52 protein-coding genes and 1 pseudogene (1 of these 53 only partly in view) are annotated in these 56646 nt (G+C 71.9%); 25 read left to right on the top strand and 28 right to left on the bottom strand.

Features of this window, described 5'->3' with window-relative positions:
• A protein-coding gene (locus QBL25_RS23410) for a phosphatase PAP2 family protein (RefSeq protein ID WP_409058970.1) crosses the window boundary here: on the top strand, positions 1-551 show its 3' portion. The gene continues 112 nt to the left of window position 1, outside the view; only the last 551 of its 663 coding nucleotides appear in the window; the start codon falls outside the window, past its left edge; the stop codon is at positions 549-551.
• A 66-nt stretch (positions 552-617) separates the two neighbouring features.
• Here QBL25_RS23410 and QBL25_RS23405 read toward each other — a convergent pair whose 3' ends face one another.
• Positions 618-1271, bottom strand: coding sequence for a response regulator (locus tag QBL25_RS23405; RefSeq protein ID WP_409058969.1), 654 nt, complete (start codon positions 1269-1271; stop codon positions 618-620).
• Positions 1268-2878, bottom strand: a complete 1611-nt coding sequence (locus tag QBL25_RS23400) for a sensor histidine kinase (protein WP_409058968.1) — start codon at positions 2876-2878, stop codon at positions 1268-1270. The genes QBL25_RS23405 and QBL25_RS23400 overlap by 4 nt, the downstream gene beginning before the upstream one ends.
• A gap of 322 nt (positions 2879-3200) precedes the next feature.
• Between QBL25_RS23400 and QBL25_RS23395 the strand changes: the two genes are divergently transcribed.
• The 5 genes from QBL25_RS23395 to cseC all read left to right on the top strand — a co-directional run bounded on the left by QBL25_RS23395 (position 3201) and on the right by cseC (position 7689).
• Positions 3201-4133, top strand: a complete 933-nt coding sequence (locus QBL25_RS23395; protein ID WP_409058967.1) for an A/G-specific adenine glycosylase — start codon at positions 3201-3203, stop codon at positions 4131-4133.
• 180 nt (positions 4134-4313) lie between these two features.
• Positions 4314-4862, top strand: coding sequence for a SigE family RNA polymerase sigma factor (locus QBL25_RS23390; RefSeq protein WP_344524701.1), 549 nt, complete (start codon positions 4314-4316; stop codon positions 4860-4862).
• Positions 4850-5503, top strand: coding sequence for a hypothetical protein (locus QBL25_RS23385; protein ID WP_409058966.1), 654 nt, complete (start codon positions 4850-4852; stop codon positions 5501-5503). The genes QBL25_RS23390 and QBL25_RS23385 overlap by 13 nt, the downstream gene beginning before the upstream one ends.
• A 9-nt stretch (positions 5504-5512) precedes the next feature.
• Entirely contained in the window at positions 5513-6226 is a 714-nt protein-coding gene (cseB, locus tag QBL25_RS23380) for a two-component system response regulator CseB (protein ID WP_409058965.1), read from the top strand.
• Between the two features lie 74 nt (positions 6227-6300).
• Positions 6301-7689, top strand: a complete 1389-nt coding sequence (cseC, locus tag QBL25_RS23375) for a two-component system sensor histidine kinase CseC (protein WP_409058964.1) — start codon at positions 6301-6303, stop codon at positions 7687-7689.
• A gap of 100 nt (positions 7690-7789) precedes the next feature.
• Here cseC and QBL25_RS23370 read toward each other — a convergent pair whose 3' ends face one another.
• Positions 7790-9493, bottom strand: a complete 1704-nt coding sequence (locus tag QBL25_RS23370) for an MDR family MFS transporter (protein WP_409058963.1) — start codon at positions 9491-9493, stop codon at positions 7790-7792.
• Positions 9494-9649: 156 nt separating this feature from the next.
• On the opposite strand from QBL25_RS23370, the gene QBL25_RS23365 reads away from it, so the two are divergent.
• The gene (locus QBL25_RS23365) at positions 9650-10273 is read left to right on the top strand and encodes a TetR/AcrR family transcriptional regulator (RefSeq protein ID WP_409058962.1); all 624 of its coding nucleotides are present in this window, start codon (positions 9650-9652) and stop codon (positions 10271-10273) included.
• A 50-nt stretch (positions 10274-10323) separates the two neighbouring features.
• Here QBL25_RS23365 and QBL25_RS23360 read toward each other — a convergent pair whose 3' ends face one another.
• Positions 10324-10983, bottom strand: a complete 660-nt coding sequence (locus QBL25_RS23360; RefSeq protein ID WP_409058961.1) for a M23 family metallopeptidase — start codon at positions 10981-10983, stop codon at positions 10324-10326.
• A 488-nt stretch (positions 10984-11471) separates the two neighbouring features.
• Here QBL25_RS23360 and QBL25_RS23355 point away from each other — a divergent pair, with 488 nt between their 5' ends.
• Complete coding sequence (locus QBL25_RS23355) at positions 11472-14564, top strand: NACHT domain-containing protein (RefSeq protein WP_409058960.1); 3093 nt, start codon at positions 11472-11474, stop codon at positions 14562-14564.
• Between the two features lie 34 nt (positions 14565-14598).
• Here QBL25_RS23355 and QBL25_RS23350 read toward each other — a convergent pair whose 3' ends face one another.
• Positions 14599-15309, bottom strand: coding sequence for a DUF4232 domain-containing protein (locus QBL25_RS23350; RefSeq protein WP_409058959.1), 711 nt, complete (start codon positions 15307-15309; stop codon positions 14599-14601).
• 215 nt (positions 15310-15524) lie between these two features.
• Between QBL25_RS23350 and QBL25_RS23345 the strand changes: the two genes are divergently transcribed.
• Positions 15525-15959, top strand: coding sequence for a PPOX class F420-dependent oxidoreductase (locus QBL25_RS23345; protein WP_409058958.1), 435 nt, complete (start codon positions 15525-15527; stop codon positions 15957-15959).
• Between the two features lie 10 nt (positions 15960-15969).
• On the opposite strand, the gene QBL25_RS23340 is transcribed toward QBL25_RS23345, so the two are convergent.
• Entirely contained in the window at positions 15970-16980 is a 1011-nt protein-coding gene (locus QBL25_RS23340; RefSeq protein WP_409058957.1) for a helix-turn-helix transcriptional regulator, read from the bottom strand.
• A 159-nt stretch (positions 16981-17139) separates the two neighbouring features.
• Here QBL25_RS23340 and QBL25_RS23335 point away from each other — a divergent pair, with 159 nt between their 5' ends.
• The 3 genes from QBL25_RS23335 (at position 17140) to QBL25_RS23325 (ending at position 22865) form a co-directional block, all read left to right on the top strand.
• On the top strand, positions 17140-17538 hold the full coding sequence (locus QBL25_RS23335; protein WP_409058956.1) for a VOC family protein: 399 nt from the start codon (positions 17140-17142) through the stop codon (positions 17536-17538).
• 137 nt (positions 17539-17675) lie between these two features.
• On the top strand, positions 17676-20231 hold the full coding sequence (locus tag QBL25_RS23330) for an NACHT domain-containing protein (protein ID WP_409058955.1): 2556 nt from the start codon (positions 17676-17678) through the stop codon (positions 20229-20231).
• Between the two features lie 63 nt (positions 20232-20294).
• Entirely contained in the window at positions 20295-22865 is a 2571-nt protein-coding gene (locus QBL25_RS23325; RefSeq protein WP_409058954.1) for an NACHT domain-containing protein, read from the top strand.
• Between the two features lie 145 nt (positions 22866-23010).
• On the opposite strand, the gene QBL25_RS23320 is transcribed toward QBL25_RS23325, so the two are convergent.
• The gene (locus tag QBL25_RS23320) at positions 23011-25536 is read right to left on the bottom strand and encodes an ATP-dependent Clp protease ATP-binding subunit (protein WP_409058953.1); all 2526 of its coding nucleotides are present in this window, start codon (positions 25534-25536) and stop codon (positions 23011-23013) included.
• Positions 25537-25977: 441 nt separating this feature from the next.
• Here QBL25_RS23320 and QBL25_RS23315 point away from each other — a divergent pair, with 441 nt between their 5' ends.
• A complete protein-coding gene (locus tag QBL25_RS23315; RefSeq protein WP_409058952.1) occupies positions 25978-26571 on the top strand; it encodes an SCO3374 family protein in 594 nt (197 codons plus the stop codon).
• Here the strand turns inward: QBL25_RS23315 and QBL25_RS23310 are convergent.
• The 11 genes from QBL25_RS23310 to QBL25_RS23260 all read right to left on the bottom strand — a co-directional run bounded on the left by QBL25_RS23310 (position 26550) and on the right by QBL25_RS23260 (position 35315).
• A complete protein-coding gene (locus QBL25_RS23310; protein WP_409058951.1) occupies positions 26550-26888 on the bottom strand; it encodes an Lsr2 family protein in 339 nt (112 codons plus the stop codon). The two genes, QBL25_RS23315 and QBL25_RS23310, sit on opposite strands and share 22 nt — an antisense overlap.
• Positions 26889-27110: 222 nt before the next feature.
• Entirely contained in the window at positions 27111-27644 is a 534-nt protein-coding gene (locus QBL25_RS23305) for an amino-acid N-acetyltransferase (protein WP_409058950.1), read from the bottom strand.
• Positions 27645-27653: 9 nt separating this feature from the next.
• Positions 27654-28139, bottom strand: a complete 486-nt coding sequence (locus QBL25_RS23300; protein WP_409058949.1) for a BlaI/MecI/CopY family transcriptional regulator — start codon at positions 28137-28139, stop codon at positions 27654-27656.
• A 156-nt stretch (positions 28140-28295) separates the two neighbouring features.
• Positions 28296-28466 (bottom strand): hypothetical protein, encoded by a 171-nt coding sequence (locus tag QBL25_RS23295; RefSeq protein ID WP_409058948.1) that lies wholly within the window; start codon positions 28464-28466, stop codon positions 28296-28298.
• Positions 28467-28479: 13 nt separating this feature from the next.
• Positions 28480-29091: a hypothetical protein gene (locus QBL25_RS23290; RefSeq protein ID WP_409062745.1), complete on the bottom strand. Its 612-nt coding sequence runs from the start codon at positions 29089-29091 to the stop codon at positions 28480-28482.
• Between the two features lie 103 nt (positions 29092-29194).
• Positions 29195-29590, bottom strand: coding sequence for a hypothetical protein (locus QBL25_RS23285; protein ID WP_409058947.1), 396 nt, complete (start codon positions 29588-29590; stop codon positions 29195-29197).
• A 135-nt stretch (positions 29591-29725) separates the two neighbouring features.
• Positions 29726-30532 carry a type III pantothenate kinase gene (locus QBL25_RS23280; RefSeq protein ID WP_409058946.1) on the bottom strand — a complete coding sequence of 269 codons (807 nt, stop codon included), beginning with the start codon at positions 30530-30532 and terminating at the stop codon, positions 29726-29728.
• Positions 30533-30539: 7 nt separating this feature from the next.
• On the bottom strand, positions 30540-31577 hold the full coding sequence (nadC, locus tag QBL25_RS23275; RefSeq protein ID WP_409058945.1) for a carboxylating nicotinate-nucleotide diphosphorylase: 1038 nt from the start codon (positions 31575-31577) through the stop codon (positions 30540-30542).
• A 2-nt stretch (positions 31578-31579) separates the two neighbouring features.
• Positions 31580-33382 carry an L-aspartate oxidase gene (locus QBL25_RS23270; protein WP_409058944.1) on the bottom strand — a complete coding sequence of 601 codons (1803 nt, stop codon included), beginning with the start codon at positions 33380-33382 and terminating at the stop codon, positions 31580-31582.
• A complete protein-coding gene (panC, locus tag QBL25_RS23265; protein ID WP_409058943.1) occupies positions 33379-34380 on the bottom strand; it encodes a pantoate--beta-alanine ligase in 1002 nt (333 codons plus the stop codon). The genes QBL25_RS23270 and panC overlap by 4 nt, the downstream gene beginning before the upstream one ends.
• Positions 34377-35315 (bottom strand): Rossmann-like and DUF2520 domain-containing protein, encoded by a 939-nt coding sequence (locus QBL25_RS23260; protein WP_409058942.1) that lies wholly within the window; start codon positions 35313-35315, stop codon positions 34377-34379. The genes panC and QBL25_RS23260 overlap by 4 nt, the downstream gene beginning before the upstream one ends.
• 147 nt (positions 35316-35462) lie before the next feature.
• On the opposite strand from QBL25_RS23260, the gene QBL25_RS23255 reads away from it, so the two are divergent.
• Positions 35463-36692, top strand: coding sequence for a threonine aldolase family protein (locus tag QBL25_RS23255; RefSeq protein ID WP_409058941.1), 1230 nt, complete (start codon positions 35463-35465; stop codon positions 36690-36692).
• A 76-nt stretch (positions 36693-36768) separates the two neighbouring features.
• Here QBL25_RS23255 and QBL25_RS23250 read toward each other — a convergent pair.
• Positions 36769-36957, bottom strand: a pseudogene (locus QBL25_RS23250) (hypothetical protein); the annotation flags it as partial.
• Positions 36958-37211: 254 nt separating this feature from the next.
• Between QBL25_RS23250 and QBL25_RS23245 the strand changes: the two are divergent.
• Positions 37212-38324 (top strand): DUF5937 family protein, encoded by a 1113-nt coding sequence (locus QBL25_RS23245; protein ID WP_409062744.1) that lies wholly within the window; start codon positions 37212-37214, stop codon positions 38322-38324.
• Positions 38325-38371: 47 nt separating this feature from the next.
• Here QBL25_RS23245 and QBL25_RS23240 read toward each other — a convergent pair whose 3' ends face one another.
• Both QBL25_RS23240 and QBL25_RS23235 read right to left on the bottom strand, forming a co-directional pair.
• Positions 38372-39046 (bottom strand): response regulator, encoded by a 675-nt coding sequence (locus tag QBL25_RS23240; protein ID WP_409058940.1) that lies wholly within the window; start codon positions 39044-39046, stop codon positions 38372-38374.
• Between the two features lie 95 nt (positions 39047-39141).
• Positions 39142-40344, bottom strand: coding sequence for a sensor histidine kinase (locus tag QBL25_RS23235; RefSeq protein ID WP_409058939.1), 1203 nt, complete (start codon positions 40342-40344; stop codon positions 39142-39144).
• Positions 40345-40506: 162 nt separating this feature from the next.
• On the opposite strand from QBL25_RS23235, the gene QBL25_RS23230 reads away from it, so the two are divergent.
• Positions 40507-41481: an SAM-dependent methyltransferase gene (locus QBL25_RS23230; protein ID WP_409062743.1), complete on the top strand. Its 975-nt coding sequence runs from the start codon at positions 40507-40509 to the stop codon at positions 41479-41481.
• On the opposite strand, the gene QBL25_RS23225 is transcribed toward QBL25_RS23230, so the two are convergent.
• Positions 41446-42597 carry an NADH-quinone oxidoreductase subunit D gene (locus tag QBL25_RS23225; protein ID WP_409058938.1) on the bottom strand — a complete coding sequence of 384 codons (1152 nt, stop codon included), beginning with the start codon at positions 42595-42597 and terminating at the stop codon, positions 41446-41448. The genes QBL25_RS23230 and QBL25_RS23225 overlap by 36 nt on opposite strands.
• A gap of 63 nt (positions 42598-42660) precedes the next feature.
• Between QBL25_RS23225 and QBL25_RS23220 the strand changes: the two genes are divergently transcribed.
• Positions 42661-43179 carry a PH domain-containing protein gene (locus QBL25_RS23220; RefSeq protein ID WP_409058937.1) on the top strand — a complete coding sequence of 173 codons (519 nt, stop codon included), beginning with the start codon at positions 42661-42663 and terminating at the stop codon, positions 43177-43179.
• On the top strand, positions 43176-44519 hold the full coding sequence (locus QBL25_RS23215; RefSeq protein WP_409058936.1) for a PH domain-containing protein: 1344 nt from the start codon (positions 43176-43178) through the stop codon (positions 44517-44519). The genes QBL25_RS23220 and QBL25_RS23215 overlap by 4 nt, the downstream gene beginning before the upstream one ends.
• A 170-nt stretch (positions 44520-44689) precedes the next feature.
• On the opposite strand, the gene QBL25_RS23210 is transcribed toward QBL25_RS23215, so the two are convergent.
• The 4 genes from QBL25_RS23210 to QBL25_RS23195 form a co-directional block, all read right to left on the bottom strand.
• Positions 44690-45745 (bottom strand): hypothetical protein, encoded by a 1056-nt coding sequence (locus tag QBL25_RS23210; protein WP_409058935.1) that lies wholly within the window; start codon positions 45743-45745, stop codon positions 44690-44692.
• A gap of 151 nt (positions 45746-45896) precedes the next feature.
• Positions 45897-46871 carry an ABC transporter substrate-binding protein gene (locus tag QBL25_RS23205; RefSeq protein ID WP_409058934.1) on the bottom strand — a complete coding sequence of 325 codons (975 nt, stop codon included), beginning with the start codon at positions 46869-46871 and terminating at the stop codon, positions 45897-45899.
• Between the two features lie 73 nt (positions 46872-46944).
• Positions 46945-47625 carry an ABC transporter permease gene (locus QBL25_RS23200; protein WP_409058933.1) on the bottom strand — a complete coding sequence of 227 codons (681 nt, stop codon included), beginning with the start codon at positions 47623-47625 and terminating at the stop codon, positions 46945-46947.
• Complete coding sequence (locus QBL25_RS23195; RefSeq protein ID WP_409058932.1) at positions 47622-48350, bottom strand: ABC transporter permease; 729 nt, start codon at positions 48348-48350, stop codon at positions 47622-47624. The genes QBL25_RS23200 and QBL25_RS23195 overlap by 4 nt, the downstream gene beginning before the upstream one ends.
• A gap of 132 nt (positions 48351-48482) precedes the next feature.
• Here QBL25_RS23195 and QBL25_RS23190 point away from each other — a divergent pair, with 132 nt between their 5' ends.
• On the top strand, positions 48483-49640 hold the full coding sequence (locus QBL25_RS23190) for an ABC transporter ATP-binding protein (RefSeq protein ID WP_409058931.1): 1158 nt from the start codon (positions 48483-48485) through the stop codon (positions 49638-49640).
• Positions 49641-49700: 60 nt separating this feature from the next.
• On the opposite strand, the gene QBL25_RS23185 is transcribed toward QBL25_RS23190, so the two are convergent.
• A complete protein-coding gene (locus QBL25_RS23185) occupies positions 49701-50819 on the bottom strand; it encodes an alpha/beta hydrolase (RefSeq protein WP_409058930.1) in 1119 nt (372 codons plus the stop codon).
• A gap of 187 nt (positions 50820-51006) precedes the next feature.
• Between QBL25_RS23185 and QBL25_RS23180 the strand changes: the two genes are divergently transcribed.
• The 6 genes from QBL25_RS23180 (at position 51007) to QBL25_RS23155 (ending at position 55981) form a co-directional block, all read left to right on the top strand.
• On the top strand, positions 51007-52857 hold the full coding sequence (locus QBL25_RS23180) for a phosphatidylglycerol lysyltransferase domain-containing protein (protein ID WP_409058929.1): 1851 nt from the start codon (positions 51007-51009) through the stop codon (positions 52855-52857).
• Between the two features lie 30 nt (positions 52858-52887).
• The gene (folP, locus tag QBL25_RS23175; protein ID WP_409058928.1) at positions 52888-53760 is read left to right on the top strand and encodes a dihydropteroate synthase; all 873 of its coding nucleotides are present in this window, start codon (positions 52888-52890) and stop codon (positions 53758-53760) included.
• Positions 53757-54329 (top strand): nuclear transport factor 2 family protein, encoded by a 573-nt coding sequence (locus QBL25_RS23170; protein ID WP_409058927.1) that lies wholly within the window; start codon positions 53757-53759, stop codon positions 54327-54329. Before folP ends, QBL25_RS23170 begins: the two co-directional genes overlap by 4 nt.
• A 133-nt stretch (positions 54330-54462) precedes the next feature.
• Positions 54463-54822: a dihydroneopterin aldolase gene (folB, locus tag QBL25_RS23165; RefSeq protein ID WP_160506392.1), complete on the top strand. Its 360-nt coding sequence runs from the start codon at positions 54463-54465 to the stop codon at positions 54820-54822.
• Positions 54819-55430 (top strand): 2-amino-4-hydroxy-6-hydroxymethyldihydropteridine diphosphokinase, encoded by a 612-nt coding sequence (gene folK / locus QBL25_RS23160; RefSeq protein WP_409058926.1) that lies wholly within the window; start codon positions 54819-54821, stop codon positions 55428-55430. Before folB ends, folK begins: the two co-directional genes overlap by 4 nt.
• 62 nt (positions 55431-55492) lie before the next feature.
• Entirely contained in the window at positions 55493-55981 is a 489-nt protein-coding gene (locus QBL25_RS23155) for a DUF3180 domain-containing protein (protein ID WP_409058925.1), read from the top strand.
• 46 nt (positions 55982-56027) lie between these two features.
• On the opposite strand, the gene folE is transcribed toward QBL25_RS23155, so the two are convergent.
• Positions 56028-56633: a GTP cyclohydrolase I FolE gene (folE, locus tag QBL25_RS23150; protein ID WP_409058924.1), complete on the bottom strand. Its 606-nt coding sequence runs from the start codon at positions 56631-56633 to the stop codon at positions 56028-56030.
• Positions 56634-56646 lie beyond the last annotated feature (13 nt).

Genomic DNA, 56646 nt, shown 5'->3' with positions numbered 1-56646 from the left:
TCGGCGTGCTCTTCATCGTCGCGTGGTGGCGGGCGCGGCGCGGCGACCCGCGCGCCCTCGCGATAGCTGTACTCGCGCCCTTGGCCACGGCGGTGGCCTACGTGTGCAGCGAGATGCTCAAGTCCGTGATCGACGAGGAGCGTCCCTGCCGGGCGGTCTCCGGCGCGGTCGCCTCGATCGTCGAGTGCCCGGCGTACGGCGACTGGTCCTTCCCCAGCAACCACTCGACGATCGCGGGCGCCGCGGCCGTCGGGCTCGCGCTGGCCTGGCCGCGGATCGCGGTCCTGACGCTGCCGATGGCCGTCCTGATGGCGTTCTCGCGGGTCTTCGTCGGCGTGCACTATCCGCATGACGTACTGGTGGGCCTGCTGTTCGGCGCCGCGATCACCTTCGTCCTCGTACGTCTGGCGACGCGTTCCGTGGGCCGGGTGGTGGAGGCGATGCGGGGTTCCTCGACGGGCGTCGTCCGGTGGTTCGCGGGTCCGGGGCTGCCCGCGTCGCAGCAGCCGCCGGCCACGTCGCACCGACGGCCCGCGTCGCACCGCCGCTGAGACACCGGCCCTCACGAGGCCTACGGGGCGTGGGCGAAACCTACGGGACCCACGGGGCGTGGGCCGTCAGAGCCGCACGAGTCCCGCCTCGTAGGCGACGATCGCCGCCTGGACGCGGTTCTTGACCCCGAGCCGGTCGAGGACCGCGCTCACGTACGCCTTGACCGTGCCTTCGACGAGGTGGAGCCGGGCGGCGATCTCCGGGTTGGAGAGCCCCTCGCCGACGAGACCGAGCACCTCGCGTTCGCGCGGGGTGAGCACCTCGGTCCTGGCGCGGGCGTCGGCCCCGCGGCCCATGCGCTGGGCGCCGTAGCCGTCGATGACGTGCCGGGCCACCTTGGGCGAGAGGAAGGCGGCTCCCCCGGCCACCGCGCGTACGCCCGCGATGAGTTCGTGCGGGTCGCCGGACTTCAGGAGGAAGCCGGTGGCTCCGCCGCTCAGCGCTCGCGCGACGTACGCGTCCTCGGAGAAGGTCGTCAGCATCGCGACGGCGGTGCCGGGTACCGTCCGGACGATCTCCTCGCCCGCGGCCAGGCCGTCGAGCCCCGGCATGCGGATGTCCAGCAGCGCGACGTCGGGCCGGTGGGCCTGGGCCAGCGAGACGGCCTCCCGGCCGTCGCCCGCCTCCGCGACGACCTCGATGTCCTCGCCCGCGCCGAGGATCGCGCGGACGCCTGCGCGGATCATCGCCTCGTCGTCGGCCAGCAGTACGCGGATCACCGCACCCTCTCCTTCTCGTGCTTCTGGTCATGGCGGGCTCCGTCCATCGGGCCGGCCTTGGGGATCACGCTCTTCTCGACGAGGGTTCCGTCCCTGAAGCAGATCCTGAAGTGCGGGACGGTGACGAAGAGTTCGCCGCTGGCCCGGTAGTAGCGGCAGTCGGCGCCCTCGGGGGGCGGGGTCGGGGCGCGTTCCTCCGGTGGGTCGGACGCGGCGCGGTCGGGGAGCAGAGTTTCGGCCTCGGCCTGTGGCTGACCGGGCGTCAGCCGGGCGAAGGCGGCCGGTTCCAGGACGGCGTGCGAGCGGGAGTAGGCGTACCAGGCGAAGGCGCCGGCGACGAGGAGGACTCCGGTGGCCAGGGCGGCGCCGAAGGCCATCAGGGTCCGCTTGCGGGCGTACGCGGGGCCGGAGCCCGGGGGTGGCTTCGCCGGTTCGTCCTTGCGCCCGGGGAACCATGCGGCGACCCGGAAGCCGTCGCCGTGCGGGCCCGCGTCCAGAGTGCCGCCGAGGTCTTCGACCCTGGCCCGCAGTCCCACGAGGCCGGAGCCCGGTCCTGGGCCCGAACCCGGCTGCCGGGCGGCGCCGTTGGTGACGACGACGGCCGCTTCCCGCAGTTCTACGGTGACGGGGGCGCCGGGGGCGTGCTTGGCGGCGTTGGTCAGGGCTTCCTGGACGACGCGATAGACGGCTCGGTCGGCCTCGCTGTGGGGGGTGTCGCTGTGGGAGGTCTCGCTGCGAGGGGTCTCTTCGGCCGGTGCGGTCGTCTCCGTGCGGTCGGTCTCCCGGTCGTGCGGGGTCAATTCCGTGCGTTCGGGCTGCCCGCCCGGCGGGGTGAATTCCGTGCGCCCGGCGTCGTCCTCCACGACGTACCGGACCGGCAGGCCCGAATCGGCGGCCCTCTCCACGAGGGCCCGCACGCTTTCGCCGGCCGGGGCGAGCGGGGCCGTCTCGTCCCCGTCCTCCCGCAGCAGCCCGATGATCTCGTGCAGCCGGTCCGTGGCGTCCGATGCGGCCACGCGCAGGTCGGCGACGGCGGCGCGGTGCCGTTCCGGCAGGTCGGCGGCCACTTGGAGCGCGCCGGCCCGTACCGCGATGAGGCTCAGTTCGTGGCCGAGGGAGTCGTGCATGTCCTGGGCGATCCTGGCCCGTTCCCGTAGCCGGGCCCGGTCGGCGACGATGCGCTGCTCGCGCTCCAGGTGGTCGGCGCGGGTCCAGCCCGCCGCGGCGAGTTCCCGGCCTTGGCGCAGGTAGCGGCCCGCGAGCCACGGGAAGACGGCGCCGAAGAGGAGGGTGCCCATGAGGACGAGCCACTCCACGACGGGGTCGACCTGGCGTACGGCGATCTTGGCCGTGCCGAGGAGGGCGGTGGCGGCGAAGGTGAGGAGGGCGGGGCGGAGGCCGGTGGCTCTGCGGCCCATGAGCAGGGCGAAGGCGGCGAGGGCGGGGCCGTAGGAGAGGGAGAACAGGGAGGGGGCCGCGGCCAGGCTCAGGGCGGCGGTCGCGGCGAAGGCGGTCGGAGGGTGGCGACGGTGGGTGGCGGCGGCGAGGGCCAGCACCGTGAGCCCGGTGGCTTGCTGCCAGGCCGGGCGGGGTTCGTTCAGGCCCATCAGGTCCGCCGTCAGGGCGGGTAGGGCCAGCGCTGCCCAGAGGAGCGCGTCTCTCCTACGTCCACGTAGCACTCCCCGAAGCTACGTGCCTGGCGCAGCCTTCCGCCCCTGCCGATCGTCAGGTCCTACCGCCCGAGCCTTTCCCACCCGCATCCCCCGCGCACCGAACAAGCCTTTCCCACCCACCCACCCGATTACCCCGCAGCGCGCTGGTGGGGGTTCGTGCTCGGCGTGGCGTGGGGCGGGGTGGGGAGGGAAAACCTCGCCCCAGGCGCCCCGCCTGGCCTGAGGGGGGGTGTCGTCGTGGCAGGATCGTCGTGCCATGACTGCGCCCACGAAGCCCACGCCAATGTCAGACGCCCCCGAGACCCCCGAGCCCGCCGGCGAGGCCCTGCACGGGCCCGTCATCGCCTGGTTCGACGCGAACGCGCGCGACCTGCCGTGGCGGCGGGCCGACGCGGGGCCCTGGGGCGTGATGGTCAGCGAGTTCATGCTGCAGCAGACGCCGGTCAGCCGCGTCCTGCCCGTGTACGAGCAGTGGATCGCCCGCTGGCCCCGCCCCGCCGACCTCGCCAAGGAAGCCCCGGGCGAAGCCGTCCGCGCCTGGGGACGCCTCGGCTACCCCCGCCGCGCCCTGCGGCTGCACGGCGCCGCCGTCGCCATAACGGAACGGCACGGCGGCGACGTACCGACCAAGCACGCGCAGCTGCTCGCGCTGCCCGGCATCGGCGAGTACACGGCCGCGGCCGTCGCGTCCTTCGCCTACGGCCAGCGGCACGCCGTGCTCGACACGAACGTGCGCCGCGTCTTCGCGCGCGCCGTCACCGGCGTCCAGTACCCCCCGAACGCCACCACCGCCGCCGAGCGCAAGCTCGCCCGCGCCCTCCTGCCCGAGGACGAGCGCACGGCGTCCCGCTGGGCCGCCGCCTCCATGGAGCTCGGCGCCCTCGTCTGCACCGCCAAGAACGAGAACTGCGCGCGCTGCCCCATCGCCGCCCAGTGCGCGTGGCAGACGGCGGGGAAGCCGGCGCACCAGGGTCCCGCACGCCGGGGCCAGACGTACGCGGGCACGGACCGCCAGGTCCGCGGCAAGCTGCTCGCGGTGCTCCGCGAGGCCGTCGCCCCCGTGCCGCAGGCGGCCCTGGACCGCGTGTGGGACGAGCCCGTGCAGCGGGCCCGCGCCCTGGACGGGCTGGTCTCCGACGGTCTCGTCGAGCCGCTCGCCGACGGGTTCTACCGCCTGCCCCTGACGTAACCGCCCCCCGAGATCACCGCAAAACGCCCCCGCTTTACGCCTCGCCTACATCTGTTACACAACCGACGGCAGGCCGTGCGCCCTCCGCTGGCTGCTCCGCACAGCCTCGTGACAAGCCCTCCGTAGCTTCATAGCCGTACCGCACAAGCAGCGGTGGTCGGTGAACGGAGGCGGTTGGGTATGGCGCACGGCGAGGTGCTCGAGTTCGAAGAGTACGTCCGCACTCGGCAGGACGCCCTGCTGCGCAGTGCCCGGCGCCTGGTTCCCGACCCCGTCGACGCCCAGGACCTGCTCCAGACCGCCCTCGTGCGGACGTACGGCCGCTGGGACGGCATAGCCGACAAGCGGCTCGCGGACGCCTATCTGCGCCGCGTCATGATCAACACGCGTACGGAGTGGTGGCGGGCCCGCAAGCTCGAAGAGGTCCCCACCGAGCAGCTGCCCGACGCCCGCGTGGAAGACTCCACGGAGCAGCACGCGGACCGCGCCCTCCTGATGGACATCATGAAGGTGCTCGCACCCAAGCAGCGCAGCGTCGTCGTGCTGCGACACTGGGAGCAGATGTCCACGGAGGAGACGGCGGCGGCACTCGGCATGTCGGCGGGAACGGTCAAGAGCACGCTGCACCGGGCGCTCGCCCGGCTCCGCCAGGAGCTGGAGAGCCGGGACCGCGAGGAGCCCGCCACCGGCGCGCTCGAACGTGAGGAGCGGGAGCGTTGCGCGGCCTAACCACCCGGGCTGGCAGGACGTTGAGGGCGGGGAGCGTGGCGGCGGTCGCGCTCGCCGCCGTCGGGCTTTTCCTCACCGCGTGCTCGACCGGCGGCTCCGGCGCCCGGGACGAGGGCCCCGGCAACCGGGGCGAGACGGTGATGACCCCCTCGCCGTCCCCGACGCCGTCGACGACGTCCGCGCCCTCGCCGCCCTCCAGCCTGGAGGCGGTGAAGCTCGTCAAGGACGACCCGAAGGTGAGCCGGACGGTCAAGCGCGACCTGAAGCCCTGCGTCGCCGACGAGTACCCGGTCGACGTCTCGTACGGCAACCTGACCGGAGGATCCGCCTCCGATGTCGTCGTGAACATCATGACCTGCGGCGATGCGGTCGGTACCAGCAGTTATGTGTATCGCGCCGAGGGCAAGAAGTACGAGAATGTCTTCCAGGACGAGGAGCCGCCCGTCTACGCGGAGATCGACCGGGGCGACCTGGTGGTCACCAAGCAGGTGTACGAGAAGGGTGATCCCGTGTCGTATCCGTCCGGCGAGGAGGTCATCACGTACCGCTGGTCGTCGAACCACTTCACCGAGACGGACCGCACGCGCAGCCACTACAGCAGCGCGGCCGGCAGTGACGCACCCGCTCCGACGGAGGACTGAGAGCACGCGATGGCAGAGCACACCCATGTCCTGTTCGTCGAGGACGACGACGTCATCCGCGAGGCGACGCAGCTCGCGCTCGAACGGGACGGCTTCGTCGTCACCGCGATGCCGGACGGGCTCCGGGGCCTGGAGGCGTTCCGCGCCGACCGCCCGGACATCGCGCTCCTGGACGTGATGGTGCCGGGCCTGGACGGCGTCTCGCTGTGCCGCCGTATCCGCGACGAGTCCACGGTTCCGGTGATCATGCTCTCGGCGCGTGCCGACTCCATCGACGTCGTGCTCGGCCTGGAGGCGGGGGCCGACGACTACGTGACCAAGCCCTTCGACGGCGCCGTCCTGGTGGCCAGGATCCGTGCCGTGCTGCGCCGCTTCGGGCACGCGAGCGGCCCCGAATCGGCGGCGCCCGCCACCGGTGAGGGCGGTCCGGCGGGCGGCGGTGTCCTGCACTTCGGCGATCTGGAGATCGACACGGAGGGCATGGAGGTCCGCAGGGACGGCGCTCCGGTCGCCCTGACGCCCACCGAGATGCGCCTGCTGCTCGAATTCTCCTCCGCGCCCGGCACGGTCCTCTCCCGCGACAAGCTCCTGGAGCGGGTCTGGGACTACGGCTGGGGCGGTGACACCCGCGTCGTCGACGTCCATGTGCAGCGGCTGCGCACGAAGGTGGGCCAGGACCGGATCGAGACGGTCCGCGGCTTCGGCTACAAGCTCAAGGCGTGAGCCGACGGCATGACTGAAGGACAGAACGGCGCGGCACGGTCCGGCGCCGCGGCGGCACGTCTCGGGGGACGGACATGAGCGGGGGGACGGTGGCCGGGCTGCGCGGCCGGCTGCGCGGGCGGCTGCGCGGGCGGCTGCGGCCGGGGACCGCGCTGCGCACCGGCGTGCGGTGGAAGATCAGCGCGGCGATCGCGCTGGTCGGGGCGCTGGTCGCGGTGGCGCTGAGCCTGGTCGTGCACAACGCGGCGCGCGTCTCGATGCTGGACAACGCGCGCGACGTGCAGGACGAGCGGATCCTGTACGCCCAGCGGATCTACGAGACGTCCGGGCGCACGGGCCAGTTCGGCATGAAGATCGACGACCCCGAGATGCCCAAGGACCTCCTGGCGAAGGTGCTGGCCGGGCGGCGCGCGACGTACGTCGAGGAGCACGACGGCGGGGTGCCGGACATCTGGGCGGCGGTGCCGCTGAGCGACGGCCACATCCTGTCGCTGCACACCCGCTTCACCGACCGCAGCGCCACCGTCATGAAGGACCTCGACCAGGCCCTGGTCATCGGCTCCATCTCGGTCGTCTTCGGCGGCTGCGCGCTCGGCGTGCTCATCGGCGGTCAGCTCTCGCGGCGCCTGCGCAAGGCGGCGACCGCGGCGCAGGAGGTCGCCCAGGGACAGACGGACGTGAGCGTACGAGATGCCATCGGCGGTGTCGTGCGCGACGAGACCGACGATCTGGCGCGGTCGGTGGACGCGATGGCGGACGCGCTCAAGCAGCGCCTCGAAGCCGAGCGGCGGGTGACGGCGGACATCGCGCACGAGCTGCGTACACCGGTGACCGGCCTGCTCACGGCGGCCGAACTGCTGCCGCCCGGCCGGCCGACCGAGCTGGTCAGGGACCGGGCGCAGGCGATGCGCACGCTCGTCGAGGACGTGCTCGAAGTGGCCCGTCTGGACAGCGCGGCCGAGCGGGCCGAGTTGCAGGACCTGATGCTGGGCGAGTTCGTGACGCGGCGGATCGCGGTGCTGAACTCGGACGTGCGCGTGACGGTGGTGCACGAGTCGGAGGTGACCACCGATCCGCGCCGCCTGGAGCGCATCCTGGGCAATCTCCTCGCCAACGCGGCCAAGCACGGGAAGCCGCCGGTGGAGGTCAGCGTCGAGGGCCGCGTGGTGCGGGTGCGCGACCACGGCCCCGGGTTTCCCGCGGGTCTCCTGGAGGAGGGCCCGAGCCGGTTCCGCACGGGCAGCAGCGACCGGGCGGGCGTCGGGCACGGCCTGGGCCTGACCATCGCGGCGGGTCAGGCGCGGGTCCTGGGCGCGCGGCTCACCTTCCGCAACGTGGCCCCGGCGGGCGCGGGGCCGGACGATCCGGCGGAGGGCGCGGTGGCGGTCCTGTGGCTGCCGGAACACGCCCCGACGAACACGGGCAGCTTCCCGATCCTGCGACTGCCGGACACGTACAAGTAGCCCGCGGGGCCGGTCCGCTTTTCTGGCGTACGACGGCAACGGGCCCCGGCACCATCAGGTGCCGGGGCCCGTTCAGCCGAGGGAGGTCGGGGCGTGCGGGTCAGACGGACTCTGCGACCGCGTCCCGCGCCCCGGGAGCGGCGTCCCCTGCCGCGCCCTCGGCGTCCTTGGGTCCGGAGGTCTTGGCCCGGGAGGCCTCGGGCTCGGACGCCTCGGCCTCCGGGTTCCGCGGACCGGAGTCGGAGGGCTCCGCGTCCTTGGGCCCGGCCCCCCGCAGGGGGACCTCCTTCACGAACAGCGCGGCGAGCAGCGCCGCCACCCCGATGACCGCCCCGAGCAGGAACGCCGAGTGCGTACCGGCGGACACCGCGTGCTGATAGGCCTCCCGCACCGGCGCGGCCAGCTGCCGCAGGCTGTCGGCGTCCAGCTGCGCCGACTGCTCGGTGACCTTGCCGCCCAGCTCACCGGCCCGCTCGGCCATCGTGTGCTCGACCCGGTTGTTGAAGAGCGCCCCCATGATCGCGACGCCGAAGGAGGAGCCGAGCGTCCGGAAGAGCGTGGCCGATGACGACGCGACGCCCATGTCCTTCATCTCGACGCTGTTCTGCGCCACCAGCATGGTGATCTGCATCAGGCAGCCCATGCCCGCACCGAGCACGGCCATGTAGACGCCCGACATGAAGCGCGTGGTGTCGGTGTCCATCGTGGACAGCAGGAACAGGCCGAGGACCATCAGGACGGTGCCGGCGATCGGGAAGACCTTGTACTTGCCGGTGGAGGTGGTGAACCGTCCCGAGAAGAACGAGACGACCATCATCGAGAGCAGCATCGGCAGCAGGAGCAGACCGGAGTTGGTGGCCGACGCGCCCTGGACCGCCTGCTGGTAGAGCGGCAGGAACAGCATCGCGCCGAACATCACGAAGCCGGTGAGGAAGCCGATCACCGACATCAGCGTGAAGTTGAGGCTGCGGAAGATGTGCAGCGGCAGAATCGGTTCGGCCGCCTTCTTCTGCACGATGACGAAGCTGATGAGCGCGACCACGCCGATCGCGATGAGCTCCATGATCACCGTCGAGGTCCAGGCGTACTCCGTGCCGCCCCAGGTGGTGACGAGCACGAGCGAGCTGATGCCCACGGTCAGGAGTCCCGCACCGAGGTAGTCGATGCGCCCCTCCGCCTTCTTCTTCGGCAGGTGCAGCACGGCGGTCACCATGGCGAGCGCGACGGCGCCGAGCGGCAGGTTGATGTAGAAGGCCCAGCGCCAGCCGAGGTGGTCGGTGATGGTGCCGCCGACGAGCGGTCCGCCGATCATGGCGACCGCCATGACGCCGGTCATCATGCCCATGTACTTGCCGCGCTCCCGCGGCGTGACCAGCTCACCGATGATCGCCATGACGCCGACCATCAGACCGCCCGCGCCGAGCCCCTGGACCGCGCGGAAGCCGATCAGCTGGCCCATGTCCTGCGCCATGCCGCTGAGCACCGAACCGGCCAGGAAGATGACTATGGAGGTGAGGAAGACGCCCTTGCGGCCGTACATGTCGCCGAGCTTGCCCCAGATGGGCGTCGAGGCCGCGGTCGCGAGCATGTACGCGGTGACGACCCACGACAGGTGCTCGATGCCGCCGAGGTCGCCGACGATCGTCGGCATCGCGGGGCTCACGATCATGTTGTCGAGCATCGCGAGCAGGATGGTGACCATCAGCGCCATCATCACGACGCGCACGCTGCGCGGCTGTGGCGCTTCCTTGGTCTGCTCCGCCGGACTCGCCTGCTCTCCCGGCTTTTTCTTGGTCTCCGCCATGTTCCCCAACTCCCCGGTTCACCCGACTGCCGTTCCCACTTACTTGCCGACCGGCAAGCTGACTACACTGAGGGAAACTAGACCCCCAACTAGCCGGGCGTCAAGTAAGTAAAATCGGGTCCAAGGATTCGAGTCGAGGGAGCCGAGGAGCACCAGATGGTCACGGGCACAGGCGCCGGCACGGGCGCGGGCACCGGAGCGGGCGCGGGCACCGGTAAGCAGCAGCGCCGCGGGGACACCCGCCAGCGCATCCAGGACGTGGCCCTCGAACTCTTCGCCGAGCAGGGGTACGAGAAGACGTCACTGCGCGAGATCGCGGAGCGTCTGGAGGTCACGAAGGCGGCGCTCTACTACCACTTCAAGACCAAGGAAGACATCCTCACCAGCATCTTCGAGGACCTGACCCGGCCCATCGACGAGCTGGTGGAGTGGGGCAAGGACCAGCCGCACACGCTGGAGATCAAGCGGACGATCCTGACCCGCTACAGCGAGATCCTCAAGGACGCCTCGCCGCTCTTCCGCTTCATGCAGGAGAACCAGGCGACGATGCGGGACCTGAAGACGGGTGAGACCTTCAAGGACCGCATGCTCAGCCTGCTCGACATCCTGCGCGAGCCGGACGCGCCGATGACGACGCAGGTGCGCTGCTTCAGCGCGCTGTTCACCATGCACGGCGGGATGTTCGTGCTCAAGGACGCCGAAGGCGACCCCGAGGAGAAGCGCAGGGCCATCCTGGAGGTCGCCATCGATCTGGTGACGCAGGCGCACGAAGGCGCCTGAGCGAGCGGGCAGACGAGCAAGCAGACGAACAGCAGACGAACGCGCCGGCGTCAGACGGTGACGCCGTTGGAGCGCAGGAACGCGACCGGGTCGACCGCCGAGCCGTAGTTCGGCGTCGTACGGATCTCGAAGTGCAGGTGCGGGCCGCTGGAGTTGCCGGTGTTGCCGGAGGCGGCGATGTGCTGGCCGGTGCCGACGGTCTGGCCGACGCGCACGTCGATCTTCGACAGGTGCGCGTACTGCGAGTAGGTGCCGTTGTCGTGCTTGATCACGATGGCGTTGCCGTACGCGGGGCCGTCACCGGCGCCGTTGCCGCCGGCCTTGACGACGGTGCCGTTGTGCACGGCCTCGACGGAGGTGCCGATGGCCACGGCGAAGTCCTGGCCGGAGTGCTTGCTGGACCACATGTTGCCGCCGAGCCCGAAGGACGCGGAGAGCGTGTACTTGTCGACCGGGTCCTGCCAGGCGACGGCCTTCTTGGCGGCGGCAAGCTGAGCCTTGGTCGCGGCCTTGGCCTGCGCGTCGGCCTGGGCGGTGATCGAGTTGGCGGAGACGCCGGGCAGGGCGCCGGTCTTGGCGTCCGCCGCTGCCGCGATCCCGGTGCCGAGAACGGCCGAGGCGCCGAGCCCGACGGTGGCGACGGTGACGACGGCCGTCCGCGTGCGGAGCAGGGACAGGCCGGACTGGTGGGACGTGGCGCGCTTCGACATGGCGGATGACCTCCGGGATGGGGAGCGTGTACGTGACACCGCCGCATGTCGCTGCGTGGCACGTGGGACACAAAGGGACCCGGCAGACGCTTCGCTGCGACCCGCCGGGGCCATCCCTTGGTAACCCGCCCCCCGGCCCCCGCTCAAACACCCCATCTACTACCGAAAGCCGTAGCCAGGCGCCCCTCTTTCGACCTCTTGACACCGACAAATTCCGACAATTCCCCCTTCAACCACTTGCCGGAATTGACGGTCGGAGTCAGGTTTAACCCCACTTCGAGAGGGCGCCTCGGGCCAGCACCGGCCCGTCCCGGGGGTGGACCCTCCCGACGCGCCCAAGGTCCCGCGGGTTGAGTGCCGAAGGTCCCGACCACCCCGTCGGCCGTCACCACTATTCCACCTAGTACCGGACATATCGCCTGTGCGTCATGTCACCGGTCCCCGAGATCCACAACCTCCGGAATGTGACCGGCACTACGCTGCGGCGCATGGATCCCGCGGTCATAGGCGCCCGGCTCGCCTCGGGCGTCGCAGCCCCCCTGATCAAGAAACTCTTCGTACGGGAAGGGCCGGGCGCGGGACTGACCGACAAGCCGGTGCGGCTGTCGGGCCTGGTCTCCTTCAAGGGCGAGAAGCGCACCCTGACCGACAAGGACCTGACCAAACTGGCCGGGGAACTGGTCCACCAGGCGCTGCGCACGGGCGAGCGGGCCATCGCCGACGACGAGCGCCGGGCGGTGGTGGACGCGCTGGCCGCCACCCTGCACGCGCTGGGCGATCTGTCGCTGAGCGACGTGGAGGCGGTGGAGCTGGGCCACGCCGCCCTGGCCGCCCGGCTGCGGGCCGCGGCCGGCGCCCCGGACCGCGGCCTGTCGGCGGACGCGACGTACTTCTACGAGCGTCTGCTCGACACGACGTGCCTGCACGTCCTCCAGTTCTTCACGCAGCGCTCCACGTTCGTGGCCCGCACCCTGGTCGAGCAGAGCCGCCGCCAGGCCGAGCTGATCACGAAGGTGGACGAACTGATCGCCCGCAGCCCGCTGCCGGGGGCGCAGGACGTGGCGTTCGAGCAGCGGTATCTGACGTACGTCGCGAAGAAGCACGGAAAGCTGACGATCTTCGGGATCGATCTCTCCCGCACGCCGGGGAAGTGGCCGCTGGACACGGCGTACATGTCGCTGGAGGCGACGGACCGGTCGCAGACCGCGCGCCTGACCTACCCGCGCGGGCACACCGAAGGCCTGTGGAACGCCCCGAACGCACCCGCGCCCCGCCCGGCCGACCAGTCGCTGGCCGAGCACGACCGGGTGCTCCTGCGCGGCGAGGCCGGGTCCGGCAAGACGACGCTCGTCCAGTGGCTCGCGGTGAGCGCCGCGCGCCCCGGCCCGGACGACGACCGCATGACGTATCTCTACGACCGCATCCCCTACGTCCTTCCGCTGCGCACCCTCACCCGGCACGGCGAGCGCCTGCCCGCCCCGGCGGACTTCCTGTCGGCGGTCGGTTCCCCGCTGGCGGGGACGCAGCCCAGGGGCTGGGAATCCCGCGTGCTCGGGGCGGGCCGCGCGGTCGTCCTGGTCGACGGCATCGACGAGATCCCGGAGTCGGAGCGCGCGCGCACGCGGGAGTGGCTGACCGACCTCATCGACGCCCACCCGGGCAACCGCTGGCTCGTCACCTCGCGGCCCGCGGCGGTGCGCGAGGACTGGCTGGCCGACGAGGGCTTCGCGGAGCTGACGCTCGCCGCGATGGGCCGCGAGGAAGTCGCCGCCTTCATCACGCGCTGGCACGGGGCCGCCGCGACGGGCGTACCGGAGGAGGACGCGGCGCTGGAGTCGTACGAGGCCCAGCTCCTGGAGGCGGTGGCCGCCAAGCCCGATCTGGGCCGCCTGGCCACCAACCCCCTGATGTGCGGCCTGATCTGCGCCCTGCACCGCGACCGCAGGGGCTTTCTGCCGCTGAGCCGCAAGGACCTCTACACGGCCGCGCTGTCCATGCTCCTCGTCCGGCGCGACCGGGAGCGCGACATGGGCGTTCCCGAGGTGCGCGAGGAGCCGCAGCTCCAGCTGCTGCAACGGCTCGCGTACTGGCTGATCCGCAACGGCCGTACGGAGATGGACCGTTCGCGGGCGGAGGCGATCATCGCCGACGCCCTGCCGGCCGTTCCCGAGCTGGCCGTCCTCGGCGACGCCACGGCGGTCTACGCGCACTTCCTCCACCGCAGCGGCCTCCTGCGCGAGCCGGGCCCCGACACGGTCCACTTCGTCCACCGCACGTTCCAGGACTTCCTGGGGGCGCGGGCGGCCGTGGACGAGGGCGATTTCGGGGTGCTGGCGGAGCACGCGGCGGACGACCAGTGGGAGGACGTCATCCGCATGGCCGTGGCGCAGGCGCGGCCACGGGAACGGGTGGACATCTTCCGGGACTTGATCGCGCGCGGGGACGGCCACACGGACGTACGGGCCCGCAACCGGGTCCACCTGCTGGCGGCGGCCTGCCTGGAGCACGCGGCCGAGCTCGCGCCCGAGGTGCGGCGGGAGGTGGAGCGGCGGATGACGGCGCTCATCCCGCCGCGCGGCACGGAGGAGGCGCGTGAGCTGGCGGCGGTCGGGCCCATGGTCCTGGACCTGCTGCCCGATCCGGACCTCCTGCACGAGGAGGCCGCCCACCTCGTCGCGGTGACCGCGACGCACGTTCCCTCGGACGCGGCGATCCCGTTCCTCGCGCGGCTGGCGCGGCACCCTTCCCTGGCGGTGCGCAGCCAGCTCATGTGGGGCTGGGCCCGGTACGAGATCCGGCCCTACGCGGAGCAGGTCGTCGCCCGGCTCGACGACGGGGAAACGCACTTCACGCTCCAGAACGACGCGCAGGTCCGGGAGTTGGATCGGCTGGGCCTGCGGCCGAAGTACCTGGACATCCGGGACACCGTCTCCCCCGAGGCGGCGTCGGCCCTGATCGCTTCCTGCGAGCCCGTCTTCCTCGCCCTGGGGATCCCCCCGGACCGGCTCACCCCCGAGGGGCTCGACGGCCTGCGCTCCCTGGACTCCCTGCGCTTCCTCCACCTCGGCCGGTACACCGGCGAACCGTGGAGTCTCGCGCCGATTCCGGCCGACGCGCCGCTGCGCACGCTCGGGATCGTCAGCGGGTGGGACTCGCTCCTCGATCCGCACCGCGTACGAAAATGGCGCGGGCTCACCTGGCTCATCTTCGGTGCGGGACAGGGTCCCAAGACCGCGGCGGACTGGCAGGTCCTGGAGGATCTCCCCCGGCTCGAACGCCTGAGCCTGACGTCTTACTCCCTGGCCCACGCGGCTCCTCCGCTGCGGCTGACGTCCGTCACCGAGCTGATCCTGAGCAGTACCGACGGCTGGCGGGACGCCACGTCCCACGTCGCGGAGATCTTCCCGAAGGTCACGCTGCTCCAGGTCGGTACGTCCCCGGGCGAGGAGACGATGGATCTGGGCGCCGTGCCCCTGCCGCCGGCTCTGCGGCAGGTGGTGGTCCCCGACCTCCAGGTGACCGGCCTCGACGCGATCCCGCAGGGGATCGAGGTCCACGTCTACCGGACCACCGCCGAGTGAGCGGGGGCGCTGCCGCTGTGCCCCGCCGCCTGGTTCAGGAGGCTCCGCCTTGGCCTGCGCTGCCGATGGGGCCGACGCTGACGGGGGAGCCGGTGCCGTCGGTGACGGGCAGGGTGGCGGCGCCGGGCCAGTCCAGGGAGTAGGACTTGGTCTCGCCGGGCGGGGTGACGACCAGGCCGGTGATCTTGACGCCGGAGCCGCCGGAGTCGTTCATCGGGTAGCTGACGGTGAAGAAGGTGGACTTGCCGTCCTTGAGGACGGTACGGGGTGCGCCCTGCCCGGAGCGCTGGGCCGACAGGGCGCCCTCGCTGGTCTCCAGGTCCACCCCGGCGAACCCGGAGACCACGCAGTCCCGGCCGCCCACGTTGGTCATCTGGACCGCGACCGAGCCCTCCGTGTCCCCGTCGATGGTGGTGTCGGAGGCGGAGATGTCCAGCGCGTCGGTACGGCACTTGCCCACCTGGCCCTTACTGCTGCTGCCCGCGCCGCTGCCGGACCCGGCCTCGGTGGCGGTGCCCTGCCCGGCGGGGCTCTTGTCGCCCGAAGCACCGGAGCTGGCGCTGGAACCGGAGCTGGAGCTGGAACCGGAGCTGGAGCTGGAGCTCGCGGCAGAGGGGTCCTTCTGCCCGGTGACGTCATCGCCGTTGCAGGCGGTGAGCGACAGCCCCGCGGCCACGGTCAGCGCGGCGGCGGCGACCCGCAGGGTACGGCGGCGGTTTCCACGGACGATGGTGTTGGAACGCATGGCAGATCCCCCGGTAGGTAGTGGGTGGCGGCGTCCCCTCCTCGGGAACAACACCGACTCTGCGCGCACCCACTAATGCCCGCGTCCCGTCCCACTAACATCCGCCTAACGGCCCGCCTCGCTCTCAGGGAGACGCGCGACACAGCCCGAACCTGGCCGGAGCCGCAAGCGCACGCCGCGGAATACCCCTGCCGTTACAGCGGGTTGGCCCTCACATGACCACAGACTCCTCCTTCGACCTCCATGCCCTCCTGGCCCGCAGCAGTCTCGGGGTGCTGGCGACCATCAAGGCCGATGGGCGGCCTCAGCTTTCGCCCGTCATGCCCGCCTACGATCGCGATGCCGGGGTCATCCGGGTGTCGACCACCGCCGGGACCGCGAAGATCGGCAATCTGCGGCGTGACCCCCGGGCCTCGCTGGAAGTGACCAGTCCCGACGGCCGTTCCTGGGCCACCGCCGAAGGCACCGTCACGCTCGTCGGGCCCGGGACCGACCCCCGGGGGCCCGAGGTCCAGGCCCTGGTCGACTACTACCGGGCCGCCGCCGGGGAGCACCCGGACTGGGACGAGTACCGCGCGGTCATGGTGTCCGATCGCCGGGTGCTCATCACCATGACCGTCGACAAGGTCTACGGGACCACCCTCGCCTGAGCGGCGCGCTTCAGTCCTCCCCAGTCACCTTCCTTCTCCTCGCCGACTCCGTCAGCCGTGCCGCGAAACCTTCCATCAACTCGTGCAGCTCATCCGGGCCTTCGATGACGAAAGCGCGGTCCAGCGACGCCAGGAGCGCCGGCAGCCAGTCCAGCCGTTCCACCCTCATCCGTACGCGCGACCAAGGCTCGGGCCCGGCCTCCCCGTCGCCCGGCGGCTGACGCAACTCCTCCACCACCGCCACCCCCGCCGGTAGTCGGCCCCGCACCTCCTCCGCCCCGCCCCGCACGCACAGGCTCACCTCATGGCGGTACGGAGCCGTCGCCAGCCCCGTCAGGACACGCTCGGCCGGGTCGGCGTCGGCCGGAGGGTCGAACGTGCCCGGCAGGGCCCGTACCTCGGTGACGCGGTCGAGCCGGAACGTCCGGTCCTGCCCGCTCCCGAGATCCGTGGCCGTCACGTACCACTTGCCCGAGTGGGCGACCAGCCCGTACGGATGCAGCGTGCGCTCGCTGCGGCGGCCGTCCGCGCCGGTGTACCGGACCGAGATCGGCCGCCGGTGGCTCACCGCGTCGGCGACCGGCAGCAGCACCCCCGCCTCCGGGGCGACCGCGCGGCCCGGCGGTGCCGTGAACGCCACGGAGTCGAGCACGGCGTCGAGCCTGTGCCGCAGCCGCTCGGGCAGCACGCGCCGGATCTTGGCCGTCGCCGTCTCGCTCGCCGTGCCCGTGGCGGTCCTCAGCCCCGCCCGCTCCCCCGCGACCAGGCCGAGCAGTACGGCCAGCGCCTCGTCGTCGCTCAGCATGAGCGGCGGCAGGCGATGGCCCGGGACGAGCCGGTAACCGCCGTACCTGCCCCGCACGGACTCGACCGGCATGTCGAGGTCGACCAGGTGCCCGATGTAGTGCCGCACCGTGCGTTCGTCCACGTCCAGCCGCTCGGCCAGTTCGGCCGCGGTCCGCAGACCGCCCGACTGGAGGAGCTCCAGCAGAGTGAGTACGCGTGCGAGAGGACGAGGCATGCGGAAAGTCTGCCGCAGATACCGGGCCGATTCCGCCCGGTATTGGTCATAGCGTGCGGTCAGCAGAGACAAGGCGCCGGTCCACCGACCGGCGATCCGACCCGGCACCGGCCAACCCGCCCCCGCCCACGACCACAGCCACCACCCCAGGAGCACCCGATGAACTTCACCTCCGTCCGCATCATCACCGCCGACGTCGACCGCCTCGTCGCCTTCTACGAGCGCGCCACCGGCGTCACCGCCGACCGGCCCACCGAGGACTTCGCCGAGCTCCGGTGCGGTTCGGCCACTCTCGCGATCGGCGGCACCCGTACGGTTCCGTTGTTCGCGCCCGGCTCCGCGCGGCCCGCCGACAATCGCAGCGTCATCCTGGAGTTCCTCGTCGACGACGTGGACCGCGTGCACGAGAACCTGACCGGTTTCGTCGAGGACTTCGTCAATGAGCCGACCACGATGCCCTGGGGAAATCGCGCGCTCCTGTTCCGCGACCCCGACGGCAACCTCGTCAACTTCTTCACCCCCGTGACGCCCGCCGCCGTCGCGAAGTTCGCCCGCTGAGAGGGAGCCACAGACCGAGACAGGGGCCGGGGCAGGGGTCGGGATTGGGGGCCGGGGCAGCGGCCGAGACAGCAGCGAGTAGCTCCCGACGTGGTCAACTCCCCCCGCCCCCATACCCCTTCGCCTAATCTCGACCCATGGTCGAAGCCAGTGCGCTAGGCGCCCGTATCGCGTCCGGTGTCGTCGTGCCGCTCGTCAAGAAGCTCTTCGTGCCGGATCAGCCGGGCGCGGCCCTGGTGGACAAGCCCGTCCGCATCTCCTCGCTCGTCTCGTTCAGCGGCGAGAAGCGCAACGTCACGCCGAAGGACGTCGAGAAGGTCGCCGACGAGCTCGTGCGGCGGGCGCTGAAGGCCGCCGGGCCCCACGACCAGCCCGTCGACCCGGCCGACGCCCTCGCCGTCAGGAACGCCCTGGCCCGCACGCTCGCCGGCCTCGGCACCCTCACCATCGAGGACTACGAAGCCGTCGCCCTCGGCCCCGAGGCCTTCGCGAGCGAGCTGCGCGCCCGGGCCCTCGTCTCCGCCTTCTCCCTCTCGCGCGACGCCGAGCTCCTCTACGACCGGCTGCTGCACACCGCGGCCCTGCACATCCTCAACTTCTTCTCCCAGCGGTCCACGTTCGTCGCCCGCCAACAGCTCGCCCAGACGCAGCAGTTGGCCCTCCTCGTGATGACCGTCGACATCCTGCTCGACCGCCTGCCCTCCCAGAGCGCCGAGGACGCCGCCTTCGAGGCGCTCTACGCCACCCACATCGCCGCGCGCCACGGCACCCTCACCATCTACGGCCTCGACTCCGGGACCGGCGAATGGCCCCTCGACACCGCCTACCTCAGCCTGGAGGCGACCCGCGAGCGCTCCGGGCCCGGCGGCAACGGCCTCCACGTCCCCGCCGAGCAGGTCCTCGCCCAGCACGACCAGGTCCTGCTGCGCGGGGTCGCCGGATCCGGCAAGACCACCCTGGTCCAGTGGCTCGCCGTGACGGCGGCGAGCCGGACGTACGAACACGGGCTCGCGCACCTCATCGGGCGCGTGCCGTTCGTGCTGCCGATGCGGCGGATACTGCGGCCGGGAGCCGAGCTGCCCATCCCGGGGAAGTTCCTGGAGGCCGTGGCCTGCCCGGTGGCGGGTGAGCAGCCGTCCGGCTGGGTCGAGCGCGTCCTGCGCGCCCGGCGCGGCGTGCTCCTCGTCGACGGGATAGACGAGATCGCCGGTGAGCGGCGCGAGAGCGCCCGCCGGTGGCTGCGCGAGCTGGCGCGGACCTTCCCCGGCAACCTCTGGCTCGTCACCTCACGCCCCTCCGCCGTGCCCGAGCAGTGGCTGACCGCGGCAGGCTTCGGCGAACTCACGCTCTCCCCGATGTCCCGCCACGACGTCGCCACGTTCGTCCGGCGCTGGCACGACGCGGCCGGGGCGGACGAGGCGGACGGAGCGTCGCTGCTCCAGGCCGTGCGGACCACGACCGAGCTGAACCGCCTGGCCACCAACCCCCTGATGTGCGGCATGCTCTGCGCGCTGCACCGCGACCGCAACGGCTTCCTCCCCGAGGACAGGAAGTCGCTCTACGAGGCCGCCCTGTCCATGCTGCTCGAACGGCGCGACCGGGAGCGCGGACTGGACGACCCGGGCGGTGTGCGCATCCCGTACGCCACGCAGATCCAGCTGTTGCAGCGGCTCGCGTGGTGGCTGATCCGCAACAGCCGTTCGGAGATGGACCTTTCGGAGGCGCTGCACATCATCGGGCAGGCGCTCCCGTCCCTGAACCTGCACGGCGACGCCAAGGAGATCTACAACTCGCTCCTGCTGCGATCCGGGCTGCTGCGCGAACCCGCCGACGGGCGCGTCGACTTCCTCCACCGGACCTTCCAGGACTACCTCGGCTCGCGGCTCGCCGTACAGGAACTGGACTTCGACCTGCTCCTGAACAACGCGGACAAGGACCAGTGGGAGGACGTCGTCCTCCTCGCCGTCGCCCACGCGCGCCCGAAGGAGGCCGAGCAGATGCTGCGGCGGCTCGTCGCGCAGGGCACCCCGCGCAGCAAGCTCCTGGCGGCGGCCGCGCTGCCGTACGCGGCGGAGGTGGCGCCCGACGTCCGCTCCTTCGTGGAGGTCGGGGTGCGGCTGCTCGTGCCGCCCCGCTCCAGCGCGGAGGCCGAGCAGCTGGCGCGGGCCGGCGGCGAGCTGGTGCTCTCGCTGCTGCCCTCCCCCGAGGGCCTCGACGACGCCACCGCACGCCATGTCGTACGGGCCGCCTGCACGCTGGACGGCGAGTCGGCCCTGAACTTCCTGATCCGCTACCGCGACCATCCGCACACCGACGTGCAGCGGATCCTCGCCGCGTCCTGGCCGCGCTTCGACCGCGAGCTGTACGCCCGCGAGATCCTCGCGCACCTGCCCCGCCAGGCCCGGGTCACCGTGCGCGACACCGAGGACCTGCGCGCCCTGCGCGCCATAGGCGGCTGGGCGGACATCCAGGTCGTCGGCGCCTACCGCGTCGAGGACCTGACCGAACTGATCGTGCGCGAGAAGCTCACCCGGCTCGGCCTGGAGGCATCCCACCCCGTCGAAGGCCTCGCCTGGCTCTCGGTGTTCCCGAACCTCAGGAGGGTCCATGTGACCTCTGAGGTGGCCGAGGCGGTGGCGCAGCAGGCGCCGGACCGGATCGAGCTCATCACCCCGCCGCCGTGGCGGAGTTGACCTACCCTTGACCTCTCATGGCACGGTCCGCGACACACGACATCCCACCCGCAGGGACCCCCTATGTCCATGGAGCCCGGTGTCCGCATCCCCTCGACGCTCGCCGCACCCCTGGTGCAACGGCTCGTCCGGCTGCCTCCCGCGCGCCCGCCCGCCGCGCCCGACCTGATCGCGGCCCTCACCACCTGGCGCGGCGCCGACGCCCCGGCGACCCCGGACGACGTGCACCGCACGGCCGCTGACTTCGTCCACATGGCCGCCGAGGCGTATCCGGCCCCGACGACCGAACTGACCTCCGTGGTGGACGTCCTGACGCGCACGCTGCTCGCCATGGGCGAGCTGGACCTCACGGACGTGGACGCCGTGCGCCTCGGCCCGCAGGACTACGCGCGGCGGCTGCGGGGCGCCGTGCAGGGCGCGGACCGCGCCCTGTCCCCCGGTGCCGCCTGGTTCCACGACGAGCTGCTGGTCGCCGTCTGCCTGCACGTCCTGTACCACTTCGTCCGACGCTCCCCGTACATCCAGCGGCACATGGCCGAGCGGGCCAGCCGCATCCGCCAGCTCATCGACCTGAACGACGCCGAGGCCGCGGCCCGCCAGCCCGAACGCTCCCAGGAGGACCGCGACTTCGAGGCGGCGTACGCCGAAGAGGTCGTACGGCAGCACGGCTGGCTCACGATCGTCGGCGTGGACCTCGCCAACGCGCCGGACCGCTGGCCCCTGGAGGACACCTACCTCAGCCTGGAGGCGGAGGAGAGCAGCGGCAGCGGTGTCCCGGGCGAGCCGCGGACCGTGCTGCTCGCCGACCGGGCCCTGGAGGGCCACGAGCGGGTGCTGCTGCGCGGTGACGCGGGCTCGGGCAAGACGACCCTGGTGCAGTGGCTCGCCGTGGCCGCCGCGCGCGAGGGCGTCCGCGTCCCCTTCGTCCTGCCCGTACGCCGCTTCGCCCGCGAGGGCTTCCCCGCCCCGGACGACTTCCTGCACGCGATCCGCCACCCGCTGGCCGACCGGGCACCGGAGGGCTGGGTCGTGCGCACGCTGCTCGCGGGCCGCGCGATGCTCCTGGTGGACGGGATCGACGAGGCCCCGGAGGCGACCCGCGGCGAGCTGCGCGACCAGCTGCGCCGGCTGCTCCGCATCTTCTCCGGCAACGGCTGCCTGGTGACCTCGCGCCCCTCCGCCGTCGAGGACGGCTGGCTCGCCCAGGAGCGCCTCGCCGAAGAGGGCTTCAAGGAACTGTCCCTCGCGCCGATGTCACGCGACCAGGTCACCCGCTTCATCCACGACTGGCACGCCGCCGCGATGAGCGACGACCAGTGCAAGGAGCAGGCGGACCGCGACAAGCTGCGCGAGTACGAGGAGCGCCTGCTGCACTCCGTGCGCATCTACCGCGAGCTGCGCCAGCTGGCCACCAACCCCCTGATGTGCGGCCTGATCTGCGCCCTCAACCGCGACCGCTCCGGCTCCCTGCCCAAGGGCCGCAAGGAGCTGTACGACGCCGCCCTGGAGATGCTCCTCCAGCGCCGCGACCCCGAACGCGACGTCCTGTACGCCGACGACGTGCGCCTCCAGCAGGGCCCCCGGGAGCTGCTCCTGCGCAAGCTGGCCCACGCGATGGTCGAGGAGGGCGTCTCGGAGCTGCCGCGCGAGCGCGTCGTCGCCATCCTGGACGGGGCGCTGCCCGCCATCCCCTCGGCGCGCGCCGAGGGCGACGGCGAGAAGATCTTCCGTCATCTGCTGCACCGCACCGGGCTGCTGCGGGAGCAGGCGGGCCTCTCGGTGGACTTCATCCACCGCACCTTCCAGGACTATCTGGCCGCCAAGGAGATCGTGGCCCGCGGCCGGCTCCGCTCGCTCGTGGAGCACGCGCACCAGGCCGAGTGGGAGGAGGTCATCCGCATGGCGGCCGCGCACGCCCGGCCCGAGGAGTGCGCCGACTTCCTGGAGCGGCTCCTGGCCGCCGCCCCGAACCTGCGCCGCCCGCACGTGAACCACCGGCGCCTGATGGCCGCGGCCTGCCTGGAGCACGTCACCGAGCTCGACCCGGCGGTGCAGCGGCTCGTCCACGACCGTACGAAGAACCTCGTGCGCCCCACGACGGAGCTGGCCGCCCGCAGCCTCGGCTGGGTCGGCCCCATCGTCCTGGAGCAGCTGCCCGACCCCGAGCAGGTGGCCAGCGACCAGCAGGCGCTTCTCCTGGCGATCACGGCCACCCGCGTCCAGGACGACGTCGCCATCGACTACCTCGCCCGGATGCGCCATCGCTCGGCGCTGTCCATCCGGGCCGAGCTGGTCCGCCCGTGGCGCCACTTCGACACCGAGCGGTACGCGCGCGAGATCATCGCCCACCTCGATCCCGTGGGCCTGTACTTCCCCGTGTCGGACACCGCGGAGCTCGCGGCGCTGCGGCAGCTGGGCGGGCGGCCGTGGATCCAGGTGGTGGGCGTCATGCGCACCGAGGAGCTGCTCGACGGCCTGGAGCACGAGCAGCTGACCCATCTGTGGATCACCGCCGAGCTGGCCGACACGGACATGTCCTGGCTCGCGCGCTTCCCGAACCTGAGCGTGCTCCGGGTCAATCCCCGCCTCCCCCGGGTCCGCAACGTCCCGGAGGGCGTCACGATCACGTCGTAGAAGGGGCAGGGCCCCGTCAGGGGCGCGGGGAACTGCGCGACGGGCCACGAGGCACCCGCAGTCGAAATGCACGCCGAAAGGGGCTGCCCCGGACCGTGAGAACGATCCGGGGCAGCCCCCTGTGAACCAGTGCGTGCCCTGCGGGCTACGCCTCCTTGCTCAGGTTCGGCCCCGCGCCACCAGCCGCCTGCTCGATCGGCGGCACGTCCGGAAGCGCCGCCTTCTCCTCGCCGCGGAAGGTGAACTTGGCTTCGTCGCCCTCACCCTCCGTGCCGACGACCACGATGTGGCCGGGGCGGAGCTCGCCGAAGAGGATCTTCTCGGACAGGATGTCCTCGACCTCGCGCTGGATCGTCCGGCGCAGCGGCCGGGCGCCCATGACGGGGTCGTAACCCTTCTTGGCCAGGAGCTTCTTCGCGTCACCGCTGAGCTCGATGCCCATGTCGCGGTCCTTGAGACGCTCGTCCACCTTGGCGATCATGAGGTCGACGATCTGGATGATGTCTTCCTCGGTGAGCTGGTGGAAGACCACCGTGTCGTCGACACGGTTCAGGAACTCCGGGCGGAAGTGCTGCTTCAGCTCGTCGTTGACCTTGGTCTTCATGCGCTCGTAGTTCGTCTTGACGTCACCCGACGCGGCGAATCCGAGGTTGAAGCCCTTGGAGATGTCACGCGTGCCGAGGTTGGTCGTCATGATGATGACCGTGTTCTTGAAGTCCACGACCCGGCCCTGGGAGTCGGTCAGGCGACCGTCCTCCAGGATCTGGAGCAGCGAGTTGAAGATATCCGGGTGGGCCTTCTCGACCTCGTCGAAGAGGACGACCGAGAACGGCTTGCGGCGGACCTTCTCCGTCAGCTGCCCGCCCTCTTCGTAACCGACATATCCGGGCGGCGAACCGAAGAGACGCGAGACCGTGTGCTTCTCGCTGAACTCCGACATGTCGAGGGAGATCAGCGCGTCCTCGTCGCCGAAGAGGAATTCGGCGAGCGTCTTGGAAAGCTCCGTCTTACCGACACCGGACGGGCCGGCGAAGATGAACGAGCCACCGGGACGCTTCGGGTCCTTCAGACCGGCGCGCGTACGGCGAATCGCCTGCGAAAGCGCCTTGATGGCGTCCTTCTGGCCGATGACCCGCTTGTGGAGCTCGTCCTCCATGCGCAGCAGGCGCGAGGACTCCTCCTCGGTGAGCTTGAAGACCGGAATGCCCGTGGCCGTGGCGAGGACCTCGGCGATGAGCTCGCCGTCGACCTCGGCGACGACGTCCATGTCGCCGGCCTTCCACTCCTTCTCGCGCTTGGCCTTCGCCGCCAGCAGCTGCTTCTCCTTGTCGCGGAGAGACGCCGCCTTCTCGAAGTCCTGGGAGTCGATGGCCGACTCCTTGTCGCGACGCACGCCCGCGATCTTCTCGTCGAACTCGCGGAGGTCCGGCGGCGCGGTCATCCGGCGGATGCGCATCCGGGAACCGGCCTCGTCGATCAGGTCGATCGCCTTGTCCGGCAGGAAGCGGTCCGAGATGTACCGGTCGGCCAGGGTGGCGGCCTGGACCAGCGCCTCGTCCGTGATGGAGACCCGGTGGTGGGCCTCGTAACGGTCGCGCAGACCCTTGAGGATCTCGATGGTGTGCGGCAGGGACGGCTCCGCGACCTGGATGGGCTGGAAGCGGCGCTCGAGGGCCGCGTCCTTCTCCAGGTGCTTGCGGTACTCGTCGAGCGTCGTGGCACCGATGGTCTGGAGCTCGCCTCGCGCCAGCATGGGCTTGAGGATGCTCGCGGCGTCGATCGCGCCCTCGGCGGCGCCCGCACCCACCAGGGTGTGGAGCTCGTCGATGAACAGGATGATGTCGCCGCGGGTGCGGATCTCCTTGAGGACCTTCTTCAGGCGCTCCTCGAAGTCACCGCGGTACCGCGAACCGGCCACCAGCGCGCCCAGGTCCAGGGTGTAGAGGTGCTTGTCCTTGAGGGTCTCGGGCACCTCGCCCTTGACGATGGCCTGCGCGAGGCCCTCGACGACGGCGGTCTTGCCGACGCCGGGCTCGCCGATGAGGACGGGGTTGTTCTTCGTACGGCGGGACAGCACCTGCATGACCCGCTCGATCTCCTTCTCGCGCCCGATGACCGGGTCGAGCTTGGACTCACGAGCGGCCTGGGTGAGGTTCCGGCCGAACTGGTCGAGCACCAGGGACGTGGAAGGCGTGCCCTCCGCAGGACCGCCGGCGGTGGCGGTCTCCTTGCCCTGGTATCCGGAGAGCAGCTGGATGACCTGCTGCCGCACCCGGTTGAGATCGGCGCCCAGCTTCACGAGGACCTGGGCGGCGACGCCCTCGCCCTCGCGGATCAGGCCGAGCAGGATGTGCTCCGTGCCGATGTAGTTGTGGCCCAGCTGAAGGGCCTCGCGGAGCGAAAGCTCCAGGACCTTCTTGGCACGGGGGGTGAAGGGGATGTGGCCGGACGGGGCCTGCTGGCCCTGGCCGATGATCTCCTCCACCTGCTGGCGGACCGCCTCGAGCGAAATCCCGAGGCTCTCCAGGGCCTTAGCGGCGACACCCTCGCCCTCGTGGATCAAGCCCAGGAGGATGTGCTCGGTGCCGATGTAGTTGTGGTTGAGCATCCGGGCTTCTTCCTGAGCCAGGACGACAACCCGCCGCGCGCGGTCGGTGAACCTCTCGAACATCGTTAATCGCTCCTCAGAGCGGTCAGGCAGTAAGGGGGCTGTCCCCTCCCTGTCCTTCCGCAGCTTAGTCCCGCAAGCGGGGACCGCTCATTCCAACTGCCGACACCCGGCCGAGAACAAGAGGTGCCTCCTGACCCCGAACGCCGACAACTGCTCCAACCCGATGGTGCGAGACGATGTTCCCGCAGGCCAAGCACTTACCCTCACCACCACTACGCCGATGGCGAACGTGAGACGGCCTCGCGCGTGTGTCGCCCCTCCCCACTAGGGATGTCTTACCCGTAAGGACTGACACTCCATGCGGCGCGCGCCGGTTCCCTCCGCTACGGGCGAACACCCTTGCGCGGCCGAACACACCCTTACGCCCTCTTTCCGGGCACACAGTGCGATCGCAGCGACACTCTGCGTAACCCGAGACGCTTCCGAGCGGTTGCTCCATGCATGGCTTTCACCGTTCCTCAGCCCCGTGCGCCGTTCGAGCAGAGCGACCCGGTGCGGCAGTGGTACGAGAACGAACTCGGCTGGGCGACGGAGGACCGCCGTCCAGGGCTGCCGGTGCAGCTCCTGACGGGGCTCCGCTTCGACGTACTGCAGCTGCCCGCCGAGGCCGGCTTCGCCGCGCTCAGGCATCTGGGGCCCAAGGCTCCGGTGGCCCTGCGAGGAGAATCGATGCGCCTCTTCGTCGCCGCGGGGAGCGCCGACGAGCTGCCGGGGCTCCTCGACTGGCTGGAGTGGGGCGGCATCCCCCTGGACCTCAAGGCCGTCGGTGCGGGAGGACGGATCGACGCGCCCACGCCTCCCGGGTGGTCCGGCTCGCAGGGGGCCGCCGTATGGCTGCGACCCCCAGAGCCCGGGTGCGAGGTGGAGCCGACGCTGCCGGCACTGCCGTCCCTGTCGTGCGTGGGGGGTGGCACCGTGCCCCACAGCGACCCCGCCGTGGGCTCCGGTCTCGTACGACTCGTGGACACGGCGGCAACGCAGTGCCACCGGGTCCGGCTGCGACGAACGCGACGTCAGCCGTTGGCCTTCTCGTAGGCCTCGCGAATGGACGCGGGAACGCGGCCGCGGTCGTTGACCTCGAAACCGTTGTCCTTGGCCCAGGCGCGGATCGCGGCGGTGTCCTGACCGCCACCCGTGGCGGCGGCACGCGCTTTGCCGCGCCCGCTCGAACCCCGGCCACCGGTACGACGACCACCCTTGAGGTACGGCTCAAGAAGACCGCGGAGCTTGTCCGCGTTCGCCGTGGTGAGGTCGATCTCGTACGACTTGCCGTCCAGCGCAAACGTCACGGTCTCGTCTGCCTCGCCACCGTCGAGGTCGTCGACAAGAAGGACCTGAACCTTCTGTGCCACCGGATTTCCTTTCATCGATAACTTAGGGCCGATCGCACGGCGCGAGCCGCAGAATCTCCGCCCCCTGTTATATGCAGTACTGCAGTACGTCGGAAAGCAAACCGCTTTTGCTGGGAAAACACAAACCCCCCGGAGAGACCGGGGAGCCCGAGAACCCAGGAAACATGCGCGTTTCGGACATAGGGAACCGGGGCAGCAGGCAGCTCGGAATACCGGCGACGATCACAGATGCAGAAGCATCCGGCTGTTGCCCAAGGTGTTCGGTTTCACTCGTTCGAGGCCGAGGAACTCCGCGACGCCCTCGTCTTTGGAACGCAGCAGCTCGCTGTAGACATCTCCGTCGACGGGCGTCTCACCGATCTCCACGAAGCCGTGCTTCGCGAAGAAGTCGACTTCGAAGGTGAGACAGAAAACCCGCCGGACACCGAGCCAGCGCGCGGTCTGCAGCAACTTGCCGAGCAGCTGATGACCTACTCCGACACCCTTGACGTCGGGGTTCACCGCGAGAGTGCGTACTTCCGCCAGGTCTTCCCACATCACGTGCAGGGCGCCGCAGCCGACGACCTCGGCGTTGTCGTCGCGTTCCGCCACCCAGAACTCCTGGATGGACTCGTAAAGGGCCACCGTCGCTTTGTCGAGCAGGATCCCCTGACGCGTGTAGGAGTCGAGGAGGTTGCGTACGACCGGCACATCCGCGGTGCGCGCCCGGCGTACGGAGACCGCTTTAGCGCTGAGTTCAGGGGGTTCTGCTGGCATGACCGGACGCTATCGCTCTGCTTCCGGCTCCGCCTCGCCGGGGTTCTCCGGGGCTTGAGTGGCGGGATCTCGGGAGATCGGGGCTTCGGAGATCGGGTCTTCGGAGATGGCGGCCGGGGAGATCGGGGCTTGAGAGACCGGGCCCACGATCCGCATCGCGTCACTGAGTGCTTCGCGCTGCTCCGCCGACATCATCCCGAAGAACGCCACGAGAGCGGCCGCCGGGTTGTCGCTCCGCGACCATGCTTCGTTCATCAGTGCGGCGGCGTAGGCGGCCCGAGTGGAGACCGCCTCATATCGATAGGCGCGGCCTTCCGCTTCACGACGCACCCAGCCCTTCTGATGAAGATTGTCCAAAACGGTCATGACGGTGGTGTACGCGATGGACCGTTCCTGCTGAAGGTCTTCCAGGACTTCTCGAACGGTCACGGGGCGGTTCCACTTCCACACCCGTGTCATGACTGAGTCTTCGAGTTCTCCCAAGGGGCGAGGCACACCAGCACAATAGTGGGAGAAGTCACTAATGGCGAGACGGACGTGGCGGAGACGCCATTTCCCCAACAAAAAGGGCGTACGACTCGGAATGTGAGCGAGTCGCACGCCAAGGGTGTGCGGGTGGTGACCCCGGGTCACCGGTGAGCGGGCAGGCGGTCAGGCCTTGGGGGTCTGCCGGGTGTTCTCGGCGCGGGCGAGCACGGCGTCCACGGCCGCGTCTTCCTTGGCCTTGTTGGCGCCGCCCTGGGTCTTCACGATCGTCACGATGAGACCGCCGAAGAACACGGCCATCACTACGGGGGGCAGGAGCGCGGAGACGTATTCCATGCCCCCAGAGTAGCTAGCCCGCGGCGAGCTGGTGCGGCGGGTCCGTCGGGCGGCGCTTGGGAGGGAAGACCTCGGCCGGGGTCGGCACGGGGCGGGGCGGCTCGGGCTGAGCCGGCTTTCCCGGCGGGGCGTGCGGCGTCTTGGGCTTGGGCGCCGAGCGCTCCTCCGCCTCGCTCCGGCCGCCGGGCAGGGCGAGCAGGCGCGTGCGGGACGCGGGCACCAGGGGGCGGGCCGCCGGGGCGGCCGTATGGGACCGGCCCGAGAGACGGGCGCGTACGGCCTGTTCGGCGACGGTCCGGCAGCGGTCCAGGAGGGCGGCCGCGACCGGGTTGCCCCGCAGGGCGCGCAGCGCGGCGAGGTCGTCGGCGCCCGGCTGGTAGCCGGCGCCGAGGACGTCCTCAAGGAGCGCGAGATAGCCGGTGGCGGTGCCGGGCAGGGCTGCTCGGTAGCGGGCGAGGTCGGCCAGCAGGAAGGCGCGGAGCCGGGCGCCCTCGCTGACCGCTTCGTCGACGGCATCGGCGAGACGCAGACAGTCCTGGACGTCCGCGTCGGAGACGGGGCTGGGATGCAGGGCGAGGGCCAGAGCGCGGCGGAGCACACGCAGTTCCTCCGCACCGAAGGCCATGCCGCCGCGAGATCCGTATGGCGTGGGCATGGACTGACGATACGTGCAAAGTGGACAAAATCCGCTTAACGCCACTATGTGGCGTGGCTTGTTCGGTCCGCGCTCACTCCGAGCGGCGGCGGATCGTCGCGAAGACCACCGCGCCGACTCCCAGGGCGCCGGCCGCGCCGGCGGAGATCCAGGGGAGCACGCCCGCGCCGGTGTCCGCCATGGTGTCGTCGGGGTCGCGCTCCTCCTCGCCCGGTGCCGCCGGGAAGGCCGGTGCCGCCGGAGAGGCCGTCGCGGTCGGGGAGGCCGTCGCGGTCGGAGAGGCCGTCGCGGTCGGGGCGGCCGTCGCGGTCGGGGCGCTCACCACGCGTACCGCGCGGACGCCGTCGACCCCGGCGGCCGTGCCCGCCGTCGCGGCGGGCCCGGCGAGACCCGCCAGCACCCCGGCCGCCGCTGCCGCGGCCAGCCTTCCCCTACGCCCCATGTGCTCCACGCCCGCTCGAACCTTCACGTCCCGTCCCTGCGCAGACTCTTGTATGGGGCGCGGGGTCGTGTGCGCAAGCCCCGTTTATGAGCCGCCGGTTATGAGCCGACGGCCGCGCGGGTGCCTTGGGGTCCGGGCCGGAGCGCCTGGCTCCGGAAACGCTCAACTGCGGGAGACGTTCCGCTCGTAGACCAAGCGGAGGCCGATCAGGGTCAGCCACGGTTCGTGCTCGTCGATGACCGTGGCCTCGCCGAGCACCATGGGCGCCAGGCCGCCGGTCGCGATGACCGTCACGTCGTCGGGGTCGCCGCCCGGACCCGCCAACTCGCGGGCCATGCGCCGCACGACGCCGTCGACCTGGCCCGCGAAGCCGTACAGGATGCCCGACTGCATGGCCTCCACGGTGTTCTTGCCGATGACGCTGCGCGGCCGCGCCAGCTCGATCTTGCGCAGCTGCGCGCCCCGCACGCCGAGGGCCTCCACGGAGATCTCGATGCCGGGGGCGATGACGCCTCCGGTGTACTCCCCGCGCGCGGAGACCGCGTCGAACGTCGTCGCCGTGCCGAAGTCGACGACGATGGCCGGGCCGCCGTAGAGCTCCACCGCCGCGACCGCGTTGATGATGCGGTCGGCGCCGACCTCCTTGGGGTTGTCCATGAGGATCGGCACGCCGGTCTTGATGCCGGGCTCCACGAGGACGGCGGGCACGTCCCCGTAGTACCGCCTGGTGACCTCGCGCAGCTCGTGCAGGACGGAGGGGACCGTCGAGCAGATGGCGATGCCGTCGATGCCGTCGCCCAGCTCGTCGCCGAGGAGCGGGTGCATGCCCATCAGTCCGTTGAGCAGGACGGCGAGTTCGTCGGCGGTGCGGCGGGCGTCGGTGGAGATGCGCCAGTGCTCGACGATGTCCTCGCCGTCGAAGAGGCCGAGCACGGTGTGGGTGTTTCCGACGTCGATGGTCAGCAGCATGTCGTCGTCACTCCGCCCCATCAGAAACGGCGCGAAGCGCTTCCTCGGAAGGGTGGTGGTGGGAGACGGGCGGGCGCAGGTCGAGGCCGATGTCCAGGATCGGCGAGGAGTGGGTGAGCGCGCCGACCGCGAGGAAGTCCACGCCCGTTGCGGCGTACGCCCGGGCGTTCTCCAGGGTGAGGCGGCCGGAGGACTCCAGGATCGCGCGGCCTGCCACGAGCGCGACGGCCTCCTCGGTCTCGCCCGGCGTGAAGTTGTCCAGGAGGATCAGGTCGGCGCCCGCGTCCACGACCTCCCGCAGCTGGTGCAGGGTGTCGACCTCGACCTCGACGGCCAGGTCCGGGAAGGCCGCGCGCACGGCCTTGAACGCCTGCTCCACGCCTCCGGCCGCCACCACGTGGTTGTCCTTGACCAGCGCCGCGTCGGAGAGCGACATGCGGTGGTTTACGCCGCCGCCCATGCGCACCGCGTACTTCTCCAGGGCGCGAAGGCCCGCCGTCGTCTTGCGGGTGTCGCGGACCTCGACCTTCGTGCCCTCCAGCGCGTCGGCCCACGCGCGCGTGGCCGTCGCCACGCCGGACAGGCGGCACAGGAGGTTGAGCGCGCTGCGCTCGGCGGTGAGCAGGTCGCGGGTGCGGGTGGTGACGCTCAGGAGCTTCGTGCCGGCCGCCACGCGCTCGCCGTCCTCGACGTGCCGCTCCACCTCGAAGGTGTCCGTGCAGACGATGGAGATGACGGCTTCGGCGACGCGCAGGCCCGCGACCGTGCCGGCCTCACGGGCGGTGAAGTCGCCGGTGGCGACGGCCTCTTCGGGGATCGTGGCCACCGAGGTGACGTCCACGCCGCCGTCCAGGTCCTCCTCGATCGCCAGGTGCGCGATGTCCTCGACCTGCACGGGGTCGAGCCCCGCCTCGGTCAGGAGCTGCGCGAGCGCGGGGTCAAGACCGCACTCCAGGGGGTCGTACGCGTCGTCGCCGCCGCAGCCGCAGGCATCGCCGCAGCCGCCGCCGGTGGGGGCGAGAGGGAGGTCGTCGGGGGTGCTCACGGTCACTTCTCCTGGGGACTGGGGCTGGTGCGGTGGCTGGGACGGGGGCCGGCACTGGTGCCGGGGGCGGGACGCGCGCCGGGAGCGGTCGGCGGGAAGTCGGCGGTCTCGGTCGTGTGCGCCGCCAGGGTCCGGTCCGCGTTCAGACGTACGACGATGTGGCGGCGCCAGGCGGCGTCGTCGCGGTCGGGGCGGTCCTCGCGCCAGTGGCAGCCGCGGGTCTCCTCGCGGCGCTGCGCGGCGGCCACCAGGACGCGGGCGACGCACAGGAGGTTGGTGGTCTCCCAGGTGTCGACGCCGGGTTCGGCGGTCTTGCCGTCCTCGGCGAGCGCGCCCGCGGCCTCGGCGTGGATGCGGGCGAGGCGGGCGGCGGCCTCGGAGAGGGAGTCGGCGGACCTGAGCACTCCGGCGCCCTCGGTCATCACGCGCTGGATGGCGAAGCGGGCCTCGGGGGGCAGCAGGGGGTGCGCGGGGACCTCGGGGTGGGGCACCGGGGCGGGCGCGGGCACCGGGACGGGCACGGCGGCGTAGAGCGGCGGGAGGGCCTTCTGCGCGTGCCCGGCCGCGATGTCCGCGGCGATGCGCTCGGCGTAGACCAGGCCCTCCAGAAGGGAGTTGGAGGCCAGGCGGTTGGCTCCGTGCACTCCGGTGCAGGCGACCTCGCCGCACGCGTACAGACCCGGGACCGTGGTGCGGCCGCGCGGGTCGGTGCGGACGCCGCCGGAGGCGTAGTGCGCGGCCGGGGCGACCGGGACGGGCTCCGTCACCGGGTCGATGCCGTGGGCGCGGCAGGCGGCGAGGATCGTCGGGAAGCGGTTCTCCCACATCTCGGCGCCGAAGTGCCGCGCGTCCAGGTACATGTGCTCGGTGCCCAGCTCCTGCATGCGCCGCGTGATGCCCTTGGCGACGATGTCCCGGGGGGCGAGCTCCGCCAGCTCGTGCTGGCCCACCATGAAGCGCACGCCGTCGGCGTCCACGAGGTGGGCGCCCTCGCCGCGCACCGCCTCGGAGACCAGCGGCTGCTGGCCCTCCGCGTCGGCGCCCAGGAAGAGCACGGTGGGGTGGAACTGCACGAACTCCAGGTCGCTGACCTCGGCGCCCGCGCGCAGGGCGAGCGCGACGCCGTCGCCCGTCGACACCGACGGGTTCGTGGTCGCCGAGAAGACCTGGCCCATGCCGCCGGTGGCGAGGACGACCGCGGGCGCGTGGACCGCGCCCACGCCGTCGTGCTGGCCCTCTCCCATGACGTGCAGGGAGACACCGGCGGTGATGCCGTCGGCGTCCGTCAGGAGGTCCAGTACGAGGGCGTTCTCCACGGTCGGGATGGACCGCGAGCGCACCGCGTCGACCAGGGCGCGGGAGATCTCCGCGCCGGTGGCGTCGCCGCCCGCGTGCGCAATGCGGCGGCGGTGGTGGCCGCCCTCGCGGGTCAGCTCGATGGCGCCCTCGGGGCCCGTGTCGAAGTGGGCGCCGGTCTCGATGAGGCGGCGCACGGCGTCGGGGCCCTCGGTGACCAGCGTGCGCACGGCTTCCTCGTCGCACAGGCCCGCGCCCGCCACGAGGGTGTCGTCCAGATGCTGCTCGGGGGTGTCGCCCTCGCCGAGCGCCGCCGCGATGCCGCCCTGGGCCCAGCGCGTGGAGCCGTCGTCCAGGCGGGCCTTGGTGACCACGACCGTCTTGAGGCCGGCCGCCGAGCAGCGCAGGGCCGTGGTCAGTCCGGCCACCCCGGAGCCGACGACGACGACGTCGGCCTCCAGGGACCAGCCGGGCGCGGGGGCGTGCAGCCGTATTCCGGTGGCACTCATGCGGTGGCTCCGAACGTGAGCGGGATGTTGTCGATCAGCCGGGTGGCGCCGACCCTGGCCGCCACGGCGAGGACCGCCTCACCGGTGTGACCGGGCCGTACGTCGGTGAAGTCGGCCGGGTCGACCAGCGCCAAGTAGTCCAGTTCGAGCGGGGGTTTGGCGCGGGCCGCCTGGTCCAGGACCTGGCGGGCGGCGGCGCGGACGGCCGCGGGGCCGCCGGGCACGGACGGCGTGACGGACCGGGCGACCGCGTGGGTGTCGGCGGCCGCGCGGGACTCCCCCAGGGCGTTCAGGGCGTCGGCGCGCGCGTGGGTGACGGGGGCGAGGGCCGCCCGCGCGTGCAAGGCCTCCTGGGCGGCGTGCCGGTCGCGGCCCGCGAACAGGGCCCGGGAGAGCGCGAGCGCGGTGCGCCGCTCGGCCGGGGAGAGGTAGCGGTTGCGGCTGGAGAGGGCCAGGCCGTCGTCCTCGCGCACGGTGGGGACGCCGACTATCTCGACGCCGAAGTTCAGGTCGCGCACCATGCGGCGGATGAGGGCGAGCTGCTGGGCGTCCTTCTGGCCGTACAGCGCGACGTCCGGGCGGGTGAGGTGCAGGAGCTTGGCGACGACCGTGAGCATGCCGTCGAAGTGGCCGGGGCGGGTGGCCCCTTCGAGGAGTGCGCCCATGGGGCCCGCGCTGATCCGGACCTGCGGTTCGCCGCCGGGGTAGACCTCGTCGACGGACGGGGCGAACACGAAGTCCGCGCCTTCCTGTTCGGCGATCTTCACGTCGGCGTCCAGCGTGCGGGGATAGCGGTCGAGGTCCTCGCCCGCGCCGAACTGGAGGGGGTTCACGAAGACCGTGACCACGACCTCGCCCGCGTCGCCCGCGATGCGGCGTGCGGTGCGGATCAGGGTGGCGTGGCCCTCGTGCAGGGCGCCCATGGTCATGACGACGACGCGGCGGCCTTCCCGCGCGCGCGTGCGCAGGGGCTCAGCGGTGTGCACCAGGCGGGTCATCGGCTTCCTCCCTCGGCTTCGCCGGCCGGGCTGCCGCCGTTGGCCAGGACGCCCAGGAGGTCCTCGGCGAACTCGGGCTTGAGCAGGCCGTGGGCCAGCGCGCGGTCGGCGGTCGCGCGGGCCATCGCCAGATATCCGGCGACGGTCTGCGGGGCGTGCTTGCGCAGCTCGGCGACGTGCGCGGCGACGGTGCCTGCGTCCCCGCGCGCCACGGGGCCGGTGAGGGCCGCGTCGCCGGAGCGCAGTGCGTTGTCCAGGGCGGCGCCGAGCAGCGGGCCGAGCATCCGGTCCGGGGCGGCCACGCCCGCGTCCCTGAGCAGCTCCATGGACTCGGCCACCAGCGTGACCAGGTGGTTCGCGCCGAGCGCGAGGGCCGCGTGGTAGAGCGGCCTGGACTCCTCGGCGATCCACTCGGGCTCGCCGCCCATCTCGATGACCAGGGCCTCGGCGGCCAGCCGCAGCTCCTCGGGGGCGGTCACGCCGAAGGAGCAGCCCGCGAGGCGCTGCACGTCCACGGCGGTGCCGGTGAAGGTCATGGCGGGGTGCAGGGCGAGCGGCAGGGCTCCGGCGCGCAGCGCGGGCGCGAGCACCTGGGTGCCGTACCGCCCGGACGTGTGGACGATCAGCTGGCCGGGGCGGATCGCCCCGGTCTCGGCGAGGCCCTCGACGAGGCCGGGCAGGGCGTCGTCCGGCACGGTCAGGAGGACCAGCTCGGCGCGCTCCAGGACCTGGGCCGGGGGGACGAGGGGGACGTCGGGCAGCAGGGCCGCCGCGCGTCGTACGGAAGCGTCGGACACGCCCGACGCGGCGACCGGGCGGTGCCCGGCGAGCTGGAGTGCCGCGGCGAGCGCGGGGCCGACACGGCCCGCTCCCACGACGCCCACCGTGAGCCTCGCGGGACGGTCCCGCGGGTCCGGCTGATGAGGTGCGTTCACGCGATGACGCCTTCCCGTTCCAGTCCGCTCGGGGTACCGGACGATTTCTCGTCATGCTAACGCGATCGGTCGGCGCCGCGTCCTTGGCTGTCCACAGCCTGTGGGTATTGATATGACCGGCGGCCGCTCGCACGCCATGCTCGGGGGATGACTTCACATGACGGGGCACAGGCGCAGGGTCCGGGGGCCGTTCAGGGGCAGGGTCCGGGGCCGGATCAGGAGCGGGACCAGGCGGCGGATCAGGCGGCGGATCAGGCGGCGGTCCGCCGGCGGGCCGCCGCTCTCGGTGCCACCCGCACCCTGCACCGCTGGTCCGCGCACCAGCCGCTCGCCGCACGCCTTGCGGCCCTCGCGGACGCGGCCCCCGAGGTCGTCGGCTCGGACGAGCCCACCGACATCTACGGCAACGGCGTCGTCGCCCGCCTGGAGGGCGAGGTCGCGCGGCTCCTCGGCAAGGAAGCGGCCGCCTTCTTCCCGACCGGCACCATGGCCCAGCAGGTCGCCCTGCGCTGCTGGGCGGGCCGCACCGGCAACGCGACCGTCGCCCTGCACCCCAAGGCCCACCCCGAGGTCCACGAAGGGGGCGCGCTCTGCGCGGTGAGCGGGCTGCGCACGGTGCATCCGACGAGGGAGCCGCGGCTGCCCACGGCGGAGGAGGTACGGGACTTCCAGGAGCCCTTCGGGACGCTGATGCTCGAACTGCCGCTCCGGGACGCCGGTTTCGTGCTGCCCTCCTGGGAAGAGCTGGAAGAGGTCGTGGAGGCGGCCCGGGAGCGCGACGCCGTCGTGCACTTCGACGGGGCGCGCCTGTGGGAGTGCACCCCGCACTTCGGCCGCCCCCTCGCGGAGATCGCCGGGCTCGCGGACACCGTGTACGTGTCGTTCTACAAGTCCCTGGACGGCCTGAGCGGCGCGGTGCTCGCGGGCCCGGCCACCCTGGTCGACGAGGCGCGGGTCTGGCGGCACCGCTACGGCGGCCAGGTCTTCCAGCAGTTCCCGGCCGCCGTCTCGGCCCTGCTCGGCCTGAAGAACACGCTGCCGCGCCTGCCGGACTACGTCGCCCACGCGCGCGTGGTCGCCGAGGGGCTGCGCGAAGGGTTCGCCGCCGCCGGAGTGCCGTGGTCGCGTGTGCACCCCGAGCGGCCGCACACCCACCAGTTCCAGGTCTGGCTGCCGTACGACGCCGGGGCCCTGACCGAGGCGGCGCTCGGCCAGGCGGAGGAGACCAAGACCCAGCTGTTCGGCCGCTGGTTCCCGGACGGGCCGCCCGGCCTCTCGGTCACGGAGGTCACCGTGACCGAGGCGGGCCTGGAGTGGACGGCGGGCGAGGTCAGTGACGCAGTCGCGGAGTTCGTGCGCCGGATCCCCGGCCGATGACATGTGCGCCCGACCCCCGGTCGATGACGCGCGCACCCGACCCCCGGTCGACGACGCGTGCGCCGGACGCCCGGTCGAGGATCCGGGCCAGGGCGGCGCGGATCCGGCCGTGGGCGGGGCGCTCCTCGACGACGGCACGGAAGCGTCCGTAGTCGCGCATTTCGCGGACGACCTGCCAGTCCTGTCCGCCGGGGGCCGGCGGGGTGCGCTCGTCGTGCTGGGCGGCGCGGAAGCTGTCGAGAAGGTACTGCTGGGTGATGCTCATGACGGTTCGCCTCTCAGGACATAAGCGTACGTATCGGGCGCCCTTGGGTCGACGGGACGCAGGGTCGGCACACGTCGGCTCAAGGGGTGGGTCGGCCGGGCGGCGGCGCTGCCGGCCGGCCCCGTGAGGGCCGGACCGTGCGGCCCGGTCATCACAGACTGCTCCCGGCGCCACCCCGCCGTCGCGCCGATTGACGGCGGCCGTCAATCGGCGGCCGGGATGTCGGTGGCGCGGTGCACGATGGGTCCATGAGCGTGCACATCGAGATAGCGGGCCTGCCGCAGGAGCGGATCTTCTTCGACCCCTCTCCCCTGGCGGAGCTGGGCGTCGCCCTGCACGCGCTGAGCGAGCCCGGTCACCACCCGGGCATGCACGGCTGGGCCACCGCGACCACCGCCTGCCTCAAGCCGGACCTCGCCGACCGGCTGTGCGAGGCCGACTTCCTGTGGCGGAACACCTTCTCGGACGTCTTCATGCCGTTCGCCGGACTCGTCGACGGAGACGGCAGGCCGGGCGCCACGCTCGCCGAGGAGCTGGACCTTCTCGACCGCCTGGACGACGAGCGGTTCGTCATGGCCGCCCTGGAGTTCACCTGCGGCACGACGTACAACGAAGGCGGGCCCTCGCCGCTCACCGATCCCGCCCGGGGCGCCCGCGCCCTGGAGCTCGCCGCCACGCGCGGCACACGGCAACTGGACTTCGCCCAGCGCCTGCTGACCGATCCGCACACCGTCCGCGCCTGGCTGCGCCGCCTCCTGGAGGACTGCGACGAAGCGTTCTTCGCGGACACCTGGCGGCGGGTGCGCGTGCAACTGGCCGCCGACGCCCGGCACAAGACCGAGATCCTGCGGCACAAGGGCCTCGCCGAGGTGCTGACCTCGGTCTCCGCGGCGCTCTCGGTGGACGAGGACGGCCGCCGCATCACCGCCGACAAGCTCGTGCCGGGCAGCACGACCGCCATGGACCACGCCCTGGGCGCGGGGCTCACGTTCGTGCCCTCGCACTTCGCCTGGCCGCACCTGATGGTCCTGCACGCCCCGGGCTGGCGCCCGGTCATCCATTACCCCGTGTCCGCCCCTGACCTGGCCAAGCCCACGTCCGTGGAGACCCTGGAGCGGCGGCTCACGGCCCTGGCCCACCCCGTGCGCCTGCGGCTGTGCCGCGACATGGCCCGCGCGCCCTTCAGCACCGGCGAGCTGGCGCACGCGACGGGCCTGACGGCGCCGGAGGTCTCCCGGCACCTCTCGCTCCTGAAGAAGGCGGGCCTGGTCACCACGACCCGCCGCGGGCGGTACGTACTGCACCAGCTGGACGTCACCGTGGTGGCCCGCCTGGGCAGCGACTTCCTGGAGGGCATCCTGCGCTGACCCCGCGAGCACCCTTCAGAACGAGCGGCTCCCAGAACGAGCGACCCTCAGGCCGTCCCGCCGCCCGCCCGCACGAGGCCCGTCTCGTACGCGAGGACGACCACCTGCACCCGGTCCCGCAGGCCGAGCTTGGTCAGGATGCGGCCCACGTGGGTCTTCACCGTGGCCTCCGACAGGACGAGCCGCGCCGCGATCTCTCCGTTCGAGAGCCCCTGGGCGACCAGGATCATGACCTCGCGCTCGCGGTCGGTGAGCCGCTCCAGCTCCTTGTGCTGCGGCCGGCCGCCCGCGTTCGGCAGCATCGGCGCGAACCGGTCGAGCAGGCGCCGCGTCGTGGACGGCGCGACCACCGCGTCACCGCTGTGCACGGAGCGGATCGCGGCGAGCAGCTCCCCCGGGGGCACGTCCTTCAGCATGAAGCCGGACGCGCCCGCCTTCAGCCCCGAGAAGGCGTACTCGTCGAGGTCGAAGGTGGTCAGGATCAGCACCTTCGGCGGGTTCTCGTCCTGGCAGATGCGCCGGGTGGTCTCCACGCCGTCCAGCTTCGGCATGCGCACGTCCATCAGGACCACGTCGACCTCGGTCGCGCGCAGCACCTGGAGCGCCTCGACCCCGTCGCCCGCCTCGGCGACGACCTCCATGTCCGGCTGTGCGGCGAGCACCATCCGGAAGCCCGTGCGCAGCAGCGCCTGGTCGTCGACGAGCATGACGCGGATCGACATCAAAGGCCCCTTCGTGGGTGCCCGCACGCGCGGTACGAGCGGTCGGATGGTCTTGAGCGTAGGGCGTGGACGGTTCGACGATTCGGTGACAGGTGTCAATTTGCGGGCTTGAGCGGCAGCAGCGCGCTGATGCGGAACCCGCCGCCGGGCCGCGGCCCGGCGTCCAGGGTGCCGCCGACCATGCCGACGCGCTCGCGCATGCCGATCAGGCCGTGGCCGCTGCCGTCGGCGCCGCCGTCCTCGTACAGCTCGTGGGGCGCGCCCTTGCCGTCGTCCTCGACGAGCAGCCCCAGGCCGTCGTCGAAGTAGACGAGGCGCACGCTCGCGCCGGTGTTCTCGCCGCCGTGCTTGCGGGTGTTGGTGAGCGCCTCCTGCACGATGCGGTACGCCGTGAGCTCGACGCCGCTGGGCAGCGGGCGCGGGGTTCCCTCGACCTTGAAGTCGACCGGGAGGCCGGCCGTGCGCACCTGCTCGATGAGCTCGTCGAGCTGCTCGACGTCGGGCTGCGGGACGTACTCCCCGCTCTCCTGGTGCTCGCCGGTGCGCAGCACGCCCAGGAGCCTGCGCATCTCGGCGAGTGCCTGGCGGCCGGTCCCCGAGATGGTCTCCAGGGCCTGCTTGGCCTGGTCGGGGGCCGTGTCGAGGACATATGCGGCGCCGTCGGCCTGGACGACCATCACCGAGACGTTGTGGGCGACGACGTCGTGCAGCTCGCGCGCGATCCGGGCCCGCTCGGCCGCCACCGCGACCTTGGACTGCGCCGCCCGCTCCTTCTCCAAGCGGTCGGCGCGCTCCTCCAGCTGCGCGAAGTAGGCGCGGCGGGTGCGGATGGAGTCGCCGAGCACCCAGGCGAGGGCGAAGGGCACCATCTGGAAGACCGTGAAGAGGATGCTGCCGAAGACGCCTATGTTCTCCTCGGGCCAGCGCAGCGACGACAGCGGAGCCGCGCACAGACCGCCGATGAGGGCGAAGCGCGAGGCCCACTTCTCGCCGTCGGCCGACGCGGTGTAGATGATCACCAGCATCGCGAAGTCGGCCGGCATCGTCCGTACGTCGAAGACCAGCTGGGCGACGCCGAGCACGACGGCGAGGATCAGCATCTTCTCGACGAACTTGCGGCGCAGCGCCACCACGACGGACATGCCGACGACGACGAGGGCGGCCGGCACCGTCGGGTCATGGCGTTCCACGTCGGCCATGGAGACAAGACCGATGCCGGAGACCCCGAGCAGGACGAGGGCCCAGAAGCCATCGACCCCGGTCGGGTGTCTGCGGAGGAAGTCATAGACGCGCTGCACGTAACCCAGCGTAGGCAGCGGGACGGCCCTCCGGGGTCAACCGGAGGGCCGATCCGTACCCCTCGCGCGTACTCCCCAAGGTGGAGGCCCGCTTAGCCTTCTCACGTGACGAACGAGGCCCGGGGTGAGCGGCGAGACGTGCGACGTGGCTGGCGGGAGGCCATGGAGGCCGCCCTGTACGGGCCCGGCGGCTTCTATCTGCGCCCCGAGGGACCCGCCGGACACTTCCGGACGTCCGTGCACGCCTCACCCCTTTTCGCCGGGGCGGTGGCCCGCCTCCTGTGCCGCGTGGACGAGGCGCTGGACCACCCGGACGAGTTGGCCTTCGTCGATCTTGGTGCGGGGCGCGGCGAGCTGACCGCGGGCGTGCTCGCCGCGCTGCCCGCCGACGTGGCGCCACGCGCGCGTGCCTACGCGGTCGAGCGGGCCGCGCGCCCCCAGGAACTCGACCCGCGCGTCCAGTGGTGCGCCCTGCCGCCCGCCGGAGTCACGGGCCTGCTGTTCGCGAACGAGTGGCTGGACAACGTCCCCCTGGACGTCGTCGAGGTGGACCCCGACGGCGTGGTGCGGCACGTGCTCGTGCGCGACGACGGCACCGAAGCCCTGGGCGACGCGGTCGAGGGCGCGGACGCCGCCTGGCTCGCCCGCTGGTGGCCGCTCGCCCCCGAGCCCGGCCTGCGCGCGGAGATCGGCCGCCCCCGGGACGAGGCGTGGGCGGCGGCCGTGCGGACGCTGGCCCGTGGCCTCGCGGTCGCGGTGGACTACGCGCACGACCGTGCGGGACGGCCGCCCTTCGGCACGCTGACGGGCTTTTGCGCGGGCCGTGAGACGGCGCCCGTGCCGGACGGCACCTGCGACGTCACGGCCCATGTGGCGCTCGACGCGTGCGCGCTGCCAGGCGGCTCGCTGCTCACCCAGCGCGCGGCCCTGCGGGCCCTCGGCGTGCACGGCGGCCGCCCGCCGCTGTCCCTGGCCTCCACGGACCCGGCGGCGTACGTACGGGCGCTCACGCGCGCGGGAGAGGCCGCCGAACTGACCGCGGAGGGCGGGCTCGGCGGCTTCGGGTGGCTGACCCAGCCGGTGGGCGTCGCGGCCGGGGGGCTACTTGTCGATGTCCCCGACCACGAAGAACAGTGACCCCAGGATCGCCACCATGTCGGCGACGAGCTGTCCCGGCAGCAGTTCGGCCAGGGCCTGGATGTTGTTGTACGACGCCGAGCGCAGCTTCAGGCGGTAGGGGGTCTTCTCGCCCTTGGAGACCAGGTAGTAGCCGTTGATGCCCAGGGGGTTCTCGGTCCACGCGTACGTGTGGCCCTCGGGGGCCTTGAGCACCTTCGGGAGGCGCTGGTTGACCGGGCCCCGCGGCAGCTCGGCGAGGCGGTCCAGGCAGGCGTCGGCGAGGTCCAGGGCGTTGTGGGTCTGCTCCAGGAGGCACTCGAAGCGGGCCAGGCAGTCGCCCTCCTGGCGCGTGACGACCTTCAGGGTGTCCTGGAGCTCCCCGTAGGCGAGGTACGGCTCGTCGCGGCGCAGGTCGAAGTCGACTCCGGAGGCGCGCGCGATCGGACCGCTCACCCCGTAGGCGTGCACCGCCTCCGGGGAGAGCACGCCGACACCGCGCGTGCGGCCCCGGAAGATCTCGTTGCCCAGCACCAGCTTGTCGTAGACGTCCATGCGGGAGCGGACCGAGGCGACGGCCGCACGCGCGCGTGCGGCCCATCCGGCGGGCAGGTCCTCCTTGAGGCCGCCCACCCGGTTGAACATGTAGTGCATGCGGCCGCCGGAGATCTCCTCCATCACGTTCTGGAGCTCCTCGCGCTCCCGGAACGCGTGGAACACCGGGGTGATCCCGCCCAGTTCGAGCGGGTACGAGCCGAGGAACATCAGGTGGTTGAGGACGCGGTTCAGCTCGGCCAGGAGCGTGCGCATCCACACGGCCCGCTCGGGCACCTCCATGCCGAGCATGCGCTCCACGGCGAGGACGACCCCGAGTTCGTTCGAGAACGCGGAGAGCCAGTCGTGCCGGTTGGCGAGCACCACGATCTGCCGGTAGTCACGCGCCTCGAAGAGCTTCTCCGCGCCGCGGTGCATGTACCCGATGACCGGTTCCGCCTGCTGGATCCGCTCGCCGTCGAGGACGAGCCGCAGCCGCAGCACGCCGTGCGTGGACGGGTGCTGGGGGCCGATGTTGAGCACCATGTCGGTGCTCTCCGCGGCGCCGCCGATGCCGAGCGTGGTCTCCGTCGTGGGGCTCATGCGCGCATTCTCTCGTACGCGCGCTCCTGCGCGACCGTCAGCTCGGCTACGTACGCTTGAGGCATGGAAACGGGGACGGCGGGACCGGCACGGCCCACGCAGCCGGCGGGCTCAGACGCGCAGCCGGTGTGGACCGGGCTGCCACGGGCGCTGCTGCGGATGCGGCGGCTGCTGCTCGTGGTGTGGCTGGTGCCGCTCGCGGCGGCCGTCGGCGTGCTCTTGTGGATCTTCGCCGGGCCCGTGTGGGCGGCCTTCGCGGCGGTGCCGCTCGCCTTCGTGGCGTGGGGCTGGCCGATGCTGGGCCGCAACTGGCGCTCGTGGCGGTACGCGGAGCGCTCCGACGACCTCCTGATCAGCCGGGGCGTGCTCTGGCGCGAGGAGACGATCGTGCCGTACGGCCGGATGCAGCTCGTCGAGGTGACGTCGGGGCCCGTGGAGCGGCACTTCGGTCTGGCCAGCGTGCAGCTGCACACGGCGGCGGCCGCCACCGACGCCCGCATCCCCGGGCTCATCCCCGAGGAGGCCGAGCGGCTGCGCGACCGGCTCACCGAGCTGGGCGAGGCCCGCTCGGCGGGGCTGTGAGCGGCGTACGGCAGGTGGCGGGGGAAGAACGCGCCTCCGGCACCGAAGGGCTGCGAGAGCGGCGCCTGCACCCCGTCACGCCCCTGCGCAGGGCCTGGGCGCCGGTCGCGGTCCTCGTGGGCTTCGCGGTGCACGATCCGAACGGCACGCAGCGGCGGGTCTCCGAGCTGCCCGTGACCCAACTGCTCGCGGGGATCGCCGTCGTGCTCCTGGGCGGCGCCCTCTACGGCTTCATGAGCTGGTGGTTCACGCACTTCGCCGTCACCGACACCGAACTGCGCATCCGCACCGGCCTGATCTTCCGGCGCACCGCGCACATCCGGCTCGACCGGCTCCAGGCCGTCGACGTGACGCAGCCGCTCGCGGCCCGTATCGCGGGCGTCGCCAAGCTCAAACTGGACGTCGTCGGCGCGGAGAAGAAGGACGAACTGGCCTATCTGGGGCAGGAGGAGGCCTCGGTCCTGCGGGCCGAACTCCTCGCGCGTGCCGCCGGTTTCGCGCCCGAGACGGCCGGCGAGGTCGGTGAGGCGCCGGTCAACAACCTCGTGCACGTCCAGCCGCGCATGCTCGCGATCTCCCTGCTCCTGACCGGCACGACGTGGGGCATGCTCGTCGCCGCGCTCGTCGTGCCGCCCTTCCTGTGGTTCCTCACCCACAACCTGTGGACGGTCCTCGCGACCGGGCTGCCCATGCTGGGCGGCGCGTTCGCCAGCAGCGTGGGGCGGTTCATCGGGGAGTACGACTGGAAGGTCGGCGAGTCCCCCGACGGCCTGCGCATCGACCACGGGCTGCTCGACAAGGCGCACGAGACGGTGCCGCCCGGGCGGGTGCAGACGGTGCGGGTCGTCGAGCCGTGGCTGTGGCGGCGGCAGGGCTGGGTGCGCGTGGAGCTGGACGTGGCGGGCTCGTCGAACGGCGTCCTGCTGCCGGTCGCGCCGCGGGAGGTCGCGGAGGACGTGATCGCGCGCATCCTGCCGGGCGTCCGGGTGCCGGCCGCGGCCGAGCTGGTCCGCCCTCCCTCGCGGGCCGCGTGGTGCCTTCCGGTGTGGTGGAAGGGGTACGGCCTGACGGTGACGGACACGGTCTTCGCGGCCCGGCACGGCCTGCTGCGCCGCCGCCTGTCGCTCGTGCCGCACGCGAAGGTCCAGAGCGTACGGCTCACGCAGGGGCCCTGGGAGCGGTTCAAGGGCGTGGCGGACGTACAGGTGGACACCGGCGCCAACAAGACGGTGACGGCCCGCCTGCGCCCCACGGAGGAAGCCCGGGCCCTCCTCTCCGCCCAGGCGGAGAGATCCCGCACGGGACGGAGAACGGCACGCCCGGACCGATGGATGGCATGACCGGACCGGTGGATGCCCGCGAGGCGGGACCGGCGGACGGCGTGAAGCGGGACCGGCGGACGGCGCGAGGCCGGACCGGCGGCCAGCGTGAAGCGGGACCGGCGGACGGCGCGAGGCCGGAGCGGCGGACGGCGTGAAGCGGAAGTGCGCGAGCCCGCGGGGAGCGGAGGTTACGCCCGCAGTGCCGTGCGCAGGACCGCCACGTCGATCTGCTCGGTCTCGTCGTGTGCCGTCAGGTCGATGACCTGGCCGACGCCCTCGGCGGCGCCTTCCGGCGCCTTCTTGAACTCGGCCTCGGACTCCGCCTTGTGGACGGCGAGCGCCTCTTCGCCCACCACGTCCGCGAGGTCCTCGTTCTGGACGGACTCCAGCGCCCCGGCGGGCGCCTCGCTCTTCGTGCCGAAGAAGTCGAAGCCGCCCTGGGCGGTCCGGCGGCGCCTCTGCGCGGGCGGCGCGACGGCGACCGCGCGCTCATGCCCGCCGTACCCCTCGGCCGCCCCGGACTTCCCCCGCGCTTCGTCCCCGTCCGCGGGGCCGCCGGAAGGCTTCGGCGTGACGGAAGGCTGCGGCGCGGCAGCCTGTTCGGGCGCGGCGGCGGCCGGCTTCCGTACGGCGGAAGGCCTCGGCGCGAGCCGGTCGAGCGCGGCGTTCGCCCGGTCGTACAGCGACGGAGGCGTGGTGGCCCCCGGCCACACGGCGGGAGCCGCGGCCTCGGCAGGAGCCGGAGTAGCGGCGGGAGCGGGGGCGGGCGGCAGCGCCCGCGCCGGGACGGAGGCCTCTATGGCGAGCAGCCGGCGCCCCTCAAGGGCGCTGGCCCGCTCGGTCTCCGCCGTGGCGTAACGCCGCAGCAGCGCCGCGTGTTCGTTGCGCAGGGCGGCGAGCTCGGCCCGCTTGGAGCGCAGCTTGGCCTCCAGGCGGCCCCGCAGCTCGCGGGACTCGTCGAGATCGGACTCGCACTCGGCTATGCGTTCCTCGTATCGCCACTCGTCGCTCTTGCGGGCGCGGCCCAGCTCGGCGACGCGTTTGCCGGCCGCCAGGTCCCAGCGGCGCATGACGACCGAGCCCACGACGGCGGCGGCGGCCGCCGCGGCGGCCAGGCCGCGGAGCACGAGAGGTTCCGCGAACAGCCAGGCGCCGCCGGCGCAGACAACGGAGATTCCTGCGACCGTCGAGGGCGGCAGCAGCCGGTGCAAGGGTGGGGAATGGCGGTGACGTCCACGTGGCATGGCCAGAAACTTACCGCGCGTAGGCGAACTATGCTGCCCCGCCCGCCAAAATGACAGCGACACGGCACTGACTCCCCACCCTTGTCGCTCCTCTTCGGTCACTCGGCCTCACTTTCGGCCGAGCCACTTCGAGGAGGCTGCTCCGGACGCGCTACTTCTCGATCAATCCCTTCGACTCCAGATACTCCCGGGCGACATCGGCTTCCTTCTGCCGCTCCACATCGACCTTCCGGTCGAGTTCCGCGAGATCTTCCGTCGTCAGGGTCTTGGTGAGCTTCCCGAGCGCGTCGGCTATCTCCTTGTCGCCCGCGTCCTTCGCGTTCACAACCGGAAGGATGTTGTCCGCGTTCTGGAGCTTCTTGTCGTCCTCAAGGGCCACCAGACCGAAGCTGTCCAGCGTCGCGTCGGTGGTCGTGGTCAGGACCACCTGGTCCGTGCCGTTCTTCACGGCCTGCTTGGACTGCGTGGTGCCGACGCCCTTGGGGTCGATTCCCGCGACGTCGATGCCGTACGTCTTCTTCAGTCCGGGGGCGCAGAACGGCCGCGACTCGCATTCGTCACTCGCTGCGATCTTGACCTTCTCGCCGGACTTACCGAGATCCGAAAGCGTCTTGAGCTTGTGCTCCTTGGCGTATTCCTTGCTCACCGCGAACGCGTTCTGGTCGACCGCCTCGCCGACCGGAAGCACCTTCAGGCCGCGGGGTTCGGCGAGCTTCTTCAGCGCGGCAACCGTGGCGTCCACGTCATTCGAGGCGACCGGCTTCGCCTTCGGGCCGTTCTTGCCGAGGTTCAGGAACTCGGCGAGCGTCGCGGCGTATTCGGGGGCGACGTCGATCGCGCCCTTCTTCAGCTCGGGTTCGTAGACCTCGCGGTTCTGGACGGTCTTGACCTCGGCGTCGTAACCGGCGTCCTCCAGCACGCCCACGTAAAGCTCGGCGAGCACCTTCTGCTCGGTGAAACGCGCCGAGCCGACGACTATCTTGCCCTTGCCGCCCGCTTTGTCCCCTTCGCCCTTGCCGTCCTTCTCCAGGCTGTCACCGCCGCACGCGGTGAGCCCCGCGGTCAGCGCCACGACGGCCACGGCCGCCCCTGCCATCCGTCGCGCGCGACGCGTTGTGCTGTTCATCGGTGAACCACCATTTCGGAAGCCTCGGAAAATCTGGAAAACGCGCGGACCGCGGCGAACCGCCGCCGGGAGGTCACCGCGTGACCCCCGAACGTCCCCGCATGGGACTGAACACCTTCCCCACCACGACGAGAACCACCTCGACGAAGAGTGCGAGCAGCGCCACGAGGAGCGCGCCCGCCACCACCTGGGGCGTGTTCTGAAGGTTGAACCCGGCGGTGATGATCCGGCCGAGCCCTCCCTCACCCGCCATTGCGGCCAGCGTCGCCGTGGCGACGACCTGTACGCCCGCGGACCGCACCCCGGTCATGACCAGGGGGTACGCGAGGGGAAGTTCGACGCGGGCGAACAGCTGGCGGCCGCTCATGCCCATCCCGCGGGCGGCCTCCACGACCGCGCGGTCGACCTCGCGCATCCCGATGTACGCGTTGGTCAGCAGCGGCGGCACCGCGAACAGCACGAGCGCGATCAGCGTCGGGACGTCCCCGTGCTCGCCGAGCGGGGTGAGCGTCAGGAGCACGAGCACCGCGAGCGTCGGCACCGCGCGGCCGATGTTCGAGATGTTCACCGCGAGGGCGCCGCCCTTGCCGATGTGGCCGAGGTACAGGGCGATCGGCAGCGCGATCAGGCACGCGACGGCGAGGCACACGCCGCTGAAGTACAGATGCTCGGCGAGGCGGTGCCACACCCCCTTCTCGCCCTGCCAGTTGGCACCCGTGGTCAGCCAGTCGTACGCGCCGGTTATCGCGTTCATGCAGGTTCAGCCACCTTGGCCGTGCGCTCCGCCGGGGCGGGGCGCTTCGTACGTATGCGGCGGACGCGGGTCCACGGCGTCAGCCATCTCTGGAGCGCGAGCAGGAGCAGGTCGGCGACGACGGCGAGGACCACGCAGAGCACGGAGGCGGTGAGGACCTGCGCCTTGAACGTCGTGTCGAGGCCGTCGAGGATCAGCGATCCGAGGCCTCCGTAGTCGACGATGGCACCTACGGTCGTCAGCGCGACCGTCGAGACCGTGGTGATGCGGACCCCGGCGAGGAGCGCGGGAAGCGCGAGCGGCAGTTCGACTTCCCACAGCAGCCGCACCGGGCCGTACCCCATCCCCCGGGCCGCGTCGCGGGCTTCGTCCGGCACGGCCTGGAGGCCCGCCAGGATGTTCCGCACGAGGATCGTCAGGGAGTACAGGACGAGGCCGGTGACGACCAGCGAGGCCGAGAGCCCGAAGAAGGGCAGCAGGAGCGAGAACATCGCGAGCGAGGGCACGGTGTACAGCACGGTCGTCACGCCGAGGATCGGTCCCGCGAGGAAGCGCCAGCGCCGGGCGAGCAGCGCGAGCGGCAGCGAGACGGCGACACCGATGGCGACGGACGCGGCGGTGATGCCCACGTGCTGGACGGTCGCGTCGATCAGCTCCTGGCTGCGGGAGCGCACGTACTCCCCGCAGATCCAGTCGTTCGTCACGAGACAGTTCTGCTCGCTCATCGCGCCCCACTCCCCCCGAGTCCCGTTGCCTGAGGCCGTCCGGCGACCCTAACGCGAGGCACCGACAATCGCCGAGACTCGTCGTACTGGCGCAACATGGGGTTCACACAACGCCCGCAACAATGGGGAATCATGATCCGGTTCGAGCATGTCACCAAGCGGTACGAGGACGGCACCACGGCCGTCGACGACCTGTCCTTCGAGGTCGCCGAGGGTGAACTGGTCACGCTCGTCGGCCCGTCGGGCTGCGGCAAGACGACCACGATGAAGATGGTGAACCGTCTCATCGAGCCGAGCGAGGGCCGGATATATGTCGAAGGTGACGACATATCCACCATCGACCCGGTGCAACTGCGCCGCCGTATCGGCTATGTCATCCAGCAGGTCGGCCTCTTCCCGCACAAGACGGTCCTGGAGAACACCGCCACCGTCCCGCATCTGCTCGGCGTGAAGCGCGGCAAGGCCCGCGAGCGTGCCGCCGAGCTCCTCGACCTGGTCGGCCTCGACCCCGCGACCTTCGGCGACCGCTACCCCGAGCAGCTCTCCGGAGGGCAGCGCCAGCGGGTGGGCGTGGCCCGCGCGCTCGCGGCCGATCCGCCGGTGCTCCTGATGGACGAGCCGTTCGGCGCCGTCGACCCAGTGGTGCGCGAGCACCTTCAGAACGAGTTCCTCCGCCTCCAGCAGGCCGTCCGCAAGACCGTCCTCTTCGTCACGCACGACATCGAGGAGGCGGTCCGCCTGGGCGACCGCATGGCCGTCTACGGGGACGGGCGCATCGAGCAGTTCGACACCCCTTCCACGATCCTGGGCGCCCCGGCCAACGACTACGTGGCGGACTTCGTCGGCGCGGACCGCGGCCTCAAGCGGCTCTCCGTGACGCCCATCGAGGAGGGCGACCTGGAGCAGCCGCCCGTCCTGCACCTGGACGACCCGCTGCCCGCGAAGCTGGACGCCCGCTGGGCCGTCGTCCTGGACGGCGAGAACAACCTGCACGGCTGGATCTCCGGCGAGCAGGCGCGCGGCGCCAAGGGCACGGTCCGGGACCACGCGCGCCGCATGGAGGCGTGGCTCCCGGTGGGCGCCACCCTGAAGCAGGCGTTCGCGACGATGCTCCAGCACGACGCGGGCTGGATCGCGGTCATCGACAAGGACAGCGAGGGCCGCTTCCTGGGCGTCCTCACCCCGGCCCGGCTGCACGAGGCGCTGCGCAGGTCCACGGCGGCGGACGCGCGCGACATCGCGCGCGAGGAGGTCGAGTTGGAGACCATCACGGCCATCGGCGGGCTCTGAGGGGCCTGAGGGATCCGATGGGCCCGGGGGGCCTGGACACCGGCGGCAGGCGCCCGACGGCTACGCGCCGTTCAGACGCCCGCTGATCCACTCCAGGGTGGCGGGGATCTCCCGGCGCCACGTGTTGAAGTTGTGCCCGCCGCTGTCGAGCGTGATCGACGAGATCCTGGTGGGCGACTTCACCTTGCCGATGAACTTCTCGGTGTCCGCGTAGTTGTCCTCGCCCTGCTTGCTGGTGGTGACGAGGAGGGACGTCCTGGGCGCCGGCATGTGGTCGAGGTACCACATGAGGTCGGCGCGCCGCTCCAACTCCTCGTCGCCGTGGAAGAGATCGCCCGTCGTCACGTCGACGGGCGCCTTGTAGTACGCCGAGAGCCCCGCCCCCGCGGCGTACACGTCGGGGTGGTGGACGGCGAGCTTCAGGGCGCAGTAGCCACCCGTGGAGTCACCGATGACACCCCAGCTGCCCGCGGTCCTGCCCGCCCTGTAGTGCTCGGAGATCGCCCCGGGCAGGTCCTTGGCGAAGAACGTCTCGGTCTGCGGGCCGCCGGGGACGTCCACGCACTCGGTGTCCCGCGGCGGCGCCACCGTGGGCCGCAGCATGACCAGGATCATCGGCTTCATCTTGCCCCGCCTGACCTGCGCGTGGGCGGTCTGCGGGTAGTGCAGGCCCTTGATCAGCGCCTCGGCGGTGCCCGGGTAGCCGGTCAGCACGACGGACACCGGGAAGGTGCGGTCCTTGTACCGCTCCTGGAAGTACTCGGGCGGCAGGTAGACGTACGCGGGGCTCGCTATGTCCGCCTCCTTCCCGCTGATGACCACCTTCTGGATCTGGCCGCCGGTCGAGGGCCTGCCGCCGCCGGGCACGTTCACCGGCCGGGTGCCGCGCACGTCGACGGGTGTCTCGCCCTTGGCGGGATCGTGGTCGACGACGACGCCGGGGCTCGTCTCCTGGCCGAAAAGGTCCGCCCACGTGGCGTAGAAGCCGAACGCCTGATTGGCGGCCAGGCCCACCGACGCGAAGATCGCCAGCTGGGTGGCGACGAGGAGACCGATGCGGCCGATGACGGTCCGCCAGGACTGGCGCGCCAGGCGCGGCCAGAGCCAGACCGTGCCGATGAACAGCACGACGGCGAGGAGCACCGCCAACGCGAGGAGCTTGTTGCTCGTCAGACCCATGGGACGTTCTGCCTGCGCTTTCTGCCTGTTCCGTGGTTCTTTTCCAGCGGTTTTCCGATCGGGAGTGAACCCGACCACCAGAAGGACCGTCCTAAAGGGCGCAATGTCGCCGGATGCCGTTTTGGTGCCGGAATCAAGGTCTCTCGCAGAACCACGGGATGCGATGTCTGTCAGGATAGATGCGGAAATGTCGGGTGGGGTTCCGGACAGTGAGGGCAGCCGCCCCGAAGGACGGCGCCGTACCGGCGGGCTCCGTGCCGGCAGACTCGGCAGACTCCTCCGCGGCCCCCGGCCCGAGGCCGTGCCGGCCTTCGTCGCCCGCGCCTGCACCCTGGTGGGCCTCCTGAACGTGGCGGCCGGCGTCTTCCCGCGCTTCCGGCACAGCCGCATGCACGCGCTCGCCGAGGTCCTGCCCGGCGCGCTCGGCCCCTTCGCCGCCGCGCTCGCGCTCAGCTCCGGCGTCCTCCTGCTGCTGCTCGCGCACGGGCTGCGCCGCCACAAGCGGCGGGCCTGGCGGGCCGCCGTGGTGCTGCTCCCGGCCGGTGCCGTGGCCCAGTTCGCCTACCGGCACTCGGTCATCGGCGTCCTGATCTCGCTCGCACTCCTGGCGCTCCTGCTGCGCCATCGAGGTGAGTTCGCCGCACTGCCCGACCCGCGCAGCCGCTGGCGGGCGCTGGCCAACTTCGTGCTCCTCGGGGCCGGTTCCCTCGTCCTCGGCCTGGTGATCGTCAGCGTCCACCCGGGCAAGGTCATCGGGGACCCGAGCATCACGGACCGCCTCACCCACGTCCTGTACGGCCTCTTCGGCTTCGAGGGCCCGATCGACTACTACGGCCGTACGTCCTGGACCGTCGCCTGCTCGCTCGGCGCCCTGGGCCTGCTCACCGCGATCACCACGGTCTACCTCGCCTTCCGGCCCGAACACCCCGCCGCCCGCCTCACCGAGGACGACGAGGCCAAGCTGCGCGCGCTCCTCGACAAGCACGGCGCCCGCGACTCCCTGGGCCACTTCGCGCTCCGGCGCGACAAGGGCGCCGTCTTCTCCCCCAGCGGCAAGGCGGCGGTCACCTACCGCGTCGTCTCCGGGGTGATGCTCGCCAGCGGCGACCCGATCGGCGACGTGGAGGCCTGGCCCGGCGCGATCGAGCGCTTCATGGACGAGGCCAAGGCCCACTCCTGGACGCCCGCCGTCATGGGCTGCTCCGAGACCGGCGGCGAGGTCTGGACCCGGGAAACCGGCCTCGACGCCCTCGAACTGGGCGACGAGGCGGTGGTGGACGTCGTGGATTTCTCCCTGTCCGGGCGCGCGATGCGCAACGTGCGCCAGATGGTCAAGCGGATCGAGCGGAATGGCTACGAGACGCGCGTACGGCGCGTGCGTGACCTCGGGGAGCGCGAGCTGGAGCGGATACAGCGCGCGGCCGAGGACTGGCGCGGCACCGACACCGAACGCGGCTTCTCCATGGCGCTCGGCCGCATCGGCGACCCGGACGACGGCGACTGTCTGATCGCCACGGCCCACAAGGCCGACGAGGAGCCGGGACAGTACGGCGACCTCAAGGCGATCCTCCACTTCGTCCCGTGGGGCAAGGACGGCGTCTCCCTCGACCTCATGCGCCGCGACCGCGCGGCCGACCCCGGCATGAACGAGCTGCTCATCGTGGCCGCCCTCCAGGCCGCCCCGAAGCTCGGCATCGCGCGCGTGTCGCTCAACTTCGCGATGTTCCGCGCGGCCCTCGCCCGCGGCGAGAAGATCGGCGCGGGACCCGTCCTGCGCGCCTGGAGGGGCCTGCTCGTCTTCCTCTCCCGCTGGTTCCAGATCGAGTCCCTGTACAAGTTCAACGCGAAGTTCCGCCCCCGCTGGGAGCCCCGCTTCGTGGTCTACCGCTCCTCCAAGGACCTCCCCCGCATCGGCTTCGCCGCCATGCAGGCCGAGGGCTTCGTGACCCTCGCCATGCCGCGCGTCCTGCGCGGTGCGGTCGCCCAGCGCCGCCCCTGCCCGCATCACGCGGCGGAGCGCGAGGTCCGGGCGGCGTAGAGCCCGCCCGCACGGGCCTAGGCTGGAGGCATGAGTACGTTGCGCGGGCGGGGATCGGTCGAGGGGCTGCCGGAGTGGGGCCGCTGTGCGGTCATGGGCGTCGTGAACGTGACGCCCGACTCCTTCTCCGACGGGGGCCGCTGGTTCGACACCACGGCCGCCGTCAAGCACGGCATCGACCTGGTCGCCCAGGGCGCCGACCTGGTCGACGTGGGCGGTGAGTCGACTCGTCCCGGCGCCTCGCGCGTGGACGAGGACGAGGAGCTGCGGCGCGTTGTCCCCGTCGTGCGGGGCCTGGCCGCCGAGGGCGTGACGGTCTCCGTGGACACCATGCGCGCCACCGTCGCCGAGCAGGCGCTCGCCGCGGGCGCCGCCCTGGTGAACGACGTCAGCGGCGGCCTCGCCGACGCCCGCATGGTCCCCGCGGTCGCCGCCGCCGGGGCGCCCTTCGTGGTGATGCACTGGCGCGGCTTCCTCGCCGACATCCACGCCACTCCCGTCTACGAGGACGTGGTCTCCGAAGTCGTCGACGAGCTGCACGCGCGCGTGGAGGCCGCCATCGAGGGCGGCATCGCCCCCGAGCGCATCGTCGTCGACCCCGGTCTCGGCTTCTCCAAGGACGCCGAGCACGACCTGGCCCTCCTGGCCCGCCTCGACCGGCTGCGTGAGCTCGGCCACCCGATCCTGGTCGCCGCCTCGCGCAAGCGCTTCCTGGGCCGTGTCCTCGCCGGCCCCGAGGGCGCGCCCCCGCCTGCCCGCGAGCGGGACGCCGCCACCGCCGCGGTCTCCGCCATCGCCGCCCACCAGGGCGCCTGGGCGGTCCGTGTGCACGAGGTGCGGGCCACCGCCGACGCCGTACGGGTCGCACACGCCGTGAGCAGCGCGGCGGGCGGTCGTCGGTGACCGGCGCGCGGACCGACGTCGAACAGGTCGAGCAGGCCAACACGGCGTTCTACGAAGCACTGGAGCGCGGCGACTTCGACGAGCTCTCCGACATCTGGCTGGACGCGGACACGGCCCTGGAGCCCGACGACCGGGACGACCGTGACGACCGGGACGACCGGGACGACCGGGATGACCTGGACGGCAGAGACGACGAGGACATCGCGGAGGACGGCGCCGAGGCCTCGATCTCCTGCGTCCACCCCGGCTGGCCGGTCCTCACCGGACGCGGCGAGGTCCTCAGGTCGTACGCGCTGATCATGGCGAACACCGAGTACATCCAGTTCTTCCTGACCGACGTGCACGTCGGCGTCGCCGGTGACACCGCTCTGGTGACCTGCACGGAGAACATCCTCAGCGGCGGCCCGCCCCCGGAGGCCGGCGGTGAGCTGGGTCCGCTGGTCGGCCAGCTCGTGGTCGCCACCAATGTGTTCCGCCGCACGGTCGACGGTTGGAAGCTCTGGTCGCACCACGCCTCTCCCGTACTGGCCGAAACCGATGACGAAGAGGGCGAGGAGTCACCCTCCTGAGTGGGTAGGTGCGGTTCCGGAAGCCCCCGCGGGCAGGAGCTGTCAGTGCACGCGGGTAGATTCGATCGAGGCCGGTGTGCCGACCGCACTCGGTGCAGGCCTGCCGATAACGACGATTGCAGGAGTGATTCGCGTGGATCGTGTCGCGCTGCGCGGCCTCAAGGCCCGCGGGCACCACGGTGTCTTTCCGCGGGAACGCGAAGAGGGCCAGACCTTCATCGTGGACCTGGTCCTTGGCCTGGACACCCGTGCGGCCGCCGCCGACGACGACCTGGCGAAGACCGTGCACTACGGCGTGGTGGCCGAGGAGGTCGTGGCCGCCGTCGAAGGGGATCCGGTGGACCTCATCGAGACCCTCGCCGAGCGCATCGCCCAGACGTGTCTGAAGCACGAAGGGGTTCTGGAGGTCGAGGTGTGCGTCCACAAACCGGACGCCCCGATCACCGTCCCCTTCGACGACGTGACCGTCACCATCACCCGGAGCCGAGTATGACCGCGTTTTCCACGCAAGGGCAGAGCGACCCGACCGTCCAGCCCGTGCCCACTTCCGTCGTGGAGCAGGTCGACGCCGCCGACACCACCCTCTCCAACCCCCAGCGCGCCGTGATCTCCCTCGGCAGCAATCTCGGCAACCGCCTGGAGACGCTCCAGGGCGCCGTCGACGCCCTGGAGGACACCCCCGGCCTGCGCGTCAAGGGCGTCTCTCCGGTGTACGAGACCGAGCCCTGGGGCGTCGAGCCCGAGACCCAGCCCTCGTACTTCAACGCGGTCGTGGTCGTGAAGACGACCCTGCCGCCCGCCTCGCTCCTGGAGCGGGCCCACGCGATCGAGGAAGCCTTCCACCGCGTCCGGGACGAGCGCTGGGCCGCCCGCACGATCGACGTCGACATCGTGGCGTACGCGGACGTGGTCTCGGACGACCCGGTCCTCACGCTCCCCCACCCGCACGCGCACGAGCGCGCCTTCGTCCTGGCCCCCTGGCACGACGTGGAGCCCGAGGCGCAGCTCGCGGGCCGCGGCCCGGTCACCGACCTGCTCGCCGGGGTCACCCGCGAGGGCGTCACGCCCCGCGTCGACCTGGAACTCCGCCTGCCCGAGTAATCGTTAAGGTCTATCGGACCCGCACGACCAGAAGCGGGTCCGTACGACGAGAAGGGTCATCCGTGAAGCAGCTGCGCATCAGGACACTGGCCGGCATCTTCGTGGTGGCCGGTGTGCTGTCCTGGGCGGGCGCCCGGCTGTGGGACTCCGTGGGCACGCTCCCGCGGGTCCCGCTGGGCGCGCCCATCGTGCTCACGGTGATCGCCGCGGTGCTGCTGGCCACGGCGCTCTCGCTGCGCACCCGGCTGCGCGCCCAGCGCGAGCGCCGCCCCGGGGCCAAGGGCGTCGAGCCGATGATGGCCGCGCGCGCGGTCGTCTTCGGCCAGGCCAGCGCCCTCGTGGCCGCCCTGGTCGCCGGGATGTACGGCGGCACGGGCGCCTTCCTCCTGGAGTACCTCGACGTCCCGCCCCGCCGCGACCAGGCGATCTACGCCGGCTTCTCCGTGCTGGCGGCCGTCGCGGTGATAGCGGCGGCCTTCTTCCTGGAGCGCGTCTGCCGCCTCCCGGAGGACGACGACGAGACCGGCGGCACGGCCGCCCCGGCCGCCTGAGAGGTACGGGAGCGGGCCGCTCGGCGGCCCACACCTTCCGGCGGCGCTATCGCGCCATGATCAGGCTCATCGCCTCGTTGCGCGTCGCGGGGTCACGCAGCTGTCCGCGCACCGCCGAGGTGATCGTCTTGGCGCCCGGCTTCCGTACCCCGCGCATGGTCATGCACATGTGCTCGCACTCGACGACCACGATGACGCCGCGCGGCTCCAGGATCTGCATCAGGGAATCGGCCACCTGGGTGGTCAGCCGCTCCTGGACCTGCGGACGGCGCGCGTACACGTCCACCAGGCGGGCCAGCTTGGACAGCCCCGTGATCTTGCCGTCGGCCGACGGGATGTAGCCGACGTGGGCGACGCCGTGGAACGGCACCAGGTGGTGCTCGCACGAGCTCTGCACCTCGATGTCCTTCACCAGGACCATCTCGTCGTGGCCGAGGTCGAACGTCGTCGTCAGGACGTCCTCCGGCTTGAGCCACAGACCGCCGAATATCTCCTTGTACGCGCGGGCCACGCGTCCCGGAGTCTCCCGCAGCCCCTCGCGGTCCGGGTCCTCCCCGACCGCGATCAGCAGCTCGCGCACGGCGTTCTCGGCGCGCTTCTCGTCGAACACGCCGATCGCGCCCTCGCCGTCCAGCGTCACGGGGTCGGTCATGTGTGCCTCGTTC

Origin of the sequence: Streptomyces sp. SYP-A7185, from assembly GCF_046103685.1 — a bacterium.
GTDB lineage: Bacteria > Actinomycetota > Actinomycetes > Streptomycetales > Streptomycetaceae > Streptomyces.
The sequence above is the reverse complement of the archived record's forward strand: the minus strand, read 5'-3'. Positions and strand labels throughout refer to the sequence as shown.

Bases quoted from the DNA above. Each gene is read 5' to 3' on its own strand.
- QBL25_RS23220 (WP_409058937.1), top strand. From the start codon at position 42,661: ATGGAAACGGGGACGGCGGGACCGGCACGGCCCACGCAGCCGGCGGGC.
- QBL25_RS23270 (WP_409058944.1), bottom strand. From the start codon at position 33,382: ATGAGTGCCACCGGAATACGGCTGCACGCCCCCGCGCCCGGCTGGTCC.
- QBL25_RS23200 (WP_409058933.1), bottom strand. From the start codon at position 47,625: ATGAACGCGATAACCGGCGCGTACGACTGGCTGACCACGGGTGCCAAC.
- QBL25_RS23290 (WP_409062745.1), bottom strand. From the start codon at position 29,091: ATGGCCTTCGGTGCGGAGGAACTGCGTGTGCTCCGCCGCGCTCTGGCC.
- QBL25_RS23230 (WP_409062743.1), top strand. From the start codon at position 40,507: ATGGAGGCCGCCCTGTACGGGCCCGGCGGCTTCTATCTGCGCCCCGAG.
- QBL25_RS23195 (WP_409058932.1), bottom strand. From the start codon at position 48,350: ATGAGCGAGCAGAACTGTCTCGTGACGAACGACTGGATCTGCGGGGAG.
- QBL25_RS23210 (WP_409058935.1), bottom strand. From the start codon at position 45,745: ATGCCACGTGGACGTCACCGCCATTCCCCACCCTTGCACCGGCTGCTG.
- folP (WP_409058928.1), top strand. From the start codon at position 52,888: ATGAGTACGTTGCGCGGGCGGGGATCGGTCGAGGGGCTGCCGGAGTGG.
- QBL25_RS23355 (WP_409058960.1), top strand. From the start codon at position 11,472: ATGGATCCCGCGGTCATAGGCGCCCGGCTCGCCTCGGGCGTCGCAGCC.
- QBL25_RS23315 (WP_409058952.1), top strand. From the start codon at position 25,978: ATGGCTTTCACCGTTCCTCAGCCCCGTGCGCCGTTCGAGCAGAGCGAC.
- QBL25_RS23365 (WP_409058962.1), top strand. From the start codon at position 9,650: ATGGTCACGGGCACAGGCGCCGGCACGGGCGCGGGCACCGGAGCGGGC.
- QBL25_RS23390 (WP_344524701.1), top strand. From the start codon at position 4,314: ATGGCGCACGGCGAGGTGCTCGAGTTCGAAGAGTACGTCCGCACTCGG.
- panC (WP_409058943.1), bottom strand. From the start codon at position 34,380: ATGACCCGCCTGGTGCACACCGCTGAGCCCCTGCGCACGCGCGCGCGG.
- QBL25_RS23255 (WP_409058941.1), top strand. From the start codon at position 35,463: ATGACTTCACATGACGGGGCACAGGCGCAGGGTCCGGGGGCCGTTCAG.
- QBL25_RS23240 (WP_409058940.1), bottom strand. From the start codon at position 39,046: ATGTCGATCCGCGTCATGCTCGTCGACGACCAGGCGCTGCTGCGCACG.
- QBL25_RS23400 (WP_409058968.1), bottom strand. From the start codon at position 2,878: ATGGGCCTGAACGAACCCCGCCCGGCCTGGCAGCAAGCCACCGGGCTC.
- QBL25_RS23350 (WP_409058959.1), bottom strand. From the start codon at position 15,309: ATGCGTTCCAACACCATCGTCCGTGGAAACCGCCGCCGTACCCTGCGG.
- QBL25_RS23280 (WP_409058946.1), bottom strand. From the start codon at position 30,532: ATGCTGCTGACCATCGACGTCGGAAACACCCACACCGTGCTCGGCCTC.
- QBL25_RS23205 (WP_409058934.1), bottom strand. From the start codon at position 46,871: ATGAACAGCACAACGCGTCGCGCGCGACGGATGGCAGGGGCGGCCGTG.
- QBL25_RS23225 (WP_409058938.1), bottom strand. From the start codon at position 42,597: ATGAGCCCCACGACGGAGACCACGCTCGGCATCGGCGGCGCCGCGGAG.
- QBL25_RS23345 (WP_409058958.1), top strand. From the start codon at position 15,525: ATGACCACAGACTCCTCCTTCGACCTCCATGCCCTCCTGGCCCGCAGC.
- QBL25_RS23185 (WP_409058930.1), bottom strand. From the start codon at position 50,819: ATGGGTCTGACGAGCAACAAGCTCCTCGCGTTGGCGGTGCTCCTCGCC.
- cseC (WP_409058964.1), top strand. From the start codon at position 6,301: ATGAGCGGGGGGACGGTGGCCGGGCTGCGCGGCCGGCTGCGCGGGCGG.
- QBL25_RS23360 (WP_409058961.1), bottom strand. From the start codon at position 10,983: ATGTCGAAGCGCGCCACGTCCCACCAGTCCGGCCTGTCCCTGCTCCGC.
- QBL25_RS23180 (WP_409058929.1), top strand. From the start codon at position 51,007: ATGTCGGGTGGGGTTCCGGACAGTGAGGGCAGCCGCCCCGAAGGACGG.
- QBL25_RS23320 (WP_409058953.1), bottom strand. From the start codon at position 25,536: ATGTTCGAGAGGTTCACCGACCGCGCGCGGCGGGTTGTCGTCCTGGCT.
- QBL25_RS23325 (WP_409058954.1), top strand. From the start codon at position 20,295: ATGTCCATGGAGCCCGGTGTCCGCATCCCCTCGACGCTCGCCGCACCC.
- QBL25_RS23340 (WP_409058957.1), bottom strand. From the start codon at position 16,980: ATGCCTCGTCCTCTCGCACGCGTACTCACTCTGCTGGAGCTCCTCCAG.
- QBL25_RS23295 (WP_409058948.1), bottom strand. From the start codon at position 28,466: ATGGAATACGTCTCCGCGCTCCTGCCCCCCGTAGTGATGGCCGTGTTC.
- folK (WP_409058926.1), top strand. From the start codon at position 54,819: ATGACCGCGTTTTCCACGCAAGGGCAGAGCGACCCGACCGTCCAGCCC.
- QBL25_RS23335 (WP_409058956.1), top strand. From the start codon at position 17,140: ATGAACTTCACCTCCGTCCGCATCATCACCGCCGACGTCGACCGCCTC.
- QBL25_RS23190 (WP_409058931.1), top strand. From the start codon at position 48,483: ATGATCCGGTTCGAGCATGTCACCAAGCGGTACGAGGACGGCACCACG.
- QBL25_RS23370 (WP_409058963.1), bottom strand. From the start codon at position 9,493: ATGGCGGAGACCAAGAAAAAGCCGGGAGAGCAGGCGAGTCCGGCGGAG.
- cseB (WP_409058965.1), top strand. From the start codon at position 5,513: ATGGCAGAGCACACCCATGTCCTGTTCGTCGAGGACGACGACGTCATC.
- QBL25_RS23395 (WP_409058967.1), top strand. From the start codon at position 3,201: ATGACTGCGCCCACGAAGCCCACGCCAATGTCAGACGCCCCCGAGACC.
- QBL25_RS23330 (WP_409058955.1), top strand. From the start codon at position 17,676: ATGGTCGAAGCCAGTGCGCTAGGCGCCCGTATCGCGTCCGGTGTCGTC.
- folE (WP_409058924.1), bottom strand. From the start codon at position 56,633: ATGACCGACCCCGTGACGCTGGACGGCGAGGGCGCGATCGGCGTGTTC.
- QBL25_RS23305 (WP_409058950.1), bottom strand. From the start codon at position 27,644: ATGCCAGCAGAACCCCCTGAACTCAGCGCTAAAGCGGTCTCCGTACGC.